40 protein-coding genes, 1 tRNA gene and 2 pseudogenes are annotated in these 47,052 nt (G+C 46.3%); 24 read left to right on the forward strand and 19 right to left on the reverse strand.

Annotation, left to right across the window (positions count from 1 at the left end; genetic code table 11):
* Positions 1-205: 205 nt before the first annotated feature.
* Positions 206-541: pseudogene (locus Q0991_RS17355) on the forward strand (transposase); the annotation flags it as partial.
* A 21-nt stretch (positions 542-562) separates the two neighbouring features.
* Here the strand turns inward: Q0991_RS17355 and Q0991_RS17360 are convergent.
* From Q0991_RS17360 to Q0991_RS17370, 3 genes are all read right to left on the reverse strand, one after another.
* Positions 563-901 carry an SMR family transporter gene (locus tag Q0991_RS17360; protein WP_299490636.1) on the reverse strand — a complete coding sequence of 113 codons (339 nt, stop codon included), beginning with the start codon at positions 899-901 and terminating at the stop codon, positions 563-565.
* A gap of 52 nt (positions 902-953) precedes the next feature.
* Positions 954-2,813 carry a hypothetical protein gene (locus Q0991_RS17365; protein ID WP_299490638.1) on the reverse strand — a complete coding sequence of 620 codons (1,860 nt, stop codon included), beginning with the start codon at positions 2,811-2,813 and terminating at the stop codon, positions 954-956.
* 248 nt (positions 2,814-3,061) lie between these two features.
* The gene (locus Q0991_RS17370; RefSeq protein WP_299490641.1) at positions 3,062-3,883 is read right to left on the reverse strand and encodes a glycosyltransferase family 2 protein; all 822 of its coding nucleotides are present in this window, start codon (positions 3,881-3,883) and stop codon (positions 3,062-3,064) included.
* Between the two features lie 261 nt (positions 3,884-4,144).
* Here Q0991_RS17370 and Q0991_RS17375 point away from each other — a divergent pair.
* Positions 4,145-4,985, forward strand: a pseudogene (locus tag Q0991_RS17375) (transposase).
* A gap of 176 nt (positions 4,986-5,161) precedes the next feature.
* Here Q0991_RS17375 and Q0991_RS17380 read toward each other — a convergent pair.
* Positions 5,162-6,358, reverse strand: a complete 1,197-nt coding sequence (locus Q0991_RS17380; protein ID WP_299490643.1) for a glycosyltransferase family 4 protein — start codon at positions 6,356-6,358, stop codon at positions 5,162-5,164.
* 234 nt (positions 6,359-6,592) lie between these two features.
* Between Q0991_RS17380 and Q0991_RS17385 the strand changes: the two genes are divergently transcribed.
* Together Q0991_RS17385 and Q0991_RS17390 are read left to right on the forward strand one after the other, a co-directional pair.
* Positions 6,593-7,885, forward strand: a complete 1,293-nt coding sequence (locus Q0991_RS17385; RefSeq protein WP_299490645.1) for a glycosyltransferase — start codon at positions 6,593-6,595, stop codon at positions 7,883-7,885.
* Between the two features lie 242 nt (positions 7,886-8,127).
* Entirely contained in the window at positions 8,128-8,622 is a 495-nt protein-coding gene (locus Q0991_RS17390) for a DUF427 domain-containing protein (RefSeq protein WP_299490647.1), read from the forward strand.
* 43 nt (positions 8,623-8,665) lie between these two features.
* Here the strand turns inward: Q0991_RS17390 and Q0991_RS17395 are convergent, their stop codons facing one another.
* Positions 8,666-9,226, reverse strand: a complete 561-nt coding sequence (locus Q0991_RS17395; protein ID WP_366524996.1) for a hypothetical protein — start codon at positions 9,224-9,226, stop codon at positions 8,666-8,668.
* Positions 9,227-9,477: 251 nt separating this feature from the next.
* On the opposite strand from Q0991_RS17395, the gene Q0991_RS17400 reads away from it, so the two are divergent.
* Together Q0991_RS17400 and Q0991_RS17405 are read left to right on the forward strand one after the other, a co-directional pair.
* Positions 9,478-10,128, forward strand: a complete 651-nt coding sequence (locus Q0991_RS17400) for a GIY-YIG nuclease family protein (RefSeq protein ID WP_299490651.1) — start codon at positions 9,478-9,480, stop codon at positions 10,126-10,128.
* Between the two features lie 806 nt (positions 10,129-10,934).
* Positions 10,935-14,903 carry a hypothetical protein gene (locus Q0991_RS17405; RefSeq protein WP_299490653.1) on the forward strand — a complete coding sequence of 1,323 codons (3,969 nt, stop codon included), beginning with the start codon at positions 10,935-10,937 and terminating at the stop codon, positions 14,901-14,903.
* A gap of 247 nt (positions 14,904-15,150) precedes the next feature.
* On the opposite strand, the gene Q0991_RS25240 is transcribed toward Q0991_RS17405, so the two are convergent.
* The 3 genes from Q0991_RS25240 to moaC all read right to left on the reverse strand — a co-directional run bounded on the left by Q0991_RS25240 (position 15,151) and on the right by moaC (position 16,828).
* Complete coding sequence (locus Q0991_RS25240) at positions 15,151-15,336, reverse strand: MAPEG family protein (RefSeq protein ID WP_366524994.1); 186 nt, start codon at positions 15,334-15,336, stop codon at positions 15,151-15,153.
* A 187-nt stretch (positions 15,337-15,523) separates the two neighbouring features.
* Positions 15,524-16,141 (reverse strand): glutaredoxin, encoded by a 618-nt coding sequence (locus Q0991_RS17410; RefSeq protein ID WP_299490655.1) that lies wholly within the window; start codon positions 16,139-16,141, stop codon positions 15,524-15,526.
* Positions 16,142-16,336: 195 nt separating this feature from the next.
* Complete coding sequence (moaC, locus tag Q0991_RS17415) at positions 16,337-16,828, reverse strand: cyclic pyranopterin monophosphate synthase MoaC (RefSeq protein ID WP_299490660.1); 492 nt, start codon at positions 16,826-16,828, stop codon at positions 16,337-16,339.
* 85 nt (positions 16,829-16,913) lie between these two features.
* Here moaC and Q0991_RS17420 point away from each other — a divergent pair.
* The 9 genes from Q0991_RS17420 (at position 16,914) to nrtS (ending at position 24,671) form a co-directional block, all read left to right on the forward strand.
* Positions 16,914-16,987 (forward strand) — tRNA-Arg (locus tag Q0991_RS17420).
* 295 nt (positions 16,988-17,282) lie between these two features.
* Positions 17,283-17,927, forward strand: a complete 645-nt coding sequence (locus Q0991_RS17425) for a type IV pilin-like G/H family protein (protein WP_299490662.1) — start codon at positions 17,283-17,285, stop codon at positions 17,925-17,927.
* Between the two features lie 240 nt (positions 17,928-18,167).
* Complete coding sequence (locus Q0991_RS17430; RefSeq protein ID WP_299490664.1) at positions 18,168-18,968, forward strand: hypothetical protein; 801 nt, start codon at positions 18,168-18,170, stop codon at positions 18,966-18,968.
* 123 nt (positions 18,969-19,091) lie between these two features.
* A complete protein-coding gene (locus Q0991_RS17435; protein ID WP_299490669.1) occupies positions 19,092-19,427 on the forward strand; it encodes a hypothetical protein in 336 nt (111 codons plus the stop codon).
* A 196-nt stretch (positions 19,428-19,623) separates the two neighbouring features.
* Positions 19,624-21,177, forward strand: coding sequence for a lysine--tRNA ligase (lysS, locus tag Q0991_RS17440; protein ID WP_299490670.1), 1,554 nt, complete (start codon positions 19,624-19,626; stop codon positions 21,175-21,177).
* Positions 21,178-21,252: 75 nt separating this feature from the next.
* A complete protein-coding gene (locus Q0991_RS17445) occupies positions 21,253-21,930 on the forward strand; it encodes a Uma2 family endonuclease (protein ID WP_299490671.1) in 678 nt (225 codons plus the stop codon).
* Positions 21,931-22,168: 238 nt separating this feature from the next.
* Positions 22,169-23,218 carry a saccharopine dehydrogenase-like oxidoreductase gene (locus Q0991_RS17450; RefSeq protein WP_299490673.1) on the forward strand — a complete coding sequence of 350 codons (1,050 nt, stop codon included), beginning with the start codon at positions 22,169-22,171 and terminating at the stop codon, positions 23,216-23,218.
* A gap of 366 nt (positions 23,219-23,584) precedes the next feature.
* Positions 23,585-24,379, forward strand: a complete 795-nt coding sequence (gene aqpZ, locus Q0991_RS17455; protein WP_299490676.1) for an aquaporin Z — start codon at positions 23,585-23,587, stop codon at positions 24,377-24,379.
* Between the two features lie 61 nt (positions 24,380-24,440).
* A complete protein-coding gene (gene nrtS / locus Q0991_RS17460) occupies positions 24,441-24,671 on the forward strand; it encodes a nitrate/nitrite transporter NrtS (RefSeq protein WP_299490678.1) in 231 nt (76 codons plus the stop codon).
* On the opposite strand, the gene rsmI is transcribed toward nrtS, so the two are convergent.
* Together rsmI and Q0991_RS17470 are read right to left on the reverse strand one after the other, a co-directional pair.
* The gene (gene rsmI / locus Q0991_RS17465) at positions 24,668-25,534 is read right to left on the reverse strand and encodes a 16S rRNA (cytidine(1402)-2'-O)-methyltransferase (RefSeq protein WP_299490680.1); all 867 of its coding nucleotides are present in this window, start codon (positions 25,532-25,534) and stop codon (positions 24,668-24,670) included. The two genes, nrtS and rsmI, sit on opposite strands and share 4 nt — an antisense overlap.
* A gap of 495 nt (positions 25,535-26,029) precedes the next feature.
* Entirely contained in the window at positions 26,030-27,139 is a 1,110-nt protein-coding gene (locus tag Q0991_RS17470; RefSeq protein ID WP_299490682.1) for an aldo/keto reductase, read from the reverse strand.
* A gap of 148 nt (positions 27,140-27,287) precedes the next feature.
* On the opposite strand from Q0991_RS17470, the gene Q0991_RS17475 reads away from it, so the two are divergent.
* The 7 genes from Q0991_RS17475 to Q0991_RS17505 all read left to right on the forward strand — a co-directional run bounded on the left by Q0991_RS17475 (position 27,288) and on the right by Q0991_RS17505 (position 34,058).
* Complete coding sequence (locus Q0991_RS17475; RefSeq protein WP_299490684.1) at positions 27,288-28,184, forward strand: AraC family transcriptional regulator; 897 nt, start codon at positions 27,288-27,290, stop codon at positions 28,182-28,184.
* A 122-nt stretch (positions 28,185-28,306) separates the two neighbouring features.
* Positions 28,307-28,972, forward strand: a complete 666-nt coding sequence (locus Q0991_RS17480; RefSeq protein WP_299490687.1) for a TVP38/TMEM64 family protein — start codon at positions 28,307-28,309, stop codon at positions 28,970-28,972.
* Between the two features lie 77 nt (positions 28,973-29,049).
* Entirely contained in the window at positions 29,050-29,931 is an 882-nt protein-coding gene (fabD, locus tag Q0991_RS17485; RefSeq protein WP_299490689.1) for an ACP S-malonyltransferase, read from the forward strand.
* A 76-nt stretch (positions 29,932-30,007) separates the two neighbouring features.
* Positions 30,008-30,646 carry a lysophospholipid acyltransferase family protein gene (locus Q0991_RS17490; RefSeq protein ID WP_299490691.1) on the forward strand — a complete coding sequence of 213 codons (639 nt, stop codon included), beginning with the start codon at positions 30,008-30,010 and terminating at the stop codon, positions 30,644-30,646.
* A gap of 49 nt (positions 30,647-30,695) precedes the next feature.
* Positions 30,696-31,226: a peptide deformylase gene (gene def / locus Q0991_RS17495; protein ID WP_299490693.1), complete on the forward strand. Its 531-nt coding sequence runs from the start codon at positions 30,696-30,698 to the stop codon at positions 31,224-31,226.
* A gap of 336 nt (positions 31,227-31,562) precedes the next feature.
* Positions 31,563-32,960: an undecaprenyl-phosphate glucose phosphotransferase gene (locus Q0991_RS17500; RefSeq protein WP_299490696.1), complete on the forward strand. Its 1,398-nt coding sequence runs from the start codon at positions 31,563-31,565 to the stop codon at positions 32,958-32,960.
* Positions 32,961-33,191: 231 nt separating this feature from the next.
* The gene (locus Q0991_RS17505) at positions 33,192-34,058 is read left to right on the forward strand and encodes a M48 family metallopeptidase (protein WP_299490698.1); all 867 of its coding nucleotides are present in this window, start codon (positions 33,192-33,194) and stop codon (positions 34,056-34,058) included.
* Between the two features lie 146 nt (positions 34,059-34,204).
* On the opposite strand, the gene Q0991_RS17510 is transcribed toward Q0991_RS17505, so the two are convergent.
* The 9 genes from Q0991_RS17510 to Q0991_RS17550 all read right to left on the reverse strand — a co-directional run bounded on the left by Q0991_RS17510 (position 34,205) and on the right by Q0991_RS17550 (position 44,729).
* Positions 34,205-35,152 carry a DUF3616 domain-containing protein gene (locus Q0991_RS17510; protein ID WP_299490701.1) on the reverse strand — a complete coding sequence of 316 codons (948 nt, stop codon included), beginning with the start codon at positions 35,150-35,152 and terminating at the stop codon, positions 34,205-34,207.
* A gap of 246 nt (positions 35,153-35,398) precedes the next feature.
* Positions 35,399-37,267 carry a sodium:proton antiporter gene (locus Q0991_RS17515; RefSeq protein ID WP_299490705.1) on the reverse strand — a complete coding sequence of 623 codons (1,869 nt, stop codon included), beginning with the start codon at positions 37,265-37,267 and terminating at the stop codon, positions 35,399-35,401.
* A gap of 167 nt (positions 37,268-37,434) precedes the next feature.
* Complete coding sequence (locus Q0991_RS17520) at positions 37,435-38,622, reverse strand: AGE family epimerase/isomerase (RefSeq protein ID WP_299490707.1); 1,188 nt, start codon at positions 38,620-38,622, stop codon at positions 37,435-37,437.
* Between the two features lie 54 nt (positions 38,623-38,676).
* Complete coding sequence (locus Q0991_RS17525) at positions 38,677-38,973, reverse strand: hypothetical protein (RefSeq protein WP_299490709.1); 297 nt, start codon at positions 38,971-38,973, stop codon at positions 38,677-38,679.
* Between the two features lie 33 nt (positions 38,974-39,006).
* Positions 39,007-39,270 carry a helix-turn-helix transcriptional regulator gene (locus Q0991_RS17530; RefSeq protein ID WP_299490712.1) on the reverse strand — a complete coding sequence of 88 codons (264 nt, stop codon included), beginning with the start codon at positions 39,268-39,270 and terminating at the stop codon, positions 39,007-39,009.
* Positions 39,271-39,437: 167 nt separating this feature from the next.
* Positions 39,438-41,063, reverse strand: coding sequence for a peptide chain release factor 3 (gene prfC, locus Q0991_RS17535; RefSeq protein WP_299490714.1), 1,626 nt, complete (start codon positions 41,061-41,063; stop codon positions 39,438-39,440).
* A 121-nt stretch (positions 41,064-41,184) separates the two neighbouring features.
* Positions 41,185-42,363: a response regulator gene (locus Q0991_RS17540; RefSeq protein ID WP_299490716.1), complete on the reverse strand. Its 1,179-nt coding sequence runs from the start codon at positions 42,361-42,363 to the stop codon at positions 41,185-41,187.
* Between the two features lie 560 nt (positions 42,364-42,923).
* Positions 42,924-43,685: a TIGR03943 family protein gene (locus tag Q0991_RS17545; protein ID WP_299490720.1), complete on the reverse strand. Its 762-nt coding sequence runs from the start codon at positions 43,683-43,685 to the stop codon at positions 42,924-42,926.
* 24 nt (positions 43,686-43,709) lie between these two features.
* Positions 43,710-44,729, reverse strand: coding sequence for a permease (locus Q0991_RS17550; RefSeq protein ID WP_299490726.1), 1,020 nt, complete (start codon positions 44,727-44,729; stop codon positions 43,710-43,712).
* Positions 44,730-45,187: 458 nt separating this feature from the next.
* Between Q0991_RS17550 and Q0991_RS17555 the strand changes: the two genes are divergently transcribed.
* Together Q0991_RS17555 and tgt are read left to right on the forward strand one after the other, a co-directional pair.
* Positions 45,188-45,433 (forward strand): hypothetical protein, encoded by a 246-nt coding sequence (locus Q0991_RS17555; RefSeq protein ID WP_299490730.1) that lies wholly within the window; start codon positions 45,188-45,190, stop codon positions 45,431-45,433.
* A 271-nt stretch (positions 45,434-45,704) separates the two neighbouring features.
* Positions 45,705-46,829, forward strand: a complete 1,125-nt coding sequence (tgt, locus tag Q0991_RS17560; protein ID WP_299490733.1) for a tRNA guanosine(34) transglycosylase Tgt — start codon at positions 45,705-45,707, stop codon at positions 46,827-46,829.
* Positions 46,830-47,052 lie beyond the last annotated feature (223 nt).

Consider the following 47,052-nt stretch of genomic DNA (forward strand, 5'->3'; position numbering starts at 1 on the left):
ATTGCTTACGCAAAACAGGTCATCAGTTCGAAAATTTTTGGGATGCGGTGGATCATGCCTTCAGAAAAGTGTCCTAACCCAATCTTTGATTGCTATACCTTAGCCAAACCCCTTCGTCAGTATCAAAAAGCGGAAATCAACTGACCCGCTGTAAGCAAACGGGGTATGGAAGATTGTGCATCAACAAAGTGTGGGATAGGTAACTAAGCTGACACTACTCGACCCCGTCATACCCATCAGCGTGATTTTAGACAATGCTCGATATCAAAAGTGCCAGGTTGTGGCAGACTTTGCCAAGATCGTCGATATTGAGGTAGCCTATTTGCCTGCCTATTCACCCCATTCGAATTTGATTGAGCGGCTCTGGCGCTTTGTGCGTAAGGAATGTCCCTGCTCAAAGTATTATGCGGATTTCCACTCTTTTAATGGGGCCATTCAACAGTGCCTCGACCAATGCAATGGTGAGCATAAGGCAAAACTAACAAGCCTCCTGTCATTCAAGTTTCAGTCTTTTAAGAAAGTTAATATCCTAGCCGTCTAGAGTATAACTCTAATAATTGAATTAGCTAATTTTGCCGAAAACAACTGTGCAGATTCCACTTAAAATCAAACCAACTCCCATCCAATGTGGTACTGAAACCTTTTCTTGGAAGAAAATAATACTAGCTAGAGTAGTTGAAATAACTGTTAATCCAATTACTACCGGATAGACAACTGATAAATTCAGCTTACTAAGAACAAGGATATAAACAATTGTACTTAATCCATAGGCTAGAATACCACCCAATAAATATAGATTAAAAAAACTATTTGTTACTCCATATTTTAAGAGAATTTGGCCCGCAGTATTGAGGCCAGATGTAAGCAATACTAAAATACAAAAGAAAATTTTTGATGACACGATATATGACAAACTGCACTACTAAACTCAGAGTATATAGTAGCTTATTTCATCAGTTGTTCAATAATGGATAGACGATTAGAGATCCTATGGAATTGGTACGCCCTGGTGTTCTGTAGGTTTGTATAACTGCATTCTCATTCTGATAAATTTCATCACCAAGCTGTAGTTTATCAAGCGGAAGCAACTGTTTTGCCTGCTTTACATGAGGATTAGAGTTAGAATCTCGTTTCACAAGAAATAAATATACAGGTTTTAAGGGAGGAACATCATCAAGAGTAAAGTAAACTGGCCGAGGAGAATAAACTGAACTAAGACGAATTAATTTTTCACTGACTAGTAAGACTGAATTCTTAGGCAGTAGGCGATCAAGAGCTTGATAGTCATCATAAAATGGTATCTTATCGCGGTAAAAATCAACCTTGCTTTGTATACCTAGAATAACCGGAAAAAATTGCAATGAATAGTAAATTTGCACCAATAAGGAGGGTGCAAGAAATAGTCCCATTACTATAATATTTTTTGGGAGTGAACCCACTAATCGATTTGCAAGTTTCTGGGGGCATACCATTACGAAATAAATAAGATATCCATGAAGCAATCCGCCATAAAATCTCAAATCAAAGAACATTAGTTTAAGAATAATCAGCGTTTGAAAGCTGAATAAGAACAAGATGATCCAGCGATTCATCTTGGGTATAGATTTGATTAAAACAAGACAAATCAGGCAGAGTAAGGCAAGCGAGGAGAGTGGCCAATAGTTTCTAACAATTAAAATCAATACATCTTTAATTGTAGGTGTATTTACAATACGAGATTCATGAATTCGGATGCTAAGGGCATCAACATCATAAACAGATTTATAAAATACATTAGCAAGGACTGGGCCAAATGGAGATCCTGACTGCCAAAATGTCCAAGTCAAGATAGGAAGATAAAACACTCCCCACGGCATAAGTGCATAAAGAAATACCTTAAGTCTTTGAGTAAATGTTAAAACTTGTTGGAACAGAAAGAATAAAGTTAGAATAAGTAGACTACACCCTAAAGGTAAAAGTGAAACCTTGGTTGAAATCGACGATAGCACTAACAGCGATGATACAATCGCAAATTTCTGAGGGCCAATTTCCTGTAGCAAACGCTTTCGATCTAAGAGCGCAACTGTTGCTGCTGCAGTCGCTAAGTCACCCATAGCATGGGCTCCACCGGTTACATGCCAGACGACTGGGTACAAGCCTAATGCCATTGGGACAAGCCAAATATGTCGCCAAGATGGAGTCTCATGTTGCCTATGGGCAAGGGATAGGCCGAAATAAACAAGCAAAACACTCAATCCCCAGCTAACAACATTACCTGCATCTGGTAAGCCTAGAGAATAAAGCAGTGTTGTGGACATCTGAAAGATCATCTGAGGATAGATCGCAGCTAGCCAAGGTTCTTGATAGAATTTGAGACTTCCATCAGCTATGATTCGGCTTGGCAGCAGCATGTGATAATACAATTCGTCAATCTTGGAAGATGGAGCGATCGCAACAATCAAATTGATTCCTATGCCAATCAATATGATGATTAGAGGCAACAAGGCTCCACTAGAAAAAATAGATAGAGGCCATCGTTTTTGAACAATTCCGTGCTTAATAACTGCACTCCAACTTATGACGATCATCACACTCCACACAATGATTAGGAGCGGACGTGATGCAAGATTCGCCATTCCCAAGATTTGCACAATTAAGCTTGCAACTTGGAGCCCAAGCAAAACACCTACAACTTGCTTCCAAGGATGAGGTAAAGAAAGCGATAGTTTATCCTGTAGCGTTAAGCCTAAACCCAAATAACCAATCAGACTGACTATGCCGACAAGAAGGACTAGGATTGGAGAGTAATACTCACTAGAGGTAAATAATGACATCTATTACGTTTTACATTATGAATAGAATGGTGCTTAATGGATGCGATCAAGAATTTATCTTTAGCTATTCACGGGGAATATATTGTGCTGAGTGCTAATAGCAATTAGAAAGCGAAAGAGATAGGCAGCAGCAGTTGCGATCACAAACCAATTTTGCGTTGTTATTACCGCTTAGCATGTTCCAATTGAATCTAGCTGATGTGAACTAGAAAGGCTTAATTGTTATAAATTCTCCGCCAAGATTTTGGTTATCCAAAAAAGCGAAATCTAACGATGTACCACAGCGCCTTGATACCATCTACCCAATTAATCTTTTTCCCTTCGGAGTAAGTTCGCCCATAGTAAGAAATACCTGTCTCATAAATGCGCCAGCGACGACGGGACATGGTGACCTTCACCGTAAACTCTACTTCAAAGCCAAAATCATTACTAGTTAATGTCATGTCTGACAATACTTCTCGGCGAAACATTTTGTAGCATACTTCAATATCACTGAGCGTCGTGTTGCATAACAGATTGATTAGATTAGATATTAGTTTATTTCCTAATAAATGATGGAAGTAGAGAACTCGATGTGGCTCACCATAGAAGCGAGAACCATATACGATATCGCCCATTCCTTCAACAATGATGCGCCACATTCGATTCCAATCAGCTGGGTCATATTCCAGGTCAGCGTCTTGGATAACAATCACATCGCCGGTAGCAGCTTGGAAAGCGGTCCTTAAAGCAGCTCCTTTTCCTTGATTATGCTTGTGAAAAATAACCTTTACTGCGGTAAGAGCATGCTGAATTGAAGTAGTAGAGCTAATACTAGATTCATGCTGTCGTTCGTACTCATTTCCCTCAATCGCAACTAATTTTCTATCAGGATTAAAGGTTAGACCAACGGCATGAGAACCCATTTCGCCAAAGGTTTGTGCTAGCCACTCTCGTGTACCATCGGTTGATGCATCATCTACAATCACAATCTCTTTGGCCACATCTGGTAGAGTCTGAACGACTTTAGTTAAAACGGTGTCTAAAGTGTGAATCTCATTGTATGCGGGTATAACTATCGATAGTTTCACTGGATATTCCAATTCCTAACGCTTGGAGCATCATCATAATTTCAATCCTAGGAGCATACTTGACACACAATAATATTGTCAACTTAAGTCAGTGTCATTGATTCCGCAGGTTTCCCCTGCTTAGCAGGACTGCGGAATGTGTGCCTAAACACAAATAATTTCGGCTCTCTGGGAATTAGCGTGTAGCAGCCCTACATTTAGCGTGTTCCCTTTCTCATCCCTATGGAATGATCTGAGGTAGTACTTCAGAGCAATGGCGTAATGGATAACTCAATTCGCATCCCGCTCAACCTTCCTGATGTTCAAGTTCTAGCGCTATCGAAGACTGAGAGAGGGGATTGGCTAATCAAGATTGAGAGTACGCTCCAAGGGACAACCTGTCACCAATGCGGACGTAAGATTGCTGGCCTTCATTGTCACGATTAGGCGCTTCGGATTCGTCACCTGCCATTATTTGAAGTACCCGTTTATTTAGAAATTCGGCCCAAGCACTATCGATGCGGGTATTGCGATGACCATCCCACGACAACTCAACAGTTAGAATGACATGAACCTCACAGTCCTAATACAAAAACTTATGAGCATTGGCTTCTGCAAATCCTGTTCAATTCAACGGTTTCAGATGTTGCTAGGAAACTAGGGGTCAGTGAAGATGTCGTCAGTGGAACCATTGATCGCTGGATTGCCACTCAAGCTGACTGGAGCGAGTATTTAGGCTTCAAAGTCAAAGCAACAATTCCTTGGGCGATTATTTGCTTATTCTCCTGAGCTGAAGCAGGCGTACAACCTCCGAGAGGAATTCACGTAGATATTTGAGGACAGGTACATCAATCGCGGAGCTAAATGTGCCATCCGAGCCTGATGTAAACAAGTACTCAAGAGTGACATCAAGGAATTTGATAGTTTTCTGACTACTATCAATAATTGGATGGACGAGATGACCAACTATTTCCTGGAGGGGTGGACCAGTGGCTTTGCGGAAGGATTTAATAACCGAGTCAAGGTCTTAAAAAGGCGATGCTACAGTATTTCCAATATTGAAAGACTCTTCCAAAGGATTTCTCTTGACCTCAATGGGTATCAGGCATTTGCTGTGACCTAAACACTATATCTAGCGGCTACCGCGCTAATTCCCTGAGAGCCTTTACATCAGGTTGCAGCGGAGGCATCATAAGCTAGATTCTTTTGAAGACCAGTGCCGAGTCTTCTTCCCACCGTTACAGCGTTACTACGCACTCTGAGTCAATCATCCCTTCTCATCAATTAAAACATTAGGATTTACAGCTTCTCTGCGGAGCCACGGATCATTTGCAGCACCTCAACATATTGCTCACAAACCGCCGACCAATGATAATGTTGCCTGACCCACTCATAGGCCGAGGTTGCCATGGAGGCGAGGTGGCTTTCTAGGAGGTCATCAATCGTTTTCGCAAATTGTGAGGCATTCAGGGGAGGGACCTTAAACCCATTCAGGCCATTTTGAACAACATCTTGCAACCCCTCCAGATCAGAGGCAATCACGGGTGTTCTGGCCTCATTGGCTTCCAGAATGACCACCCCAAATCCTTCCATATCCCCTGCTACAGGGATATTGGGCATGACAAACAAATCAGAAGCATCGTAGGCATGCTGCAAGATCTGATCAGAAGTCTTGCCTGCCAGTACGATATGGTCAGGGTTTGCAGCCTGTTCTTTGAGCCATTGCAAACGACTGGTCTCTTTGCCAGTACCAATCAGCAAATAAACGACGGGTTGTTTGAGACGAGGCAATACTTCTTGTAAAAACCAAGCATGCCCCTTTCGTTTAACCTGCCGTCCAACACTGAGAAGAAGATGTTTTCCAGTCAGGTCCAGCTTAAATTGTTGCTCAATAAACGCTCGCGATAGCGATTTTTGATAGGGCCGAGGCTGAATATCGAGGGCATTAGGAAGAACAAAGCTTTTGGAGGAGTTTAATCCGCGTTGAAGGCTAGCCGCTTGGGTTGCAGTAGAGACGGAAATCACCCCCTGCAAATGATGAAATACCTTAGGCACCCAGTGTTGGTAAAGTTTCGTTGGCAATGTCACGTCCTGACCATGGTTGATAGCAACCATGGGAACTGCCACTCTAGAACTCAGTAAAGGGGCCAAAGCAGCGGTCACCATGGAAGAGAAGAGAACGACATCCGCCTGCTGATGCGCAATAACCTTAGGTAAAGTGCCTAGTAACCTTAGCAAGAAGCCGAGAGTTCTCATTTCAGTTCCCCGCCAGGGAGACTCCAAGACAAGGGGAAACACAGATAAATCTGAACGTCGTTGCAGCGCGTCTAATAATTGCAGGCTCACCGTTTGCATCCCACCAATATTTTTAATATTGGCATCAGACGGAGGATGTAGATGGGAGATGTAGATGAGGTTGAGGGTTGCCTGGGGTCCAGAAGGGATGGCTGCAGGGGGAAAACTTAGGGAATGGCTTTGTGATCTCAGCACACACATCGAAAGCTGGCATCCGAAAACTGAATCATTAACATCAACGGATAATACTATGAACTGCTGACTTTAGCTTTGATACACTTCCTTATACCCTACTGAAACCCCCTCAGAAAGAGCACTTAAAACGATAATTTTTTCACTAGCCTAATCAGAGCGTAACCGAATTCAATTCTTAAACTTAATCTTGATTTGCTATAAACTTGAATAGTTCTTAAACTGCCCCATACATTTACCTGTATGAAAATTGCGATCATTGCTTCTGGTTTCTTACCCGTTGTCGACGGCGTTACGGTCAGCGGTTTCCATCGTTTGCAGAAGCTGAGTGATTGGGGCCATCAAGTCAAATTGTTTTGTCCAGACTATCGTTCCCTGGCCAGCGTTTATCCAAATTGGCAGAACTACACCGGCTGCATTCTCCCTAATGTCGAAGTCATCAATCTCCCCAGTAGCACCTTTATGGGTTTGGACTTTGAGCGCAATGTCAACTGGCGAGCGCGGTGGCCACTACAAAAGGCCCTAGAAACGTTTCAACCCGATATTATTCATGTGGATGAACCCGAGCGCTTATCCGTAGGATTATGGCAAATCCCCGGTATCAAATATGCTCAGCAAGCCAACATCCCCTGTGTTGGCTTTTTCAGGACCAATTTTCTGGAGTATGCTGAGGATTATTTTGCCTGGCCATCTCAGGCCCTCTCACTGCTGAAACGGTTGTTCACGCTCCTGCTCCGACGAGTCTATAACGCTTACGATTACACCCTGGTGACCAGTCCCATCACCCACAAAAAGATTATCGATCTCGGCATCAACAATACCTGCTATGCCAGCTTAGTCGGCTTCGATGCCGACCATTTCAGTCCAGACCTCCGACAATCAGATTATTTTGCCGAGGCCTATGGTCTTCCGCAGGTGGATCAACAAGTAAAGCTCGTTTTCTTGGGGCGTCTGACCCCAGATAAGGGCTGGGAGTTTACCTTCAAGGCTATACAGGACTTCTTCACCCGGGTTAGCTCTGATCAGGTGGCTTTGCTGGTTGCAGGTGATGGCTCTATGCGGGAAGAGATTGCCCATACCCTTCGCCAACTCACTCCTCATGTGCACTTGTTCGGGCGGGTTGCCCCCGAACAAATTCCAGCGCTCTTAGCCAATAGCGATATTCACGTCACGACCTCTGAGAAAGAAGCAAGAGGACTGACTGTATTAGAGGCTTTTGCTTCGGGGATTCCCGTACTGGCTCCCAAAGCAGGTGGTGTTGTCGAGAATATTGTGGATGGATGGAATGGCTTCCTCTATACTCCGCAATCCATTGATGATTTTGGCGATAAACTGCTGCAGTTGGTCACGGACGCTAACCTCCGTCAGCATATGGGCGAACGGGCCCAGTCTAGCCTTGACCAATATAGTTGGGATAATACCGTTCACACGCTAGTCACCCTCTGGCAGGACGCAATTCGCCAACGCCAACCTGTGACTGGACCCGCTTCTTCCCTTGTGTCAATGGTGAACTCAGCTGCTGATGCCCAATCCTAGATCCAATCAAGTCACCACGTCATCATGCTGCTATACCCGACTGTGGTGAATATTAGAAGTCTTGATATCGGGTAGGAATGCAGGGATGATGCGACGCGCTTTAGGACTCAAGAGGGAGCATTGCCTTCTAACCCGGTGGAATCTCTTGCAGAGAATTCGGCCATCATGCCCCATACCCGGATCGATCAACGTTACCCTCAAAAAAGTGCATCAATTGCCTTCAAGATAGGAGGACTTATCCAATGCCCCTCAATCGTATTGAACCCGGCCCTGGTCAAGAATCTGTCTGGGATTACCCCCGTCCTCCCCGACTAGAAGATTCTCCCAAACATATTCAGATCGCCTTTAATGGGATCACCCTAGCCGATACCCACCACGCAAAACGGGTCTTAGAAACCAGTCATCCCCCGGTGTACTATATCCCCCCAACGGATGTTCAAATGGAATATTTGCAGCTCACGCGGCGCTCAACCTTCTGCGAGTGGAAAGGGTCGGCGGGGTATTACACCGTATCGGTTCGCGATCGCACCGAAGAAAACGTCGCCTGGTTTTATGCCAATCCCTCCCCCCGCTTCGCCGATCTCAAAGACTACATCGCCTTCTATCCCAGCCGTATGGATGTTTGTACCATCGATGGGGAAGTGGTTCAGGCTCAAGCCGGAGACTTTTACGGCGGTTGGATTACGCCCGATATTGTTGGCCCGTTCAAAGGCGGTGCAGGAACTTGGGGATGGTAGCTTCACCCTCAGGCCCACCGCAGCACACTGACATAACAGCCACTTACTGAACGGCGACTTCGTACACCGCTTTGACCGAGGCCATGGGTTGTAGGGACTCACGATAATCCCACTGAACATGGGTGTAAGCCTCAGCAGGAGCAGGCTCTATTTCAACTGTCCCATCAGGCTGGGTGACTTCAATCATGGGTTTTTCAGAATAGGTCTGACCCCCATCAATGCTATAGGAGAGCTTGGCACCATTGGCTCGTGCAGATTCCAAAACAAAAGTCGTTTGCTTGGGAATGGGCTGGTTAATCCTCAACTCTGCAGCAGGTTTATCTCCTGCATTTTCACTCACTAGGGTATAGCGAAGCACATCACCAGGACGGACGGTCACATCCCCTTCCAAAGTCTGCCAAGTCCGTTCTTGCCCCCCTTCAGTATTAGGGGTGATGACCTGCTTCTCTGCGGAAAGAACTAACTTCACCTGGGGCTGAAAGACTCTCTGGACCAGCGCTTCTCCTGCTTTTTGCAAATTAGCAAAGACCGGAGTGCCACTGACAAAGGGAAGGCCCACAGCAACAGCTAATACACCCAGACCAACAGATAAAAAACGTTTCATCATCAAAAGACCTTGTAACTTTAGCGGTAATCAAGATTAATTCAACAGCAAGCATGGCTTAAGGGCCTCTGTTAGGAGGGTACCCCCCAATGTCACTAAATTGAGATGTTGCCCGAAGGGTTATATCTAAAGGTTAAATCCGCTAGTTCTATCAGTCGATTTCTCAATCAATATCAGTGGCCCACTCGATTTTCCGACGAGGGGATCGCGATGACCGATAATGAGGGCATATCGGCAAGGGAGGTAAATCTGTGGGTATTGAAAATCCAAATGCAATCGAGCACCAGAATGTACCGCAAGCCCATCAAGGACTGCATGACTTTCTCTACAGCTCTGATGATGAACATACGGCAGACCTAGCATCCCCCCCAACCCCAGATCAAGCCACTGAATCTCCTATTCCTGTTGCGACTTGGTTTGAAACATCTGGAGACGCCAAGATTGCGGGCGTTTATGCGGTCTTTGATCAGGCAGGCAATCCCCAGTATGTAAACTATTCCCGCAATGTTTCTCTATCTTTGAAGAGCCATATTTCCCAACATGGTGAGGACATCTGCGCCCAAGTCAAAGTTCAGCCTTTTAAATTTCCCAAGCGGGCTGAAATGGAGCAGTTAAGGGACGAATGGATCGCAGCTTTCCCTAGTCTTCCCCCTGGGAATACCGGGGATGGTAAATGGGCTGGCACTGTCAAGGATGCAGCGATTCAAGCTATGTCTGCTCAAGAGCGGCAAGCCTATGAAGAGAAAAAGGTGAAGTTGCAGAAGGCAATGGCTTTAGGCGTAGTCGGCAGTACCCAGCCCCAGAGCGAAGCAGAACGGCGTCAGAATTTGGAGTCGGCGATCAAAGATGATAACTGGAGCGAAGTGATTCGCGAACAGACCAAAGAAACCCATGCTGAATAGGGTTGAATTAAAGTCTTCTCTTGATGTCAGCTAGGTTGCTATCTGGCTGAGCAGTTCTTCCCATCTCGTCCAAACCATATCTTGGCTATGCGGCTAAGGCTAAAGATATAGGTAAGGTTATTCGAAGTGAAGATGAGGTTGTGGTCGCATGTGATGCGATTGAAAAGCTGCTGCTGTAACTTTCACTTTGTGGTCAGCACTAGCCAGCCAAACTATTGTGATTGAGCTTCTGATACGTTAAATCACGATTCACTGCATAGTCGGAGATGCAATTGGAAGTGCTGCAGTCATGACTGCAGCAACAACTAGATGATAGGGAGCTAATGTATCTCCCCTCTCTATCGGAGTTATCCACCTTCTGCTTGATAATATCCTTATCTTGGAGTTATCCGGTAGTTAGCGTATAATGCCCCTCCAACCAGAGTTATCAGCTGCCATCCAGATAATTATTAGGTAGCTCACCAGCTATATTTAATTTTACTAAATACTTCCACGATATGAGTGATTTTAACTTCCGACAGATAGCACCTCGCTGTGGAGGTCTTCGAGAGTCTTTTGAGGAATAATGTTGCCAACTAGCTCATCGAAAGTATTCAGGTAATCAGAACTACGTAAGATTAAAAGGTGCCGGTGGTGATGGTGGAGTCGAATGTTTTGTAGACCTCCCCGAGGGCGCTCGTATTGGTTGGCAGGCAAAGTATGTATTCGATATTGATTCTCTGCTCAGGCAAGGAGGGAAATCCTTAGAAACAGCTTTAGAGATTCACGTAAACTTGACACATTACATATTGTGTTTTCCATTTGATTTGACGGGACCTACAGGTCGAAGGCAGTCTAGAACAGGAAAACCGATAAAAAGTCAACAAGAAAAATTTAGAGAGTGGGTAGAAAAGCATAAGGAAAAAGCTCTACAACAAGGTAGACAACTTGAAATTGAGGCTTGGCCAGAGTCAAGACTAAGAGACCTGATCTTGACTTTGGATATATCAGGTGGTCTGCGTGAGTACTTTTTTAATGAAATAATTCTTAGTGAACAATGGTTTCAGGAGCACTTAAATAAAGCCAAGCACTTAGCGGGAAGTAGATATACTCCGGAACTAAATGTTCAAACAGATTTATGGAAATGCTTTTCTGCGTTAGGACGTACAAACGAATGGGGCGAGGAGTTTGAAAAGAAAATTAGATTATGCAAAGAAAACAGTAATCATCTCTTGTCTCAGATCAATAGAGATAACTCTACTCCAGAAGAACTGCAGTATCTTGAAAACTGTCCTAAAAGCATAACTAACGTATTACTTAAATTATCAATTCCCCAAGAGACTATTGGCAATTTAAGCTCTAAAAACTATAGGAGTTTATATAATGAAATCTGTTCAGATCTTGATGAATTAATAGACAGCTTAACTATCATAGAGGAACAAGTTCATCAACACCTCAAAAATCAATACGGAACGAATATAGATTCAGCAGAATTCAAACAATGGATGGCAGAAAATGAGCTCTCGCTTCCAACAATCAATCTTGATTATGTTCGTAGTGTTCTTCAAGCTTACCAAGAGCTATGTAATTGGCTAAAGTCATGGGCAGGCTTGTTAGCATTCTCAGACTCGGTACTAATAACAGGAGTAGCTGGTTCGGGTAAAACCCACGGCACTTGTGATGCAGCTGAACATCGCTTAAGTCATGGCATGCTAACATGTATAACTTTTGGACATTTGTTTCGTGGTGATCCAGCTCCTTGGACACGCATGTCAGAGGTTTTAGACCTATCCATTGGTTTAGGAATGAATGGTTTACTTGATGCATTAGAATCGGCTGCTGAGGCATCAGGCTCATTCCTTATCTTATGCATTGATGCTATCAATGAGACTCGTCCATTACGTTACTGGAAAGATCATCTACCCAATGTTATTTATGAAGTTCATAAAAGACCTTTTTTACGCCTTTGCATAACTTGTCGTACTGCTTTTATATCATCAGCGCTTCCAGAAAATCATAAGTTGCCGATAGTTGAACATCACGGATTTGAAGGTGCCGAGCATGATGCCTGTAATGCTTTCTTTCAGCATTACAGGCTTGAACCGCCAATTGCTCCAATATTACAACCAGAGTTCAAAAATCCACTATACCTAAAATTGCTTTGTACTACTTTAGTAGCTAAAAAATTAAGGCGAATACCATCGGGTTGGCATGGCCTATCACCAATCTTTAGAGAGTTTCTTTCAATAAAAGAGAAACAGTTTGCTGACGAGTACAGCGACAGCGTTAATTCTGGGGCAAACATCATACGTAATGCTCTTTATTCAATCGTTAGGGAAATTTCGACATCTGGCAGTTCAGGTCTAAGCTGGACACAAGCACAAACTGCTATTGATAGTAAAATTCAAAAAGCAAATTTGCCAATCCTTGAATGGCTAGTTCGGTCAGATTTACTGATCGAAGATGCACCTAAACAATCTGACGACCTTTTTGGTTCAGATAGCTTTGTTCGACCTTCATTTGAGAGATTAGGGGATTTCTTGATTGCTAGAGAAATTATAAGTCAGATTACAGAAGCCAAAATTCATGAACTCTTCCAGCCCAGCAGTCAATATTATTACCTTGTTCAAGATTCGTCAGCAGTTGCTCAAAACAAGGGAATCCTAAGTGCTCTTTCAATCATTCTTCCTGAAAAATTCGATGAGATTGAGCTACCTGATCTTATAAAAACAGAACATATTCGTTCTGAAGTTATTCAATGTACAATCTCATCATTCTCCTGGAGAGAACCCAATACTTTTTCAGGTAAATCTAAAGAATTGTTGTGCGAATTTTTAAGAGGAAAAGGAGAGTTGTTTCGATTTGGGATGGACATTGCTCTATCCATATCATGTCGATCTTCTCTCATTGATGCAATATGGTTGCATAATTTCTTGATTTTATATCCATTAGCTAAAAGAGATGCTGCATGGTGTGGATATTTACATAAACAATACGCTTCAAAAACCTATTTAAACCAATTGATAAATGCAGCTTTCAAGATTCCTCTAAGGCAAGTCAACTTGGAAGTCTCAAAACGTTGGGCAATAATTTTACTATGGTTTACAGCAACTTCCGATCGAAGAGTAAAGGATCGAGCAACTAGAGCATTATCAGCATTGCTGGCTTCAAGGTCAGAAATTATTCCTGACATCTTATCTCTCTATCTTGGAATAAATGATGATGCTGTAGTAGAACGTGCTTTGTTGAGTTGTTATGGAGCTTTGATTTTATCTCGTGATCTTCAGTCCATAAAGCTTTCTGTCATCAAAGTCTATGAGACTCTGCAAAATTCTACAGAATGCTTTGACAATGCTATATTACGTGATCATATTAGGTGTTTAATAGAGCTTGCCCAGATTCTCGATGCTTTCCCTAAAAGTTATGATGCCAGTCTTGTGATATCTCCAGTTAGTACTGATTGGCCTCTTCGATTTCCCTCTGATGACCAAATCAATACATGGCAAGACAGTCAGGTTTTACCAAAATTAGCTTATAGCTGTTTGGAAGATGATTTTTTCATATACACCATGTCATGTCTTCGAGAGTGGGAGCATGGTCTTGATCGTAACAAAATGGCTATGTGGATTCTTCAAGAGGTAGTCATTAACCTCGGTTATTCGGATTCCACCTGCTATCTATTTGATGATTATATGCTGGGTAAATTTGGAGGTGGACGCAGCAGACCAGCGTGGGCTGAAAGAATTGGGAAAAAATATCAGTTGATTGCCATGTACCGGCTAGCATCGAAGCTATGTGACCATTTAGAGCGTAGGCGCGATGACTGGGCACCTGAATATCAAAAAATTCCACTGATTTTGCTTGACCAGCGTAATTTTGATCCAACCCTACCAGCATCTGTCGTAAATGAAAACCCAGATACTGGAACTTGGTGGATCAAGCCGCAGGTTAATCCACGAAACTTTGATTATTTATCAGACGCAGAGTGGGTCAATCAAGAACATGATCTACCAAAAATGGAAGACTTACTTGAATTAATTGATCAAGATAGTCAAAAATGGCGGTTGTTAAGTGCATATCCAGCTTGGGGACACCGTGATACGGATAGCGAGAACCAACCATATCGTCAAATTTGGATCCATTTACGAAGCTATATAATTCCTGAAGAACACTTTGAAGAGTTATCTAGCTATCTACACAAGCGAAATTTTTTTGGACAGTGGATGCCTGAGGGGTCGTCTCGGTCATACGGTTTTGCTGGGGAGTATCCTTGGGCAACATCCTTTAATACAGAACCTGACTCATACTTTGCCGGAGGGGATATTGGGCCATTATCCCTGTCTGATTACTATGTTTCTTCTAGTAATCAACTTGTTGTTGAATGGGCAAATGATGCGTCCCTTTCTCATCCTTTTGAAATAGAAGTACCATCTCGAACCTTTTTTGAATCAAATGACCTATGGTGGAATGGTCAGGATGGATACCGTTTAATAAACGCTAAAAACGTCTTCCGAGATCCATCAACAACTCAATCTGGACCTCGTTCTTTAATTGCTGACAACGCATATCTGTTAAAGAAACTAAGTAGTTTAGGTATGAGACTGGTATGGACGATGCTTGGCGAAAAATGGATTTTGGGCGGAAAGAATTCGTTTGAACCAAGGCCTAGAAAAACATTTAGTCAAATTGCTAAATTAGATCAAAATGGCTCCATCGTATTTGGTGAGCGTGTATTTTTTGAAGACTACAAGCAGAATGCTTGCCTATCCATAGAGGATGAAGAGACGACAGAGTAATAAATCCGTCGCAGGATGAGCCAACCTAGGCACGCACTGGGCTTATCATTCATTCTCTACGTTGTTTGAGTCTATTTGTCGCCAGTGATGCTAACTGTGGGCGTATTCGCATTACCAATACCTTCCTGTGAGGGCAGCGTCCGAGATAGTTTTGACCTTGAGTTTGTTGTGGCCAAAATCAGCTTTTTGACTACCGTGTAACTAAACCGAAAACAAAGCTACCAATGACAAGGAAGAAACTTACTCCCTATGCAAAGCTGCGGAAGGGAGTTATCCCAGTAGTATAGAACAAGAAATGCAGAAATCGTGTGATGAAAAATGCGATAGCAGCGTAGTGTGTCCACACATTTGAGATACCTATCACCGATGCAGCCAGGACGAGTGGAGCAAACAAAGTTATCTCTTCTACATGTTTCTGAGCTGTACGAGTCAAGCGGCCATATATGCGAATTGCACCTTATAAAGAAGATTCACTCTGGTTTCCCAAGAATTCTAGCCCGTCGTTAGCTTGAACTGTTTGATGTAAGCGATATGGCAATTTAGCCCCAGAGTATTAATTTACCGAATTCCAGGTCAAACCTGTTGCCATTGATTAAATGTGTTTAAGTCCCGCACTTTTCTTATCTAGGTTGAAGAGTCGTCTTCACAGTGTCGTACTCAGACCGGAATAATCCTTGCTCATGCATGACCTGCTCTAGTCGATCCGCTCCGCCAATATACTGCCCTCCCAGCCAAATTTGGGGAACAGTGATAGGGGTTTTGGGACCAACGAGAGGCTTGACTCGGGCCAACATTTCGTAGAGTGCGCGAGGACTGCGAACCACATCATGGTAGGTGTACTGAATACCAGCTTGGTCTAAATAAGCCTTAGCGCGTTTGCAGTGGGGACAGCTTTCTTTCCCAAATAAATGACTTCTTTGGATGGGGGCCTTGGATGCGTAGGCGGCAGTAACGGCTTCCGTCAGTAGTCCTCGGTTAAGGGCATGGCCTTGGCTAATCACTTTGCCATTCACCATCACAATTGGAGCATGCCATCCTCCCTTGAGTAAGGGTTTCCACCACTCTGTCAACCATTCACGGATGTCTAGCTTGACGGGAATGCCTGCTAGCTCATGCTCCAAGGTGTCTAGAATGACATCTTTGGTCAGGGTACATTCACCACAGGGAATTTTGACCTTAAAAGGACCCCATGCTCCTGCCCAACGGTATAAGGTGATGTTTACTTCGTGGCCTGACATAGTGCGCTCTCGCTATTAACTTCACATCTATGCCTACTATCACCGCCCTAACGAAAAATGCACTGAAGCCGAGCTTAATCTTTGATGAGATCCTGCCTTTTTGCAATTCATAAGCGATAGGTGTCCCATCCCTGCAGGACAGCTCACTAGTTTAATCCATCCGGGGTTTGGGGACTGCGATCGCACCTCTCCCCCCTATGAAGACTCCGCTTGCCAATACCCAGATTTCCCCCCAATCTTTTCAAGCAGGTGGATATCGAGAATTTGCATGGATTTATCCAACGCCTTTGCCATGTCATAGAGCGTCAGTGCGGCAATAGAGACTGCCGTCAGGGCTTCCATTTCCACCCCTGTTTCCGCCTTCGTTTTTACTGTGGCCTTAATTGCATATCCCGGTAAGTCCGGTTGGGGCTGAATGGACACCTCAACCTTACTCAGGGGTAGAGGATGGCAGAGAGGGATCAATTGTGAGGTTTGCTTTGCCGCCATGATTCCGGCTAAACGGGCAGTGCCTAGCACATCCCCTTTAGGGGCGTTTCCGGCTTGGATGGCTGCAAAGGTTGCGGAGGTCATCTTCACATGACCCACGGCAGTTGCTTCCCTTACAGTAGCGACCTTCTCTGACACATCCACCATTTGGGCTTCGCCGTGGTGATCAAGGTGAGTCAGCGCTTTTTGATTCGTCATGATGGATAAGGGACTCCTGATGGGGCAGCTTTAACAAGTTGTTCTTGCCGTACAGTTAGGCTGTGGTAAGATAATAGTCCCTTAGGGGCTTGTAGCTCAGTGGACTAGAGCACGTGGCTACGGACCACGGTGTCGGGGGTTCGAATCCCTCCTAGCCCGTTCGATTCCTTAAAAACACTCGTAATCTTAGATGGTGCAAGTGCCAGCTGGGGTTTCCCCTTGCACTAAAGATTTATTGCTTTTGGCACAAAATCCTTGATTTCTATTGAAGAGTCAAAGTATGCCTAGAGCTAGATTATTCATCTTTGGGCATAGCAGAAATATCCTTAATTCTTGGCCTGAATCGCCGTTCGTAAGGGCGGCATACTTCACTCCCATTCGCGAACCTTAGTCTAGCTAAGCTAGTCCTTTGGACAAGTATTTTAGTCCCTTTGTTAGAGGTAGACTTTATTCAATGCCATATCAATCATTGCGATATCCGATTACTCTTTTCAGTACTGCAGCCGCTTTTCTGTTATTGGTGAGTTGTTCAGCTGAAAACCCCACTCGTGGCCAATCCTCTGAAAACAATCCTTGGGAAGGAACTTGGGAGCTAAAAGATCCTGCGAGTGGAGAAACGGTTACCTTTGTGTTGCAATCGGATCAGAAGGTATATCTAATTACCCCCGATCCAACCACAGCTAAAGACAAAGTGATTGAAGTTCCCCTCACCAAAGTTTCAGACAAAACAGACTTACCTGAGAACATCAAACCCGTTTCTCTATTCGATAGCATCACAAATCAGGCCACTAAAGCAAGAGAAGCCGCTGCTAAAAGTGAACTTGGCGCAATAAATAGAGCTCAACAGGCCTATCGGCTTGAAAACCCAACCTTCGCATCGACTTACGAGGAGCTAGGCATTGGGCGTTTTGACAATGAATTTTACGATATCAACATCGTCTCAGCCGATGCCCAGCGAGCTTATGTAACGGCAACAGCCAAAGGCACGGACACAAAAAGCTTTAGTGGTGTGGTTACTGAAGAAGCGGGGATTACCAAAACGAATATTTGCGAGACGGAATCTCCATCCCAAACCCCTCCGCCTATCGATTGTGAATAAGATCCGCATACTTTTATCGAGTCTGCAGAGTTGATGATAGGGGCATTGACTCGCAATGCCTCAGACTGGCTACGATACAAAGTTCGCTTAAATGGATGGCTGCAAGTTTTATCACTCACTCGACGTTGAGCAAGGCCATTTAAACGGCATCAAAAGTTAGGATCAAAAAAATATCACTCTTCCTCAAGCAAAACTGAAGGGGAAAAACGCTTAAAGGGAAAAACTATTGTGAGCAAGCCAATGGTTCAACCAATGACATCCAACAAACTAAAGCCAGGAGACACGACTGCCATTACTCTCACAGTCGAAAAGCTTCAGCTTTTGAGTTATCTGTCTTTCTGGATCATTGTCATGACCGGCATATTTCTTACAGAAAGATTTTCTGACATTGATTTAGAGAATACCACCTTCCAAGAAGTTATTGGATATAACAACATCTGTATTTACTTTGATACTCCGCCGTCCACTTATGTACTGCCGTTTTTTTGGGCAATAACACTCGTTATTTTCCTTATCTATCTTGTTGCAAACTGGCTGCAAATGATAAGACAATTGAAGGCCGGCCATCTTGACCAAAATCTCTACCAACTACTTTCTCGATTAAAGTTATTTGAAGCCTTTACGCTAGTGTTTTTTTCAACTGTATTCGCCGTTAGCCCGGAGGGATGGGACCACACGCTTTTTATTCATACCATCCCATTTCTGATGGTACAAATCGGTGTGACATCGATGGCTATATCAGGGACACTCTTTGGGATTAAATCCGGCTATTGGGAACGACTAGAGCTAGCAAAATGGTTTAAATGGGCGAATATTTTAGACTGTATTCTGATTAGTCTTGTGGTTGTGTTGTATATTCCCATGTTAATTAATGCCATGGCAGACGGGATATGGTGGGCTCATACCGACAGGTTAAGTAGTCTTGCAGAGGTATTAGATCGTTGCTTTCTTTTCCTGTCTGCAATCGTGCCCTTGCTTAATGCAATCTATCTAGTTTGTTTTAAGTCTGACAAAATTGAAGTCGTTAATATTGCGTTATAAGTTTGTGGAATCACACAGCAGCCAGTGACGATATCTCGTTCCAATCTGAAATTGTCACAAGCGATAAGCCAACGTTCACTGATACCACCAACCTCAAGTCACCCTGATTCAGAATTGTTTGCCATGACAGTCGTCCGAACCCTAGTCAGATTGATATGTGGTGCAACCACAATATCTATTTTGGGCATATGGTTATATGTCTTCGCACCTATCACGGCTCCGTGGGTTGAATTTGGATACTATGGCAAATTTAATCAGGTTCGACGGATTATTCAAGAGACCCCTAACTTGACCATTATTGACCAGTGGCAACACCGAGATATCACCTTGGAAGACTTTGGATTTACAGTTCGCCGCCCGGATGGCTCAACAGTTCAGATCAACTTCTACGAACGCTCTGAACAGATGAAACTGAGTTCAGATGACGATATCCGCGATTATATTGTTAGTTCTATCTAAAACCGAATAACTAGCATCCCCATCTTGGGGGCATCAGACTGCAGTCTGTCAAAGGCGGATATCCTTCATAGATGAGGTAAAGTTGCAGTCCGTCCTTCCTCTATAATCAAAACTCTGGCATTGCAATCCCCCTGTCGGGAACGTTGTGATTTGAGCTAGAACTGGGTCTGAAGTTTTGCATTGTTAAGGATTATCTATGGCTGCTGATCGGGCGTCTGAGCCACCCAACCCGGGTTCCACATTAGAGGAAGTGAGGGTCACTCGTTTGCAAAAGGTTGAGCAGCTCAAAGCAGCAGGCTTAACCCCCTATGCCTATCGGTGGCAGTCTACCCATACCGCTGAGGCCCTGCAAGAGAAATTTGTGGATCTGGCTAAGGGTGAGGAGGCAGATTTTGAAGTTGCGATCGCAGGTCGTATCCTGGCTCGTCGCGTCATGGGTAAGTTAGCCTTCTTCAGCCTCCAGGACGAAACGGGAACTATCCAGCTCTACCTAGAAAAAAAGCGTATCCAAGAGCAGATGGGGGAGCAAAATGAGCATGCCTTTAACCTCCTCAAAAAACTGACCGATGTGGGGGATTTTATCGGAGTCCAAGGAACCATCAAGCGCACCGATAAAGGTGAACTCTCTGTCTATGTGCAGACCTACACCGTGCTGACCAAGTCATTATTGCCCCTCCCCGACAAGTGGCACGGCCTCACAGATATTGCCAAGCGATATCGCCAACGCTATGTTGATCTGATCGTCAATCCCACCGTGCGGGAGACCTTTCGACGACGGGCTCAGGTTACCGCCAGTATCCGCCGCTATCTTGACGAGCAAGGGTTTATAGAAATTGAAACCCCCGTTTTAAATTCCGAGGCAGGGGGGGCAGAGGCACGCCCCTTCATCACCTATCACAACACCATGGAGATGGATCTGTATTTGCGGATCGCCACGGAACTGCATTTAAAGCGGCTGATTGTTGGCGGATTTGAGAAAGTTTTTGAACTGGGGCGAATTTTCCGTAATGAAGGGATTTCCACCCGCCACAATCCAGAGTTCACCACCATCGAAATTTACCAAGCCTACGCTGATTACAACGACATGATGGACTTAACCGAAGCGTTGATCTGTCAGGCGGCTGAGAGCGCAGTGGGCAGTTTACAAGTTCCGTACCAAGGCGAAACCATTGATCTCACTGCTCCTTGGCGACGAGTGACCATGCATGATGTGGTCAAAGAACAAACCGGACTTGATTTTGTGACGTTTGAAACAGTAGAGGCTGCCCAAAAAGCAGCAGCAAAGGCTGGCATCACAGGCGTAGAAGACTGCGAGAGCATAGGGCACATTCTCAACGAAGCCTTTGAGCAAACGGTGGAAGCAACCCTTATTCAACCCACCTTTATCCTTGACTATCCCGTTGAGATCTCTCCCTTGGCCAAGCCCCATCGGTCCCAGCCTGGTCTGGTGGAACGGTTTGAGCTGTTTATCGTCGGTCGGGAGACGGCCAATAGTTTCTCAGAGTTAACAGATCCCGTCGATCAGCGTCAGCGCTTAGAAGCGCAAGCCGCCCGGAAAGAAGCAGGTGACTTAGAAGCGCATGGTGTGGATGAAGATTTCATTACAGCCTTGGAATATGGCATGCCCCCCACGGGCGGATTAGGCATTGGCATCGATCGCCTAGCTATGCTGCTGAGTGATGCAGCTAGTATTCGGGATGTGATTGCTTTCCCCCTGTTAAGGCCAGAAAAACCTGAAGAGGAAGGATAGTGGTCCAAGGCCATTGGCCAGTTTTGGTCCAGGCTAAACTGTAGTCAGCTAAACTTTCTTTCCCACGCTCGATAGATGGTATCAACGCCTCAACAACAATTAGTTATCCCACCTTTGGAAAATGGCGATCGCCTGTCTCGATCGGAGTTTGAGCGTCGCTATCAAGCCATGCCGCAATTGCGAAAAGCGGAGCTGATTGAAGGAGTGGTTTACAACATGTCATCCCCCCTCAGAATTAAAAGTCATGGTGAACCTCACGGCAATTTGACGGGGTGGTTATGGACCTACAAGACCGCAACGCCAGGGCTTGTTATGGGCATTGAACCCACCGTACGTCTAGATCCCGATAATGAGCCGCAACCCGATGCCGTCCTGTTTGTACCGGGGCAACAGGCCAGGATTGGGGAGGATGACTATATTGAAGGGGCACCGGAGCTGGTGATTGAGATTGCCGCGAGTAGTGCTGCCATTGATTTGCATGATAAGAAGCGGGCTTATCGGCGCAATGGTGTAAAGGAATATATTGTATGGCGGACGCTGGAAACACAGCTTGATTGGTTTGTGTTAACTGCTGATGAGTATGTCCCCCTAGGGACAGATCAGCAGGGAGTCTTTCATAGTCAAGTTTTTCCAGGGTTATGGCTGGATGGGGCAGCTTTGCTGGCGGGGGATATGGCACAAGTATTGGCGGTGTTGCAGCAGGGGTTAGGCACTGATGAGCACCGGAGTTTTGCGGAACAACTTCTAAATTAATGTCGTGGTCTGAAAACGAAGCCAATGTTTTAAGGTCCTTAAACCATGACCATAAAGGTCATTCCATTGACTCGGTTTGGATGTTGCTTACCCTGGTATTGATATTGATGAATCAGGTGCTCATACTTAGCAGAACGCTAAAAGATGTACGCTAGTTGCGATATGTTTCTATCTTTAACCTTGCCCTAACAACCCAGTTACAAAGAGGCCACGGTGCCCGATAATATTTGAGATTGTTATGGATAGTTTGACAGGCGAGGTAAAGCACGTGACCCATTTAGCCAATCCACTACAAACATCAAATCAGCCACTTCTTGTTGGTGTATTGGGGTTTGGCGGACTTGGACAAGCCGCAGCTCGGGTTTTAGCTCCCAAACAGCAAATGAAGCTCGTAGCGGCTGCAGACCAGAAAGGGTTTGCGCTTAACCTCGAAGGCTTGGATTTAAAACGTGCGATCGCAGCTTATCAAACCCAAGGCTCTCTCGGTTACCTCGACCCAGGCGGCACCCTCAGCACCCAAAGCATTGCCGATTTGATTCAGCAAAGCCAGAATGTTGCCGGTTTTTTTCTGGCTTTGCCCAACCTGCCCAATACCTTTATGGCCTCAGTCGCCAAACAGTTTATCGATCTAGGTTGGAAAGGCGTTTTAATTGATGCCATCAAACGGACCAGCGCAGTTGAGCAGCTTGTGGACCTCCAGTCTGAACTTGCAGAAGCAGGCATTACCTATGTCACAGGTTGTGGTGCTACGCCTGGTTTACTGACCGCAGCTGCTGCCTTAGCGGCCCAAAGCTACGCGGAAATTCACCAAGTCAAAATCACCTTTGGGGTCGGTATTGCCAACTGGGAAGCCTACCGCGCCACCATCCGCGAAGACATTGCCCATTTACCGGGCTACACCGTCGAAACGGCTAAAGCCATGACTGATGCTGAAGTAGAAGCCTTATTAGACAAAACCAACGGCATCCTCAGCTTGGAAGATATGGAACATGCCGATGATGTGATTTTGGAAATGGCCGGGATTTGTGGTCGCGATCGCGTCACCGTTGGCGGGGTCGTCGATACTCGTAATCCCAAGAAACCCCTGAGCACCAACGTCCAGCTTACGGGTCGAACCTTTGAAGGCAAAATCTCCACCCATACCTTCACCCTAGGAGATGAAACCAGCATGGCTGCCAATGTTTGTGGTCCTGCCTTTGGCTATCTCAAAGCGGGGATTGCCCTCCATAAGCAAGGAATTTGTGGTCTGCTCACCTCTGCTCAAGTTATGCCTCATTTTGTTTCCTAACTGATCAACACAAGCATCGAAATGTCCCCAAAGGAGTCTGAATGCAACGTTCAAACTCCTTTTATTTTGCTCGTGAAGATGGAGTGCTGGCAGGGAAACGATTAATTTTTCTGGACAGTATAGAAAAATATTTCGAAAACATTGCAAAATTCTTTAGATGTATTTACAAATACCTTTTTGATCCTCAAAATGTGTTGACAAGGTTTTGTATGCGTAGCAATTCATCGCTGATGAAGCTCTTTCTGATCTCAATTATGGGATTAACAAGTTGGTGCTTTTAGAACTGAAGTTCTGACCTGAAAGTGGTGTCAAAGACAGGGGGTTGATTTAAATAAGTTCCTCATCTATTCAAAATGGAGTAAATCCATGTCAATTACTAAAAAAGCGTTTGCCGAGTTTTTCGGTACATTCTGGCTCACCTTTGGAGGTTGTGGGAGTGCTGTGTTTGCTGCGGTTGTCACAGCAGGCCCACCCATTGGAGATAAAGCTGAATATATCTTTCCTGTGGGAATTGGTTTAACAGGCGTCTCTCTTGCGTTTGGTTTAACCGTTCTGACCATGGCCTATGCTGTAGGTCATATTTCTGGTGGACATTTCAATCCAGCCGTATCCTTCGGGCTGTGGGCAGGTAAGCGTTTTTCTGGCTCTGAACTGTTACCTTATATCGTTGCTCAAGCCGTGGGCGCTATTGCTGCGGCAGGTCTCATATTTTTAATCGCAAACGGACAAGAAGGCTTTGCTCTAGCTGGCCCTAACCCACTTGCGACCAATGGTTTTGGTGACCATTCTCCCGGTGGTTACAATCTGGTTGCTTGCTTGATCGCAGAAGTATTGTTAACTATGATGTTCTTGCTGATCATCCTGGGAGCAACAGACAAAAGAGCACCACAGGGATTTGCGCCTGTCTCGATTGGTTTAGCACTAACCCTAATTCACCTAATCAGTATTCCGATTACCAATACGTCCGTCAACCCTGCTCGTAGTACGGGTCCCGCCTTAATTGTCGGTTTGGCAGGCAATATGGAGTTATTCCAGCAAGTTTGGTTGTTTTGGGTAGCACCGATTGCAGGTGCGATCGCAGCGGGTTTCATTTACAATGCCCTATTCGAAGCAGATACAACTGCAACCCCCAATCCTGAGCGGAGTTTTGCAGAGCGATAATAAAAGAGAAGCTCTGAGTTTTTATGCTCTCTAACATTTGCAAATGCCCAATTAACAATTGATGTCCTTTTGGCGAGGCTATCTCGCGGCTTTAACAGATCCCACCTATCGAACCAATGCTTTAAAAGTTGCGGCCATAGTGGGGTCTATTTTATTTGCCATTAATCATGGTGCCGCCTTAACCCAAAATAAAATGACCCGTGAGCGCTGGATCTCAGGATTACTCACCTATTGCGTTCCCTATATGGTGAGTGTTCACGGCCAGTACGTCAGCCGTTCTCAGCAGCCCTAATCCACGGATTCTAAATCGAGGGTAAGTTGATAAATTTGCCGACGAGACATGGCATGTTTCTCCGCCAATTGCCGACTCGCTCTTGATTTTGACCACCCCTGAGCCAATAGCACTTGCAATTCTGCTCGTAAATCTGTTTCGGTTGGCAAGTCTTGGTTTTCAACTACGCCCGCCAAAACCAACGTAAATTCTCCTTTGGGCTCATGGCTTTGATAGTGGGTTATGGCGGCTGGCACGGACCCTCGCCAAAATTCCTCAAATCGTTTTGTCAATTCCCGGGCCAACACAATCTGTCGGTTGTCATCGACCTGTTCTGCCAAATCTTTTAAGGTCTGGCGCAATCGATGCGGCGCTTCATACAAAACAACCGTCCGAGATTCTGTCGCTATCTCCTGCAACCGCTGTTGACGCGCTTTCCCCTTCGCAGGCAGAAACCCTTCAAAGCAAAAACGATCGCAGGGTAATCCCGAGGTAACTAAGGCTGCGATCGCAGCATTGGCACCGGGAATTGGTATCACTGCTATCCCAGCCTCGACACAAGCTTGCACCAGTTCTACCCCCGGATCAGAAATCCCTGGCATGCCGGCATCACTAACGAGAGCTACATCCTGCCCTGACAGTAATCGCTGAATTAGTTCTGGTGTGCGGATTTGAGTGTTGTGCTGGTGATAGCTGATTTGCGGGGTTTTGATCTGAAAGTGATGGAGCAGTTTGCCCGTATGGCGTGTATCTTCGGCTGCGATCGCAGCCACTGTTTGCAAAACCCGAACTGCCCGAAAACTCATATCTTCTAAATTCCCAATCGGCGTTGCCACAACGTATAAGCTGCCTGTTTGCAGTGCATTGGATTCAGAAGAGGTCATAGACAGCCAAGTGTATTACCTACTCAATTCCACCTTGCTTATCTCACCCAGGAGATATTGCCTTCATACAACATCGTGAATATTGGATGATATCAAGCCTCAACAGCCGGTTGAGAGTCAAGGCAAGATTCTCTATAAAATGTCGCAACTTCATGGTAATCGGCATTGCCCAAATTCACTGCCCTACGAATTCTAGCTTCATGCTGCTCCCAACCTGTCAGACCAGGACTCACATCAAACTCTACAAGATCGCCAGTATTTTGGTCCTCGATCCCTCAGCGATTGCCAGTGACAATTACTGTAAATCTTCTACAAGCATCTGTATGTCACTCTAAAGTTTCTCCAGGCGCAAGAATCATCCGGCGAATAACAATCTTGTCATCTTCCGAGTGTGGCTCGACCTGCATTTAAGCTACCCTTGGACTGAATAATGGTTCGGTTGAGCGGCTGCTCAAACATTATCTGCCGCTCAACAAGTTTATTCTATTTACTGAATTAGCTAGCGGTCACTCCAGCCCCACTCCCTTGCACTAAAGTGGGTGAGTAATAGGACAGTGGCTTATCTCCTACAGTGGCCCCACCATTAATCATGCCTTGTAAACTGTCCTCAAAGAAGGTGTAGGGGAAACGAGTTTCAGGATGACTCACGACGTCTAAACGCTGCTTCAACTCCACAGGAATTTCAAAATCCAAAGCACCAAGATTATCTTGCAACTGATGCAGCTTCGTTGCACCGATGATGACTGATGCCACTGAAGGACGGTTCACAACCCAATTTAACGCGACTTGGGCCATGGAGCGGCTGAGCGCTTGGGCAACGCTTTCTAACTCGGCAACGATTGCCCAGTTTTTCTCGGTGAACTTGTTGAAGGCAGGGTTCCCACTATCAGCTAGCATTGCCAATCGCCCTGCTCCCTCTCCACCTTGCTCAGACGGTTTATATTTGCCAGACAGTAGTCCACTGGCTAGGGGTGACCAAACCATTACTCCAGTATTCAGATGTTTAGCTAGCGCCGTATACTCAAACTCAATGTTGCGCTCTACCAATGAATATTCCAACTGCACCGTACTAACCGGTTCCCAATGTCGTTCCTGGGCCAAGGTTTGGGCCTGGGCGACGTACCAAGCAGGGGCATCGGATAGAGCAACATAGCGAACTTTGCCCGATCGCACCAGATCATCTAACGTCCGCATAACCTCTTCTGCAGGGGTGACCTGATCCCAGGTATGCAGCATGTAGATATCGATATAGTCCGTTCCTAATCGCTGGAGCGAACCCTCTACAGCTCGGAGGATATTTTTGCGGCTATTACCACCGGCATTGGGATTACCGGGTTCAGCATTGTAGCTAAATTTGGTTGAAATAATGACACGATCACGAGTACCACTATCTTTGATAAATCGCCCCAGCATCTTCTCACTATTACCATTGGTATATAAGTCAGCGGTATCGATAAAATTTCCACCCGCCTCTAGGTAAGTCTCAAAAAGTTGATGGGCATTAGCCTCGTCCGCACCCCAACCCCAGTCATCGCCGAAAGTCATGGTGCCTAGGGCCAAACGGCTCACTTTCAACCCAGTTTTGCCCAAGGTGTAGTAGTTCATGAAAAATCTCCTGTCACTAGAATGAACGGCAACAGCCGTAGCTTTGGCTTACAATCTCCACTATCAGATCATTTTCAAATCAATTCTTGTAGTCAATTGCTGAGTTTTAGTAAAAACTTGCGCCTCAGGGTTTCCCCAGACCGGTCCTATGCAGAGCCAAATTAGTTTTGTTGATAGTCAAACCTTAGCCCCCAAGCCGGATATCAACGCTGGCCAAGTTTTGATATCGAGCAAAGAGTTGGCCTGGGACGGCATTTACATTGAACAGGGGGAAAACGAGGAATTTACACCTGATGATGTAACGGTGGCCCAGCATTATTTTGCAATGAATATTGGCCCAGCCTTTGAATGGGAGTGGAAGGATGGTCAGACTTTTAAGAGCCATCGCTATGAAACAGGCGACTTATGGGTGAATCCAGCGGGAGTTCCGTTTTCCCACCGGATTAATCAACAGAATCAATTTATCTTGCTCACCATCGAGCCCCAAAAGGTCGTAGAACTGCTGCCCGACCACTCCTTACTGGAGCGCCAGGCCTTCAGACGACAACATCAGGCCAAGGATAAGCATTTGCAAACCCTAATCCGGGCCTTGCTAGTTGAAGCAGAGATGGGAGGCCCCAATGGTCGTCTCTATGCTGATACCCTATCAACGGCATTAGTTACTCATTTTGTGAATCACTACAGCCTGCCCCCCTCTGTCAATCTTCTCAAGCCACATCCAACTCAGAGCAAGAAATTAGCGCATGTCATTGACTATATCGAAGGGCATCTAACGGCAGATCTAAGCTTGTCGGATCTCTCACTAGAAGCAGGTTTGAGCAAGTTCCATTTTTCACGATTATTCAAGGATGAGATCGGACTGACACCACATAAGTATGTACTTAAACGCCGTATTGAAAAGGCCACCCAATTGCTTAAACAAGGAGAAACCGTCGCTCAGGTTGCTTATTTCTTAGGTTTTACAGACCAATCTCACTTCACCCGCGTGTTTAAGCAATTTAAGGGAGTGACGCCAAAGGGCTTCATCAACCCAAAAATTCGATGAAGGTAAATGTGCATATATTCTGAAAGCTTTAGCGTTTGGCTAACGAACGGGGTTCAACGGGAATGCACTGCTCTGGTTCCCGCAAAACTCTCTCTTCTCAGCCATCCTCCCTTATATCAACTATGAAACGGGCTAAATCCCTCACCCCACGCAAAAGTCTGTTTCTCCTAACCGTAGTGTGTGTGGTCGCGACTGGAATTGCTCTATTGGTAATGGGAAAGCTTGACACTGCCCAAATTAAGGGGCTGGTTAACCGCGCAGGCATCTGGGGACCGATTTATTACATCTTGGCCTATGTGATTGCGACCCTATTGGTGTTGCCTTCAACAGCCCTAAACCTTACGGGAGGGGGGTTGTTCGGCCCTTGGCTAGGGACCCTGTGGACCAGTCTTGCCGCCATTATTGCTGCAGTTGTGGCCTTTTATTTCAGTCGCACTATTGGCCGCGAGCCCATTGCAAAACGATTGGCGGGACGCTGGCAAAAAATGGATGCTGAGGTCAAGCGCGGTGGCCTATTTTACATGTTTGCGATTCGGTTAATGCCGATCATGCCTTATGGTCTGGTTAACTTTGCGGCGGGTCTCACCTCTATCCGCTTTCGCGATTTCCTGATCGGGACAATCTTGGGCACTATTCCCAGCGTCTTGCCCTTTGTCCTCATCGGTAGCTCAAGTGTACAAGCCCTCAACTCTGGTAATGTTGCCCCTTTAATCGGTGCCTTAGCACTGACCGGAATCCTGGTTGCGGGTTCGACCTATTGGCGACAAAAACGGCTCAAGCGGAGTTGACGCTTCCGAAAAAGTGTCGTGAACGATACCGTTCAGTGCAAAACTGGAGGATGGAGCTGACGCAATAATCTAGAAATATGACCAAAACAGCATGGGTATTTCCTGGGCAAGGGTCCCAGGCCATTGGCATGGGCCTCGACCTCCTCAACACCGAAATCGGTAAACAACGGTTTGAAGCTGCAGAAAGCATCTTGGGATGGTCCGTCCCCGAAGTGTGCGGGGAGGATGAAACCCGCCTCTCCCAAACAAATTACACCCAGCCCTGCTTATACGTGGTGTCTGCTATCTTTTCCGACCTACTGGCCGAAAAAGGACTGAAGCCCGATTTAGTCGCGGGTCATAGTTTGGGAGAATATGTGGCGCTTTACTCCGCCCAGGTCTTCGACTTTGAATCAGGCTTAAAGCTAGTGCAAAAACGCTCTACCCTGATGTCTCAAGCTTCTGATGGCAAAATGGCAGCTCTGATGGGATTCGATCGCGATCAGCTCAGTCAAACCGTTGACAGTACCGATGGCGTGGTCTTGGCCAATGATAACCATGCCGGTCAAGTCGTCATTTCTGGCACACCAGCCGCTGTGGATAACGTCTTAGGCAGTATTAAAGTTAAGCGGGCAGTGGAGCTGAATGTCAGCGGTGCCTTCCATTCACCCCTAATGGCGGATGCTGCAGGGGAGTATGAATCGGTCCTCAATTCCATCGACTTTAAACCTGCACTAGTGCCCGTTGTCTCTAATGTGGAACCAACGCCTTCGACAGACCCCGCTACCCTCCAAACTCGATTGATTCAGCAAATGACAGGTCCGGTACGCTGGCGGGAAACGGCTCTCGTCTTTGCCGATCACGGGATTGAATCCGTGATGGAAGTGGGACCTGGCAAAGTCTTAACGGGGTTAGTCAAGCGCACTTGCAAAGAAATAGCGTTAACGAATATCAATAGCTTAGAAAGCATCCCCGCTTAGGTTTAGACAGGGGTTAACCCGGTCGGTTAACCTCAATTTGATATCGTCAGTTGAGTTCCTTGCCAAGGTTCGCCCCATGCCCCAACAGCGTGAGCCCACAATTAGCTTAGCCCTCTACCACCTGTTCAAGTGGACGGTGGTCAGCCCCTCTTTGCATGTCTATTTTCGGGGGCGCATTCATAATGCCGAACGGGTTCCACAGCAAGGTCCACTCGTAGTGGTCAGTAACCATGCCAGTGACTTTGACCCGCCGATTTTATCCAACTGTATGCGTCGCCCTGTGGCATATATGGCTAAACAGGAACTCTTTGAGGTGCCGGTTTTATCGACGTTGATTCGCTGGTATGGCGCCTACCCTGTCAACCGAGGGTCAGCTGATCGCAGTGCGATCCGGGCAGCCTTAGCCTCCTTAGATCAGGGATGGGCCGTGGGCCTATTTTTGCAGGGCACCCGCACTGTAGACGGACGAATTACCAATCCCAAACAGGGAGCAGCGTTAATTGCCAGTAAGATTCAGGCTCCTTTGCTGCCGGTTTGCCTCTGGGGAACCGAAAGAATTATTCCCAAAGGTCAGAAATTTCCTCGCAGTGTACCGTTAACGATTCGGATTGGCGAGCCTATTCCACCGCCTACCAGTCGCGATCGCACAGAACTCGCAGCGGTGACTCAACAATGTGCCGATATCATTAATGCCATGCATGATTTAGGTCGTTAAAATTGAATCATTTTATTGAATCACTTTGAAATAGAGGGGAGAACGATTGATGTCAGCCATGCCACTTGAAGTGCTCCAGCTCGGTCATCCTAAACTCCGACAACCAGCCCGACTGGTCGACGATCCCAACCTTCCAGAGATCCAAAACCTCATTGACGACTTAATGAGGACCATGAAGCAAGCCAACGGAGTAGGCATTGCCGCGCCTCAAGTGGGGGTCGATCTTCAAGTGGTGATTGTTGCCTCCCGGCCCACCCTGAGATATCCCCATGCCCCTCAGATGGCTCCGATTGCAATGATTAACCCTCAAATTACCGATAGAGGGACAGAATTAATGAAAGATTGGGAAGGCTGTTTGAGTGTCCCAGGGATTCGGGGCTTAGTCCCACGTTCTTCTGAGATTTCCGTTGCATACCAAGATCGTAACGGCAACGCTCAACGGCGATCCTTCTGCGACTTCGTCGCCCGCATTATTCAACACGAGTGCGATCATTTACAAGGCTATGTATTTATTGATCGGGTGGAAACCACTCGGGAACTTATCAGCGAAAATGAATATCACAAGCTATTAATTCCTTAGTGTTGGAGTGACTTAAGCAACAATAATCAAGAATTGGCAATATTTTTATCTTGAGGTATGATTTGATACATTCCCTCCGCTGCAAAGGTTTATAGGATCGACTTTAACCTATCTCTACCGCAGAAAGAGATCGATGTTGGTGGGTTTCTGACCTTTTGCAATTTTCAATGTTTTAGGTGATCAACGTCACTTATTTTTTCCCAGGGAACGCAAACAATTAATCTTATCGGATGAATGTAACTTTGTTGGCAGCACTGAACTGACTACCCTCGTAGAATCAAGCCATAGTTGACTAGACCGAGCCTTTGTACTCCCATATTTTCTATATGAGTTGATATGAGCCATAATTTCCATTGGGCTCTCCGAGCCAATACATCAATCGTTACGTTGGTGCAGCGACTCCTAGATCCAACGTTGGCAGTGCTGTTGCTGGTGATTTTGGCCCAGTTTTATGACATCTCCTTCACCACTAGTCTGCAATTTTTTTCCCTAACCGTATTTTTATTGATATTGCCCGTCTTTAAGACCATGGGCATGTATCGTCCTTATCGAAGTTTGGCCCCCCGATTGCTAACCATCAGATTGGTGATGGGATGGACAATCGTTATGGGCTTGATGCTGTTTATCGGCTTTACGACTAAGACATCAGTTATCTTTTCTAGAGCGCTAATCCTAACCTGGTCATGCCTTGTTCCGGTTGGGCTGCTAGCCGTCCACTACATCGTCTGGGCAGTCCTGCGTCAACTTCGCCTGTCTGGGCGCAATTCTAAATCTGCCGTGATTGCTGGGGTGAATAAGGTCAGTCTAGATTTGGCGGAGCAAATCCGTGAGTCCAAAGACTTGGGGATTCGGTTAAAGGGGTTCTTTGACGATCAGCCCCCACAGGAACTACCGGAGATCGCAGTTATTGGGACGTTGGCAGAGGTCCCAGATTATGTCCGCCAGCACCATATTGATGTCGTCTATCTGGCTTGTGCGGCTGACGATGAGCCGCGATTTGCTGAATTGATTGAGGCGCTGCAAGATACAACAGCCTGTGTTTATTTTGTTCCCAGTCTGTTGATGTATAGCCTGATGCACGGTCGCTCTTATGAAATTAATGGTGTGCCCTTGATTTCGATCTGGGAAATTCCCTTTTCAGATTTGCAATATGTCCTTAAACGAGCAATTGATGTGGTCCTATCGGGTTTGGCGCTCGTCGCCCTTTCGCCAGTGATGACCGTAATTGCTATCGCAGTCAAGTTATCTTCGCCAGGGCCAATTCTATTTAAGCAACGTCGATATGGACTCAATGGGCAGGAAATCATTGTTTATAAGTTTCGCTCCATGGTTGTGATGGAAGATGGTGGTTCGGTGGTTCAGGCTACTCGGGGTGACCGCCGCATCACACCGCTCGGTGCCTTTTTAAGGAAGACCTCTTTGGATGAGCTGCCTCAGTTTTTGAATGTGTGGCAAGGCCGCATGAGTTTAGTCGGCCCCCGTCCCCACGCGGTAGCCCACAATGAAATGTATCGGAAGCTTATTAGCGGCTATATGCTGCGCCATAAGGTCAAGCCTGGAATTACGGGTTGGGCTCAAGTCAATGGTTGTCGAGGCGAGACCGAAACTTTAGACAAGATGAAACGACGGATTGACTACGATTTGGAATATCTTAAGAACTGGTCATTAAGCCTGGATATTCACATCCTCTTGAAAACGGCCTTTGTTTTTCTGAGAGATCAGAATGCCTATTAATAACAGGCTGACTCAATGGATTCGGGTCCACTTGGGAAACTCTAGGGTATAGTTCAGCGTCATAATAAGCACATTGGTACATGTTGCGTATCTCTATGGCCTGGTATATTTAGCGGAATAGGGTTCCCCATCTAGACGAATTGAGTCATTGCGGGATCTTCGTATTTAATCCGCTCCATCTGCTAGGCAAAGGAATAGGCATAATGTTGCTGTTTTGTGTCTGGTGACTCTATGAATGACTTGACCCCTCAGGGGCAGTTGCCCATTTATCAGCGTGTTGTTGCTGTAACTGCTTTAGCAACGAGTATTGCGATCTCAACTCCCAAGCCAGCTCAAGCCGTTCCCTTGAGAGACTTGATATTTCGAGGGATTCAGGTCATTCAACTGTCTAATCTTTCGGAACGGCAAGAACACGATCTAGGGGAACAAATTCACCGAAATTTACTGAATCAGGGCATGCGACTCCATCAGGGGCGCACGCTAAATCGCTATGTGAATCGCATTGGTCAACGACTTGTGGAAGCGGGCGCAAAGCGGCGGAGAGTCGCCTATCGTTTTCAGGTGGTGGATGATTCTCGGATCAATGCCTTTGCTACTATGGGCGGTCGAGTGTACGTCACCACAGGTTTGATTAGGGCAGCCGATAATGAAGCCCAGCTCGCCAGTGTTATTGGTCATGAAATCGGCCACATTGACCGTAAACACTTGGTTAAGCAAATTCGGAAAACGATGGTAGCCCAAGGCCTAACTACAGCTATCACGGGTTCCAACCGAAGCCAAGTCGCCAATATCGGCGTTAATTTATTAGTCAGTCGTCCCCAAAGCCGCAGTGATGAGTATGATGCGGATCGAGAAGGGTTGCGTATTTTAAGGGCAGCCGATTACGCCACTTCAGCAATGCCTGTATTTATGCGTAAACTGGTCTCTAGCCGATCCACCCCCACCTTTTTGAGTACGCACCCAGCCGTACCGGATCGGATTATACGCCTGGAAAATGCCATTCGCTCCGGCCCCAAAAACGAGTGCGATCGCAACCCAGATATTAGTAGCTGTGGTCTAAGCCAGAGTCGCCACCGTCAAATCGTCGGTCGCCGTTAAGATTCAGTTAGCTTCGCAATACAGCCAAACCCCCTTTGTAAAGCCCCACGTTTAGAGCCATCTTAGGAACCAAATCCACAGGTTGAAATACGCTCAGTCAACTGAGTAATAAATCTGGATGCTACAAGAATATACCCGTCTCATCATCAAAGTTCAATCTTAAAAAGAGTGGGTTCTCCTTGAGGTGCTCCATCATAAATAATAATGGCAGTCATTTTCGTACCATTGTCTTCAAGAACGGTAACTCCTTCAGCTTTTGCTTCAGGATATTTCTCTGGTCTTGGTATCTCGCCAATGAGTTGACAATAATCAGACGTAGTGGGTCTGTCTTCTCCAGGAATGGTATCTTTACCATTCCATAAGTACAGTTGATAAGGTCCTGGAGCATCTCCTACAGGACCTGCAATTAGGAGGAAACCCGCTTTAACTCTGGTGATATCCCGAATACCATTCCCAGCTAATTGAACATAGCGTAATTCGTAATCCAGTAAATCATCGAATTCAGCTACCATAACGGGTACATAGTTGCCTCGCAAAACAGGTCCACGGAACCCAATATAGAGCTGTTTATCATGAACTGCTAGACCTTCTATATCAATACCATTCTCTTTACTAGGAATATTGAGAAACCGGCTAAGAACAATATTTTGCTCCAAAACATCCTTAAGTTGGGTATTCAATTCTCGTTTTAAAGGTTGCCCTGTGTTCGAGTCTAATTTCAGCTTAAAAATTGTATTTTTCTTTGTTTCTTGAACGACCGTTGCTAATCTCTGGCGGTTCACCAAATACGTTTTGGATGTCTTAATCGTTTTTCTCTTCGCTGAGTGAGATCCAATGACGTAGAGAATGCTCTCCTTATCAATAGCCATACCTTCAATATCAATTTCTTCATCACTATCATCATTAGTGGATAAAGAGATATTGGATATTACAGAATAGCCTTTTTCTTCTTGGCGGAGGAGCTGTACCACGTCCTTACTTTCATCAGAACCGATAGCTAGAAAATCCTTGAACGCAACTATGGCGCTAATATCATCCTCTTGATGGACAGAACCTTCAAACTTTATCTGTTCTTGATATTGGATCTTAGGCATTTCTCGTAAGCTGAAATATAGTTTTTAACTCAATAGAAAACCAATGGCGTACCCGATACATCCATATCAGCAGGGTTCGTCAGTAAGAGCTATTGATTTTGACCTATAGGATACAACATCAATCTAAATGAGTCAGTGCTTTTTCATGATTTAAAAGAACTGAAACTGCCCAAAGATAAAGTCAAATTCCCCCAACTTCTAGCTGTCTACGCCCACATTAAATTAGAGGAAGGTAACGCTTGTATATCAGGAAGAGGCTGGCAACACTGCTGCTGGCAACATAGAAGGACCGAGTTTAGGTTTGGGAATGTGGAGACCGTAGGTGATGCGATCGCAAGGTTGCCACTCTTCATCCGCCTTAGCGATACGCAGTTGGTCTTGACGTTGAACCAATAGCGGAATAACCGTTCCAGCATTAATCAGGGCTTGCAAGTGATCGCGCTGTCGCTTGAACTTATGCTCATCCATATCCAAAACCGTATCGGTAATTTTGACTTCATTGGTACTGAGATACTGACTCCATTCTTTTATGGAGAGCTGATGGGAAAAGGCCCGCTTCACTCCTGGACTAGCAAGTTTTCCTGCCGGTTCAGCCACTTCCGTCTCTGGAGACTGATCGGGATAGACTGCCAACACCCGAGGCGGCCGAAACTCTTCCATGACTCGCTGAGCCAACACAGAGTTCACTTCTGAATTGCTGGTGGCCGTCAAAAATGTCCCAATAGAGGCCAAACCAATATTGTCCAGAGCATCCATATTGAGCGCACTGGTCCGAAAAACCGTCAGATTTTCCGCCTTGGCCTGCTTACAGTATTCGGGGTTGGCATCAATCATCACCACATCTTCGCCCCGACTCTTAATCAGATGGGCCACGGTCCGACCAAACGGATTGCAACCCACAATCATGGCCCCTCTCGCCTCATCGGATCGCACCCGCAACCAACCGGCTACCCAGCGTGCCGAAAGCCCCTGAACACAAACCGTCAGAATAATCGTTAAGAACACAAGGGCTTTGATGGCGTCACCACCGTTAATACCCTGCTTCGTCAGGGAAATAGCAAACAAGGAGGCCACTGAGGCTGCCACAATCCCCCGGGGAGCCACCCAGGATAAAAATGCTTTCTGCCGCCAGTTCAGGTCACTTGACCAGGTCGAGATCAAGACATTCAGGGGACGAACGACCAACATCAAAGCAGCAACGGTATAGGTCCCACCCCAGCCCAAGGCAAAAATACTGGCAATGGATAAATCAGCAGACAGCAAAATAAATAAGACTGAAATGGCCAGAATACTCAGCTGGTTTTTAAACCGAAGTAATAATCGTTCTTCTGGCAACGCCGCAATTTTCAGCATGATGCCCGCTGCAACGGCTGTCATTAATCCAGACTCGCTGATTAAGGCTTGTGATAAGCCGAACAAGCCCCAGAGGCCTGCCAACACGGATAAGTTCTTTAAGTCTTCTGATAAGAATCGCGCTTGCTTTAAAAACAAACCCAGGAGCCAGCCGCCGCCAATCCCAATAATGCCGCCTATCCCTAGACGTAGGAGCAAGCCGCTGACAATGGTAAAAGGATCGGCATTCCCTTGCAGCACAATATTGAGCACGACAACCGCCAAAATTGCGCCAACGGGATCAATTAAAACCCCCTCGCCCTCCAATAGTGTAGACACCTGACGGTCGGCATTTACCTGTTTGAGTAAAGGAGCCACCACCGTCGGCCCCGTGACCACCACCAAGGAGGCATAAAGAAAGGCGATTTGCCAGGGAAATTCACTCAGCCAGTGGGCCGCCAGTCCACCTCCAAAAAGGGTGACCAATGCCCCCACGGTTACCAAATTTCTCAAACTAGTGGAAACTTCTTCCACCTCTCTCAACTGTAGGTTGAGCCCCCCTTCAAACAAGATGAGCGCCACACAGAGGGAAACCATCACCTCCAAGCCATTCCCTAATAGGCTGGGATGAAGGACCCCAAAACCGCTAGGACCCATGGCAATGCCGAATAGCAGTAGGAACACAATACTGGGGACTTTGAGAAAATCAGCAATGACCTGGGCTGAAATCCCTGCTACAACAGTGATCACCATTAACAGGGTAATTTCTAAATTTCCTTCCATGTCCTATCGTCTCGAGACCCGGTGGGCGATTGCTGGAGCGGTTATTAGGCTTACTAATCTTAGCAAAATCACTCAATTCCCTAACCCGTTATACCTTTACTAATGACCAAACGGCTTGTCCTACAGAGTCAAGTAAAAATACTCATCAAGTATAAGGGGTATTCCCTTCAACTCGAAAGTATTGGGTCTCCACTGAGTTGTGCAAACTGTTGCCAGCACAAATAGAGGGCTCTAGGCACATGGAAGCACCCCTTCCACTTACCGCCTTTAAGCTGCAAATGCACTCGTCCTGTCCGATTCAAGTAGCCAAACCATTCCCGCCCTGGATCCGCAAAATGGGACCAGCTATAGTCATGAACCTTTTGATACCATTGCCAACACTCATCTCGCCCAGTTAAGCGATACCCCATGACTAAGGCGACTAATGTTTCTAAATGGACCCACCACAGTTTTTGGTCCCACTCCAGTTGCTGAGGCGGATAGCCTCCCGCATCCAAGAAGTAAAACAAACCGCCATAGTCTTGGTCCCAGCTAAAGTCCAAGATATTGAGCACCACATCGACAGCCTGCTGAATTAAAGCGGAATCATTATGGCGCTGACCAATATCCATCAGAAACCACATCGCTTCAATTCCATGACCTGGATTAATTAAGCGGCCCTCAAAACAGTCAACATGCGAGCCATCTGGCGCAACGGCTTCGTACAACAACCCCCGTTTCGCATCCAGGAAATCCGTCATCACCTCTGTCACCGTTTGTTCGAGCACCTGATCCAGTTGGGCGGCATCGAGCAGAGGAGCCATCTCTAAGGTTAAGTTGGCCAAAATCATGGGAACAGCCAAGGATTTTAAGGGGCGGGTACCCGGATAGAGCTTGTTGTACCGTCCCTTCGGATCTTGCTGCCGTCGCAACACATTGTTATAGGCTTGGAGCGCGACCGCCTTCGCTTCATCCTTTTGAGAGGCGAGGGCAAACTGGCTAAAGGCCATTGCGGCGAAGCAGTCAGAGAAAATATTGTAGGGCTGTACCAAGGGTTCCCCTACTCGGTTTAAGGCAAAGTACCAGTTGCCTTCAGCGTCTCGTCCCTTGTTGGCTAGGAAGTCAGCCCCCAGACGAGCCACCTCAAGCCAGTCCGATTCTGGAGAGAGCTGATTGTAGAGCATGGAGAAGGTCCAGACTTGGCGATTCTGCAACCAAATAAATTTATCTGTGTCATAGACCTGGCCTTGGGCATCTAAGCAGGTAAAGTAGCCCCCTTCCTGTTTATCTAGGGAGTGGTTTTGCCAAAAAGGGAGGACATCCTCTAACAGTGCTTGTTTATACTGAGCAGCCAGTTCTGCAAACGCCAAGTTCATCCCTTCTCTCCATTACGAGCGTTTAGCCACGATTGTTCACCCCAGGCAATCAACCTAAGGGGCAGCTGAATGGGGCTTAGACTCGGCATCTGTTCGAGGAATCCAATCCCCAAACCGCTGAGCATAAAAGGCAAGAATTTGATCAATTCGCTCTTGATCAGTAGGAGACAGGTCTTGGGGATGGCGAATTCTTAACCAACCAATTTGGCTAAGGGAATAATCAAAATGTTCAGCCTCTTGCGGCAATAGCTCGGTTTCTACCTGATTCACTTGCTGCAAATGGGCTGCAATTTCGCGATAAACCGCTAAGGGTAGGGTCGGGCATTGAATATCGTATTCTTTGTAGGTCACGGTAATGGTATTGGCAGATAAAGGGATACACCGTTATGGCTCAGCCTGAGGTAGGGTGCAGCAATTGACATCATCCAGACAAACTTTACCCCACTGCAAGGCCCAGCGAACCAAAGCTACACGATTATCCGTTCCCGTTTTCGTGAGGATATTACTAATGTGGTTATCTACCGTTCGCTTGCTGATATCTAATCGCTGAGAAATTTCTTCATTTTTAAGGCCAGAGGCGACTAGCTCAATGACTTGTAACTCTCGCTCAGACAACTGATGATTCCCTTGCAGCTCGCCACTACTCATGCTCTGCCGTGTACCCCTGCATAAATACTCATTCTCACCTTCACATTGTAGGGATTAACCTCACACTCTGCATGTTTGGAACAGATTGTCATATTTAACAACAACTTTATTAAAAGTTTTAGCGGAATAGCAGCAGCGCTGTAGGTATTTTGGTAGAAAATCCCTGCTTAATTCCCTGGGGTTGGGTCAATGGCTAGGGGTGCGATCGCACTTAGTTCTAAATCAGGATGATCGCCATGCATCTGGTGCAAATTCCATTCATTCTTGAATAGTAAAACAGGACGACCCCAGCTATCTTTGACGGTGATGGCATTAAAAATCCGTCCCACTGACTCTAAGGCAGACCACCCCCCTTTTACCCAGCGGGCTACAGAATAGGGCAACATTTCCAAGCGAGTTTCAACCCCATATTCGTTTTGAAGCCGAAACTGCACCACTTCAAATTGGAGCTGTCCCACCGCTGCTAAAATCGGGTCCCGCTTAATTTCATCTTCGGAGTACATAATTTGGACTGCACCTTCTTCTCGCAGTTCAGACACGCCTTTTTGAAACTGCTTGAATTTAGAGGGGTTCGGATTTTTGAGATAGGCAAACAGTTCTGGAGAAAAGCAGGGAATGCCCTCGTAGGCCAGTTTTTTCCCCTTAAAGATGGTGTCGCCAATGGCAAAAACCCCAGGATTATTTAAGCCAATAATATCGCCGGGATAGGCTTCTTCTAGGGAATTGCGGCCTTGGGCAAATAGCTTTTGGGGCCGAGACAGCCGAATGGTTTTGCCTGTGCGAGCATGGCTCACGGTCATATCCTTCTCAAACTTGCCCGAACAGACCCGAATAAAGGCAACCCGATCGCGATGTTTGGGATCCATGTTGGCCTGAAGCTTAAACACAAACCCAGAGAACTCTTCATAAGTCGGTTCAATGGTGCCTTGGGTACTCTCATAAGCCCCTGGTTTTAGGGCATAGTCCAAAAAGGCTTCCAGAAAAAGTTCGACCCCAAAGTTGGTCATTGCACTGCCAAAAAAGATTGGGGTCATCTGACCGTTATGGACCTGCTTAAGATCTAACGATGACCCTAGTTCTTCAATCAGTTCTAGCTCATCCTTGAGCTGAAAATAGAGTTCCTGATCCAGCAAAGATTCAATTTGCGGATCCCCAAGGTCAATTTGGGTATCAATCGCCTCTCGTTTGCCATGATCACTGCGCTGAAACAGGTGAATCTTGCGACTGCGCCGATCAAACACGCCTTGGAAGCGGTCGCCCATGCCAATAGGCCAATTAACGGCATAGGTTTGTAACCCTAACTCCTGCTCAATTTCATCGAGCAGCTCTAAGGGTTCTCGTCCCGGTCGATCGAGCTTGTTGATAAAGGTGAAAATGGGAAGCGATCGCAACTTGCAAACCTCGAACAATTTTCGGGTTTGTGGTTCCAAACCTTTGGCTGCATCCACCAGCATGACGGCATTATCAGCCGCCGCTAAAGTTCGGTAGGTATCTTCACTAAAGTCTTGGTGACCGGGTGTATCCAGTAAATTAATTTGGCAGTTCTGATAGGCAAATTGCAATACAGTCGAGGTAATGGAAATGCCCCGCTGCTGCTCCATTTCCATCCAATCGGACGTGGCATGGCGTTGAGCCCGTCTGGCTTTTACAGCCCCCGCTTCATGAATGGCCCCTCCATACAGAAGCAGTTTTTCTGTCAGGGTGGTTTTACCCGCATCAGGGTGCGAAATAATCGCAAAGTTGCGGCGGGATTCTACCGCCTCAGCCAACTCAGTTTGCAGTTCAGTGGGCATACAAACAACCAAATTGAGGGATCTTCAGACACTCTATTATAGGTCAGAGAGATTTTCGCCCCTGCCAATTCCCTTGTTTGCAATTGGCAGGAGCAGCGTATATCCAATGTAAAAGTGTCAGTTAAGCCTGGATAAGAGCTTTGGAGTTTGTCTGCGCATCAGCCATGGGCAGGGACTGTAACTTTTGCTGTTGCTCCCAAGGTAAGTTAGCCGCTGCTTGTTGAACCAATGCCAATAATTCCTGATGGTGAAACGGTTTTCCTAAACAAGCCATCGCACCTGATAATCGAGTGCGAATCACATCGCACATCCCCCGTTTGGGGGCCATAATAATGACGGGCATATCCCTTAACGGTTCTCGTCGATGCACCATTCGGCAAAGCTGATAGCCATCTAAGTGGGGGAGTTCTGCATCCACCAGTGCCAACACAGGAGGACGCTTGAGTAATGCCGGTAAGGCCCGTATTGAGTCACTCAATCGCATCACATCATACCCTGATGGTTCCAAGACTTGCGTAACATAGCGCTGGGTTAACTTGCTGTGATTGATGCAAGCCACCCGAGGTCGAGTCAACATCTCACCCATATGGTAAGGATGCATCCCCAAAGCCCCCAACTTGATCAATGGGTGTAAGGCAACAGCCAAGTCTACGACTTTAACATTCAAGGCGTGGGCCAATTCGTACAGGCATTTATCTTGACCCAGAGCATGGGTGAGCTGCTCTATTTGGGGAAGTCTATCACTGACATAATCCGCATACTCAACAAACTGATCCCAATCCGCAATAAACGGACGGTAGAAGGGAGACTTAATCTCAGCACTCAAGAGCATCCATTGATGGATGGTTTGCTCTATTGGTAAGACGAGATCCCATAGAGAGGTACACAGCAATAGGGGATCAATTGGGACATTGGTCTCAAGGTGATACTGGGCATGGGGAATAGCCAGCGCATGAATCAATGCTTCTTGGGTGACTGCCGTCAGTAAATCCCTCAACTGATCGTGAGAAATGTAATCGGACTGCCACAACTGACAAAGGAATAAGTAATCTGAAACCGCCTCCAACGGCCCAGATCCCTCAAATTGAGGGACACAGCGCTGTAACAGGTAGGATAAACGCGCTTGATTGCCCACAACGCTTTCGGCAAAGTTGATCCGGCCTTGGCTAAAAGAAATCCGCCAACCCATAGACAAATCGCTCGGATCGCGAACAACCACCCGACCCGAAGGTTGTGAGTGAATGATATCCCGCAACGTTTCGGTTGTAGATTTTTTAACCCCAGTCTCAAACGCGGTCATTGCTTCTTGTCTGCCTATATAAAGACAATTTGCTTGAAGCATCTTTCATTCCCCCCGATATTGTGCTTCGCCTGAAAATCAAGCAAGCTAAAGATGCTGCTAAAAACCGAATATCCACACTCAACGTTTGAATATAGGTTTACGGTCACTGATCGTGAACAAATTAGGACATGATGGAAGCCCTAGACATAGTAAGCCCCAACATGACCTCGGTGTTATCACTGATCATACTTCAAAGGATAAAAGCCCCCAATAAAGGACCTTTCAGAGGTGCTTACAATCGTTACTGTATATGAATTATAAGAAATCTAATAAATGTTTAATTTCTCTTTTTGGAGAGAAATTAAACATTTACAATTAGAATTTTCTCCGTAGAATTACGGTTATCCCACCCAGCCCAAAAACCCAGTCTCTTGTGATCTAGTGATCTAATCCAGTAAGTCTGAGAACTGGCACCCATATCTTGCTCATCACATTGCATTAGGACAATTACTCGCTTGACTTTGACTGTACTTTGTCACACATTTCTGGCAATCAGTATCGGGAGTTCCCCGATACACTCAATAGAAGTAGGGATTATCAGGTTCAGGAATTGGCTTTAATGACTTTGCCTGAATGACCAGTTGACGTTCGCCATTGAGCGTCTCTGTCGCCATCTCGCCTTGGATAGCCAACCAAGAATCGACAGTGTAAGCTTTGCGGCTTTGGTCTAACTTAACGGGTAAGCCTACGGGATAAGCATCCGCCGCACAACAGCTAATAACAAAGCGCGTCAATGTGAAATAGTTATCGGGTAACTGCTCTGGATAGACGACAAACCCATCGACATTAACCTTTTGGCCCGCATAGGCATCGGGTTCGGGATAGACATCTAGGGTACGGATCCACTCTAAAAGGGTTCGGCTTTCCGGTTTGCTGGTGGTCCGAAACACTTGGGGACGAGCTCGAGTCACCATCGTTTTATCCTGTAATCCACGCTGAATCGCGGTTTGGCTGGTAAAGGGACGAGGGGTAACCAGTAGTCCAATCAAGGCCGCGACGAGCATAATGCCACTCATAACAGGAGGAGACAGCAAAGACAGATGCTGAGGGCGGGCTTGTACCCGTCGTCGCCAGAGTTTCAAAACCTGTAGACAGGTCAACATCAGCAGGAAACAGCCTGCAGCTAGGGTCAACCCATAGTAATTGGGATGGATCAGCAGTCCCATCTTGCCAGATTGCCAATACTGAAGGATTAAAACACCCCACATACATAAAGCTAAGGTGGCTAATCCATCCGCCAAATAGGGGGCCAATTTGATCCGTAAGCGCTTGGTGAGCATAACAAGTGAGGGGATAGTATAAATCTAACTAATCCACAGATTAATAATCAAAGTAAAGATGAGCGTCAGTTGAAAGACAATGGCAAAGATATAAAACACAGCTCGCGGCTTGAAGACCATCAAGAGTAAACCCATGCTTTTCAGATCAAACATGGGGCCAAAGACGAGAAAACCGAGGAGGGCTCCACTCGTAAAGGTTGAGGCAAAGGAGAGGGCAAAAAATGCATCCACAGTGGAACAAATGGAAATAACCCCCCCTAGAATCACCATGGCAAAGACAGAGGTCACGGGTCCTTGACCAATCGCAAGGATGATATTCCGAGGAACCGTCACTTGAATAATCGTCGCCAGCAGACTGCCTAGCACCAGTACACCGCCCATCTCGCGCAGCTCTTGCACAGTGTTGTCCAGCAATAGGGGAAGACGATTCCAAATGGACTTAGGCTTGGGGGCCGCGATGGCCAGCACAGCATCTAAGTTGGCCGCTTCGAGCGCAACCGGATTACCAGGTTCCAAGAAGTAGCTTCCTGGTTTTAAGAAACTTGGGGTCTCGGGCGCATCAGCCGATGAGGTCGCGCTTGAAGCTATCATAAGGGCTGCAATATTGGGTTGTAAAAAGGGCTTGAGATCGGATTGCCAACTAAAGACCCAGCCAACGATGGTTGCGATCGCAAACGAAAAGACCAACCGCAAAATCACAATTTCAGGCTGATCAGGAAAGGCCGTCCAGGTGGCCCAAATCACCACGGGATTAATCGTAGGCGCCGCCAACAAAAAACCAATGGCGACGGGGGCAGAAGCACCCTGAATCAGTAATCGTCGAGCCACCGGAACATTCCCACATTCACAGACAGGGAATAGGAATCCAAACAAGCTGCCAGAGAGGGCTCCCAGAAATGGATTTTTGGGAAACATGGCAATCAACTGCTGCTCATTCACAAACAGCAGCAAGATGCCAGAAACCAACACCCCAAAGATCAAAAAGGGCATGGCTTCAACCATAAGACTGAGAAAAAGGGTTAACCCACTACCAAACTGGGACATTAGCGATAACCTCAACGGCTTGCTAGCTGCTCAAAGACGCCAATAACAGCATACATTGGGTGTCTCGATGTAGACATTAGAAGGGATATGGCCTGCCAATCCAGTCTCCACCTGAATTGATGTCGCTGGAGAGATCCGTTGAGCTAATACTCTGCTTAATACAGATAGTCTCTAATGCACATCGTCTTTTCAGAGGGTAGATCCCCGCCTTATTGCCCCAGAAAGGGGCTGTCGAACCATCATCGCTCCATAAGTTTGGTATATTTTAGGTTGACTAAATAGCTACGATGCTGGATCAAGCCTATAGATTCATTTCTCCAAGCGTGCTAGATTCAGCTCTGTATGCACTAGTTGTAACTCAGTAAGCGACTTCTTAGTCCTTTTTGAGACTCACCTTCCTATTCCCTTAGGATCTTTCATGGATGGATGCTCCCTCGCGTAATCTCATAGGAGGAACTATGACTTGGATTACCCAAAACACATATGGTTTCAAAAAAAGCATCCTGGATCAGTTCGAGCAACTCGATGCTGATATCAGAGATCTTAACGACCATGTGTCCCGCCAAAGTCAGCGGTTAGATATCTTCTCGTCTAATCTCATGATGGGCTTGTTTATGGTTTCTGTATCAGCCAGTTTGCTGTTGCTGGCCCGACATGCCCTCGAACTGTGGCTGGTCTATCACCCAACCGGTGCGCTAATGTAAGCAGGCTGCATGTTTTAATCTCTGTGATTACTTCCCTGCCGTTCTTGAATTCGCTTCAAGAAAAAGAGACACCGTTATTTCTCAGATCAAACCATTTATCAAACCCAAACCGTTCAAAATCAATTTAATTCAAAATCAATTTCAAAGAATGCCGACTGTTGCTAAGTCATCAGTCGGCATTCTTTGTTCTGGGCGATTACCGCAGGGGCAGCGTCTGAAAACTGATAGTTGAAAACTGATATTTTGACAAAGATGGTTCCATGAGGTTGCTTTGAGTCATCTCTTTCGATTTGAGTGTCACCAATCCTGCACCCGTACTCAGGCCCGTGCTGGCACATTCCATACCCCCCATGGCCCTATAGATACCCCTCGGTTTATGCCTGTGGGCACCTTGGCTAATGTGAAAACCTTGACCCCCGATCAGCTTCAAGCCACCGGAGCCCAGATGATCTTGGCGAATACCTATCATCTGCATTTGCAGCCGGGTGAGCATATTGTTGCCCAGGCCGGAGGACTGCATTCATTTATGAATTGGTCTGGCCCCATCTTGACTGATTCAGGCGGGTTTCAGGTCTTTAGCCTCAGCGAAATGCGTTCCATTGCCGAAGAGGGAGTCAGTTTCCGGTGCCCCCGTGACGGTCAAATGATTCATCTTTCCCCCGAAACCTCAATGGCTATTCAAAATGCCTTGGGGGCGGATGTGATTATGGCCTTTGACGAATGTCCGCCTTATCCAGCGAGTCGAGAGGCGATTCAAACAGCTACGGACCGAACCAGTCGATGGCTGGCCCGCTGTGTCCAAGCCCACCACCGCCCGGAACAAGCTTTATTTGGCATTGTCCAAGGCGGGACCTTTGCCGATTTGCGTCAATCATCAGCCCGTTCGGTGGTGGCATTTGACCTGCCTGGCTATGCCATTGGCGGCGTCAGTGTCGGGGAACCCCCAGAACTCATTGAAAAAATTGTCAAAGTCACAACCCCTTTGCTCCCAGCCCATAAACCCCGGTATCTGATGGGCGTAGGAACCTACCGCGAGATGGTGCAGGCGATTGCTGCTGGCATTGATTTGTTTGACTGTGTGATTCCCACCCGCTTAGCCCGTCATGGCAACGCGTTGGTCGCTGGAGAACGATGGAATCTGAAGAACAATCGCTTCCGGGAAGATTTTACGCCGCTTGATTCAAGTTGCCCGTGTTATACCTGCCAAAATTTTACCCGGGCCTATGTCAGTCATTTGCTGCGATCGCGGGAGCTGCTCGCCTATACTCTCCTCAGTATCCACAACATCACTGAACTCATTCGCTTTACCCAGCGGATTCGTCAAGCCATCCTGGACGATCAGTTTCAGCAGAAATTTGGCCCTTGGCTATCTTCATCTGATACAGAACTTGACTAATCTTTGCTTTATTCTCTTCTGGGGCTGGGAGAAGGTTGTTCGCGAAGGGGAAGACAACCGAATCCATTCCGTTGGATACCTTCCCCTCCCCCGTTACCTTGAGGTCACGGATTCATGTTTGACGGCAGGTTTCATGTTAAGATATTTAGCGATTCAAAAAGCTGTGTTGGAAGGAACATTTATTCATGGAAGCAGTTCTGCTGTTGGCGAAACTACCTGAAGC

Origin of the sequence: Acaryochloris sp. IP29b_bin.137 (assembly GCF_028285745.1) — a bacterium.
Lineage (GTDB): Bacteria > Cyanobacteriota > Cyanobacteriia > Thermosynechococcales > Thermosynechococcaceae > Acaryochloris.

What these genes read in the sequence shown, in the direction of transcription:
- Q0991_RS17365 (WP_299490638.1), bottom strand. Translation starts at nt 2,813, where the DNA reads ATGTCATTATTTACCTCTAGTGAGTATTACTCTCCAATCCTAGTCCTT.
- Q0991_RS17380 (WP_299490643.1), bottom strand. Translation starts at nt 6,358, where the DNA reads ATGTGTGTGCTGAGATCACAAAGCCATTCCCTAAGTTTTCCCCCTGCA.
- Q0991_RS17385 (WP_299490645.1), top strand. Translation starts at nt 6,593, where the DNA reads ATGAAAATTGCGATCATTGCTTCTGGTTTCTTACCCGTTGTCGACGGC.
- Q0991_RS17390 (WP_299490647.1), top strand. Translation starts at nt 8,128, where the DNA reads ATGCCCCTCAATCGTATTGAACCCGGCCCTGGTCAAGAATCTGTCTGG.
- Q0991_RS17395 (WP_366524996.1), bottom strand. Translation starts at nt 9,226, where the DNA reads ATGAAACGTTTTTTATCTGTTGGTCTGGGTGTATTAGCTGTTGCTGTG.
- Q0991_RS17410 (WP_299490655.1), bottom strand. Translation starts at nt 16,141, where the DNA reads ATGTCAGGCCACGAAGTAAACATCACCTTATACCGTTGGGCAGGAGCA.
- moaC (WP_299490660.1), bottom strand. Translation starts at nt 16,828, where the DNA reads ATGACGAATCAAAAAGCGCTGACTCACCTTGATCACCACGGCGAAGCC.
- Q0991_RS17425 (WP_299490662.1), top strand. Translation starts at nt 17,283, where the DNA reads ATGCCATATCAATCATTGCGATATCCGATTACTCTTTTCAGTACTGCA.
- Q0991_RS17430 (WP_299490664.1), top strand. Translation starts at nt 18,168, where the DNA reads ATGGTTCAACCAATGACATCCAACAAACTAAAGCCAGGAGACACGACT.
- Q0991_RS17435 (WP_299490669.1), top strand. Translation starts at nt 19,092, where the DNA reads ATGACAGTCGTCCGAACCCTAGTCAGATTGATATGTGGTGCAACCACA.
- lysS (WP_299490670.1), top strand. Translation starts at nt 19,624, where the DNA reads ATGGCTGCTGATCGGGCGTCTGAGCCACCCAACCCGGGTTCCACATTA.
- Q0991_RS17445 (WP_299490671.1), top strand. Translation starts at nt 21,253, where the DNA reads ATGGTATCAACGCCTCAACAACAATTAGTTATCCCACCTTTGGAAAAT.
- Q0991_RS17450 (WP_299490673.1), top strand. Translation starts at nt 22,169, where the DNA reads ATGGATAGTTTGACAGGCGAGGTAAAGCACGTGACCCATTTAGCCAAT.
- aqpZ (WP_299490676.1), top strand. Translation starts at nt 23,585, where the DNA reads ATGTCAATTACTAAAAAAGCGTTTGCCGAGTTTTTCGGTACATTCTGG.
- nrtS (WP_299490678.1), top strand. Translation starts at nt 24,441, where the DNA reads ATGTCCTTTTGGCGAGGCTATCTCGCGGCTTTAACAGATCCCACCTAT.
- rsmI (WP_299490680.1), bottom strand. Translation starts at nt 25,534, where the DNA reads ATGACCTCTTCTGAATCCAATGCACTGCAAACAGGCAGCTTATACGTT.
- Q0991_RS17470 (WP_299490682.1), bottom strand. Translation starts at nt 27,139, where the DNA reads ATGAACTACTACACCTTGGGCAAAACTGGGTTGAAAGTGAGCCGTTTG.
- Q0991_RS17475 (WP_299490684.1), top strand. Translation starts at nt 27,288, where the DNA reads ATGCAGAGCCAAATTAGTTTTGTTGATAGTCAAACCTTAGCCCCCAAG.
- Q0991_RS17480 (WP_299490687.1), top strand. Translation starts at nt 28,307, where the DNA reads ATGAAACGGGCTAAATCCCTCACCCCACGCAAAAGTCTGTTTCTCCTA.
- fabD (WP_299490689.1), top strand. Translation starts at nt 29,050, where the DNA reads ATGACCAAAACAGCATGGGTATTTCCTGGGCAAGGGTCCCAGGCCATT.
- Q0991_RS17490 (WP_299490691.1), top strand. Translation starts at nt 30,008, where the DNA reads ATGCCCCAACAGCGTGAGCCCACAATTAGCTTAGCCCTCTACCACCTG.
- def (WP_299490693.1), top strand. Translation starts at nt 30,696, where the DNA reads ATGTCAGCCATGCCACTTGAAGTGCTCCAGCTCGGTCATCCTAAACTC.
- Q0991_RS17500 (WP_299490696.1), top strand. Translation starts at nt 31,563, where the DNA reads ATGAGCCATAATTTCCATTGGGCTCTCCGAGCCAATACATCAATCGTT.
- Q0991_RS17505 (WP_299490698.1), top strand. Translation starts at nt 33,192, where the DNA reads ATGAATGACTTGACCCCTCAGGGGCAGTTGCCCATTTATCAGCGTGTT.
- Q0991_RS17510 (WP_299490701.1), bottom strand. Translation starts at nt 35,152, where the DNA reads ATGCCTAAGATCCAATATCAAGAACAGATAAAGTTTGAAGGTTCTGTC.
- Q0991_RS17515 (WP_299490705.1), bottom strand. Translation starts at nt 37,267, where the DNA reads ATGGAAGGAAATTTAGAAATTACCCTGTTAATGGTGATCACTGTTGTA.
- Q0991_RS17520 (WP_299490707.1), bottom strand. Translation starts at nt 38,622, where the DNA reads ATGAACTTGGCGTTTGCAGAACTGGCTGCTCAGTATAAACAAGCACTG.
- Q0991_RS17530 (WP_299490712.1), bottom strand. Translation starts at nt 39,270, where the DNA reads ATGAGTAGTGGCGAGCTGCAAGGGAATCATCAGTTGTCTGAGCGAGAG.
- prfC (WP_299490714.1), bottom strand. Translation starts at nt 41,063, where the DNA reads ATGCCCACTGAACTGCAAACTGAGTTGGCTGAGGCGGTAGAATCCCGC.
- Q0991_RS17540 (WP_299490716.1), bottom strand. Translation starts at nt 42,363, where the DNA reads ATGACCGCGTTTGAGACTGGGGTTAAAAAATCTACAACCGAAACGTTG.
- Q0991_RS17545 (WP_299490720.1), bottom strand. Translation starts at nt 43,685, where the DNA reads ATGCTCACCAAGCGCTTACGGATCAAATTGGCCCCCTATTTGGCGGAT.
- Q0991_RS17550 (WP_299490726.1), bottom strand. Translation starts at nt 44,729, where the DNA reads ATGTCCCAGTTTGGTAGTGGGTTAACCCTTTTTCTCAGTCTTATGGTT.
- Q0991_RS17555 (WP_299490730.1), top strand. Translation starts at nt 45,188, where the DNA reads ATGACTTGGATTACCCAAAACACATATGGTTTCAAAAAAAGCATCCTG.